The following is a 57,671-nucleotide window of genomic DNA, read 5'->3' as shown; positions in this document are numbered from 1 at the left end:
CATTCCAGGCAAATTCCTTACAGGTTTTATTTGAAAATTTTCGCCATCTTCCAGCAATTACAAAACTTGCTGCGAGTCTTTTTAAATCCCATTCCCATGGTCCGGGGAAAGTTTCATCAAAATCATTAATGTCAAAAACCAACTGACGTTCCGGTGTTGCGAATCCTCCAAAGTTCATTAAATGACAATCTCCGCAAAGCTGAAGATCAATTCCTGTATTTGGAGTTTGTGCCAGATCTGCGGCCATAATTGCGGCAGCTCCCCTAAAAAATGCAAAAGGAGATTCCATCATTCGACTGTATCGAATAGGCAATAAACTCTCTATTCTTCCAATACTGGTTTTGATTAAAATTTCAACAGGATCTTCACGATCTTCTGACGGATTCCATTGCTGGTGATGAGAACGGGGCGTAACTTTTCTAATAGCGACACCTTTATCAAAGCGTTCTGCTTTTGATGCTGCCGGATCAAAAATGTTTTCGCTTCCTTCTTTGAATTCATCAGTCATAATTCCTGCATTTTATTTTCTTTTAAAAGGTAAATCTGTTGTCAGGGTAATTCTAATGGTATGATTCATTCTGCTTAGTCCGCTTTCTGTATCAGGGGCTTTCCAGAAAATCTGATTCATGTACCCCAGTTCCATTCGAATTTCTCTGCGTTTATCCAGGCTATAAGCCGTTCCTACATACAATCTGTTTTGGTCCAGATAATTTTCATTACCGCTTGACGCATTAGTTCTTATATGAATTTCATCATAAACAACCGCTGCCCATCGCTGTTTAAACCATAATTGATATCGAACCTGATATCGAAGTGTGTTTTCGAATTTATAATAATCAAAATGATCACTGGTATTGTTTGGATCATCTTTTCGACCTAACCAGCGCTGCTCCATTCTAAAGCGTTGTGACCAGACTTCGTTTCCTTCTTTTTTGACGATACGCCAAATAAATTGCTCATAAATCCTGTAATCCGGATTGTTGTATGGCAATGAAAGCTCATCATATGGTAAATCCCATTGGTAGGCAACGCCAGCTCCCAATCGGTTACCGTTTTTAAGATAATAATTGGCACCTGCTCTGTAAAAAGATCCCTGAAGTTCTGACACAAAATCATTTCCTTTTGAATATCCTTCTAATAATAACCCCCATCTTCCATCTTCTTTAAAAGGCAAATACATTTCGTAACCAATCCAGGCTGCAACATTCTGTACCATTTTTTGAGCGTTTGTTTTAATGCTGAATGAGATTACAAATACGATGACAAACAGGGTTTTACAAATATTGTTTCTCTTCATTTTACAGTAGGATTAGTTTTCAATTATTAATCTCTTTTCTGATATTTAAAAAGGAGTTTTTTAATTCACTTCTTCAACATCTCCCATTTTCCATGTTTTATCAAAAAATCCTTTTTCAGGGCCATAAAAACGAGCCAGTAATTCGAATTTTCTTTTAGGATCTGTTGGAACCCAATTTGATTCTTTTCCTGCAGGAGCTTTGGCACCAAAATAAATATCTACAGAACCATCTGAATTTTTTTGAAGTCCCGGCGATGTAGAGGCACGACTTGAATACTTCATGCCCAAAATAAGGGCGTGTGTTTCGCGGTCATAAGCGGTTACTGACCAGTATAATTTTACAGGAACTTTAGCCGGTAAATGCAGTTTGTATAATTTTGAACCATCAAATGACTCCTTTTTATTATCTTTTATAGACATGAGATAAAATTGTCCTGTTCCTAAATGTTTTGCACTAAAATAAGCCATCGAATAACTTATGGCTCTTTCATCAACAGGATAAAGGTTTGGAATCGTATAATTTGTTGGAAGAGATTTTACAACATCTGCTGATGCTGGTAAAGCCCAATTTGTTCCCTCGTAAAATGGTGGCGTAAATATTTTTTCATATTTTTTGTCAATCCAGCTATGTGCGTCTTTGATTGCTGCATTTAGGATTTCCTGTCTTCTGGCATCGGCCTGAAAAGTTTTTCCTTTTTCAATTCCAATAGATTTTAACTGGTCTATCATTGCCATGTCACGAGTCAACCAAGGCTCTCTTTGTACAAATTGATTTAATATCTCGAAGAAATGAATGTTATACGGAATCGTGTTACTAAAAGAAACATCGATTAAATCAACAAAGGTTGTTGCCGGTGGATTATCAGCTTCAGAAAGAGGATAAATTTTTACTTTCTTTCCGTAATCAATGGCTCTTTTAATGTCGTTTGCACTTGCATCTGTAAGATTAGAACGAAGTATCGCATAACCTGTGTAAGTAGAAGAAGGCATCGAAATGTAACCTAACGGAATTGCGTCTTTATAATTTGGAGGCAAAATAAGGTATTTTCCGCCTTTACCTTTGTCAACTCCCGCAGGACCAATATCTTCAATGGCAGTTTGCCAGCCATCATCTAAACTTCCGGTTAAGGATGAAACTCCTTCTGCTGCCGGAATTTCTAAAACAACCGGACCTTGTCTGGTATCATAAAAAGGGTTGATATAAATTACGTCCGGATTTGGAGTTAAAGTCTGATTTTTTGAACTGATTAATCCTGACCAATACACGATCTGATTGTAATCGCCTTTTGCTTTTAAAAGACTTTCATGAAATAATTCTGAATTAACCGCTGGCATTCCCCAGATTACAGCTTCGATTGCGCGATTATAGATTAATTGTTCCTCAAAATCAACAGGTTTAAATACGGTGGTTTTGATAGTATCCGTAACTGCTGTGGTCTCATTTTTTGTCGTTGAATTAGTGCATGACAATAAACAAATTAGTACTATAATGGATAAAATTTTTGATTTCATGATTTGTTTTTTATGATGAAAGAAACTCAGAAGAAATTTTAGGATCCCGGAAATACAAAAGCCAGAACGGCTCTTAATCCCCAATCTGGTTTGCTTTCATGTGGTCCTACAATAGGAATTAGTGGCATTATAGCAAATTGAACAACCTGATCTCCTAATTTTGTAACAGCTCCTATATTTGGACTAATAGTAACCAATGTTGTTTTGCCTTCCCAATTTTGGGTAATCTCTGAGCTAATACCTAAACTTGCACCGCTTTTATAACTATGTGTCAGGAATATTTGGGTGTAAAATTGATTAAAATCGGCTCGATCTTCATTTCCGGCAACAGACCATATCTGGTTAGCAATGAATCCTATAGAAAGTCCTTTGCCCTGATGCATAACCAATACACTGGGACCAACACCAAATTTCTCTGTTCCTAAAAGTTTATCTGTAGCGGTTGGGACTAAAAAAGCAGGTCCAAATCCTAAAATAAGTCCTTTTGTTTTAGGAGCAAAAAAAGCAGTTACAGTTGCATCACTCAAACCAAATTGATGTGTGTTTTCGCCTGTAATATCTCTTTGGTCAACAACAGGTAGAATGTAACGTGTAATTAAATTTAGATTATCTGTTAATTTAAACGGAATAACAGGCTGAACGTTAATGGTATATTTTGATCCGTTAAAAGGGCCAACTCCATAAACTAAGTTGTTTTGCAATGGCACACTAATTAAGCTTGCCACCGGATTCGCTAATTTATCTGCAAGTTCCTGAGCACTTGATCCCGCTTTTGAAGCTTCTTCTTGTGCAAATGCTGAAAAACCTGTAAGAAAACAAGCTGCACTAAACAATAATTGAATACTAGCATAAAATTTACGTTTCATAATCATTTCATTTAAAAGATTTTTAATCATTTAAAATCAAAACGAAACAACCTTCAACCAGTAAAAGTTGTTTCATTTTAATCTAACTAAATTGAAATTATTTGTCTGGAAAAATCTTTTTCCAATCGTCTTTTATACTCACTACATGGTATTTATATTTTGCAGCAGTGTTTAGTGATAGATTATCTTTTTCCTGATAATTGTATTCTCTGATCGGGTCATTATGATTTACAATTAATTGAAAAGATGGATATTTACTGCCCTGAGAATATCTAAGCATAGCAAGATCTCCGGCTCCGCCTTCATTCCCACACGCAAAAACGGGACGCTGGCCTATATGCAGTTGTATTCCAACAGGTTTACCTTCTTTATCATTAAATAAATCTAAAGCAGGTTCTCTGAGTACGGCATTTTTAGTATCATCAAATTTATATTTGAAAGAAGTTCCCACGACTTGTTCTTTTGGAATTCCGTAGAAGTCAGCAGATATTGCTCTAACCAGTTCAATTGTTCCACCGGTTACAATAAAAGTTTTGAATCCGTTTGCACGTAAATAATTCAATAACTCTAATTGTGGCTGATATCTGATTTGTTTTACAGGAACATTTTTGCCCGGATATTGAGCAGTGGCAAAGAAGTCTTTTGCTGATGCTTCAAACTCATCTTCAGTCATACCGGTATGAGTAGCAGCAACTAATTCGATGAGGGCTTTATCTCCTCCTTTTTCAAAAAAAGTCTTGTCTTTTTCGACTACAGCTTTAAAAGGTTGTTTTTTTGCTAATTCAGGATTAGCTTCTACCATTTTCTTAACCCGGTAAAAAGCAAATAATTCCTGAACATATGGTTTTTCAGCCCAAAGTGTTCCGTCGTTATCAAAAGTGGCTATTCTGTTTTCAACGGGAATAAAATCTGGACTTCCTTCTTTTGTGACTTTGGTAACATAAGCAATGATATCTTTTTTTAGTGCTGTGTCATTCCAGCTTGGCAACGGATCACTGCTTGTTGCAACTGTTGCTGTACTGTCTTTAGGATCAGTAGTTATAGTAACATTATCCGATTTTTTGCAGGAAATCAACAAAAATAAAAATAGGGGTATTATATATATTTTTCTATACATGATGTTGATTTTTTAAATTAATAGAGCTTGAGGTATGGGAAGTTCAAGCTCTATTTATTATTAGATATTTTTATTTTTTCTTTGAAGCTCCCGACGCATTCATAGCTTTTTCTAGCTTAATTTGATCAAGCGTTTCTTCCATAATAGTTAATGGAGAAAAACTTGGCGGAATTGAACGAGGCGGATACTCTTTGAATGTTGCAGCAAATTTCATTACCTCTACATTCATTCCATACACTGATCCTACGTGATTGATAATCCAATCCCAATAAGTGTTAGAAGTAAAATCAGCTCTTTCATAAGGATCCTGGTATAAATTGAACATTTTTTGCAAACGAAGTTTTGTAAAAGGTTCTGCCCATAATCCCATTGTTCCAGCCATACGCTGTTCTGCAAAAACATATTTATAATCTCCCTGACGCATACCTACAAGTAATCCGTCATCATCTGAATAGAAAAATTCATTTCTGGCACTTTTTGGCGTTTTACCTTCTAAAAAAGCAGATTGATCATAACCGTCTAAATGTACTTTATAGGTATTTCCGTTTGCTTTATAGCCGGTCAACATTTTTTTAACAACATCAGGTTCTCCCGCGATTGAAACCAAAGTAGGAAACCAGTCGTTATGGCTCATCATTTCAGTAGTTACCTGACCTGGTTTAATTACACCTGGCCAGCGTACCATACAAGGAACTCTAAATGCTCCTTCCCAGTTTGTGTTTTTCTCTGAACGGAAAGAAGTCATTCCTCCATCAGGCCATGTATTCATGTGAGGACCGTTATCTGTGGAATAGACAACTAAAGTGTTATCTGCAATTCCTAAATCATCAAGGACTTTCAAAAGTTCACCAACAGTTAAGTCATGTTCAATCATACCGTCAATATATTCACTGTCTCCATGAGTATATTTACCACGATGTTCTGCTCTTACGTGAGTACGCAAGTGCATACGAGTACCGTTCCACCATACGAAAAAAGGTTTTCCTGCTGCATTTTGTCTCTTAATAAAATCGATAGCCGCAGCTACAGTTTCATCATCAATTGTTTCCATTCTCTTTTTTGTAAGAGCTCCGGTATCTTCAATTTTTTGTTTTCCAATTTTTCCAAAACGAGCATCGGTTACCGTTGGATCATCTACATTTGTAGCGGTACATTTTAATACTCCTCTTGGTCCGTATTGTTTTAGATAAGCGGGATCTTTAGGATAATCCGGCAGTTCCGGTTCTTCTTCTGCATTTAAGTGATAGAGATTTCCAAAAAATTCGTCAAATCCATTTACAGTTGGCAAACTTTCATTTCGATCTCCTAAATGGTTTTTACCAAATTGTGCGGTAGCATATCCTAGTTGTTTTAGTACTCCTGCAATTGTTGGGTCTAACTGGCTCATTCCCATTGGCGCACCCGGAAAACCAACTTTAGTTAATCCTGTACGAATTCCGTGTTGTCCGGTTATTAAAGCTGCACGCCCCGCTGTACAACTCTGTTCAGCATAATAATGTAAAAAACGTATTCCTTCATTGCCCACTCGATCAATATTTGGAGTCATGTATCCCATTAATCCATCACTGTAAGCACTAACATTTGTGGTTCCTATATCATCACCCCAAATTATCAAAATATTAGGTTGCTTTTTATTCTGAGCTTTCACTTGAATAGAGGTGAAGCATACTAATGCAAATAGCATTATAGCGGTTCCAAATTCACTTTTTATTTTACTTTGTTTCATGGTACTAAAATTTGTTAATAATTATTTTATTAATCAATCTAAGATATAAGGTAAATACTACTTTGTGTAATTTGCAGGAAGGTGGAGAATTTAGTTTGTTTCAGTTTTTTAATTTTAAAATAGGGGATAATTTGAAACAAGAATTTTCTTAAGTTTTATTTAACTTTCTCAAAATTAGCTAATAAAAAAACGAACAATAGCATTTATACGGTCTGACATTGTTTCATTTTATAAAATGAAACAATAAAAATGTTTTATTTTGCTCCGGAATGTTGCATTTTATAAAATGCACCACGCAAAAATCATTTAATTAGGAAGTTAGATTTTGTTTTTTATTTTTAAGAAATAAGAAGCGTAAGAAAAACACTTTAAGATATATTCATTTTTTTACTAAAACTTAAAAAAATGAATATCAATTTTTTACAAATTGTAAGGTTTTCAATTTGATAAAAGGTAATTTCAAGGTAAAATTTAAAGAATTACCTTAAAACAAAAAAAGCCATTCGATGCGTCGAATGGCTTTTTATATATAATTCTAAAAAAAATTATTCTATTTCAGAAACTCTCATGGTATTTACCATTCCTTTATCTTTAATAGGCATAGCTGCAAGGTTGATTAAATAATCTCCTTTTGCGGCATACCCTTTTTGAACTGCAATTTCGTTAACATCAGTTACAGTATCATCTGTACTTTCGTCTTTATCGTAGAAGTATGATTTTACTCCCCATAATAAATTCAATTGTGTTAAGATTCTTCTGTTTGAAGTAAATACCAAAATATGTGCTGATGGTCTCCAGGCTGAGATTTGAAAAGCTGTATACCCACTATTTGTTAAAGTACAAATTGCTTTAGCTTTGATTTCATTAGCTAATAAAGCTGCCTGATGACAAACAGTTTTAGTAACGAAACGTTTTGTTTTAATTTGTGGTGTATTTTGTGGAACCTGAATTAGCGGTGAATCCTCAACAGCCTCACAAATTTGAGTCATTTTTTGAATAACTTGTACAGGATAATTTCCTGTTGCAGTTTCTCCAGACAACATTACAGCATCAGCTCCATCCATTACAGAGTTTGCAACGTCGTTTACTTCAGCTCTTGTTGGTGTTAAACTTGTGATCATTGTCTCCATCATTTGTGTAGCAACGATAACAGGAATTCTTGCGATTTTAGCTCTGCGAATCAAATCTTTTTGAACCAATGGTACTTCGTGAGCAGGAAGTTCAACTCCTAAATCTCCACGTGCAACCATTAAAGCATCACAATATGCTACAATTTTATCCATATTCTCAAGAGCTTCCGGCATTTCAATTTTAGCAACAATTGGAATTTTATATTCAGAATGTTTTGCGATTAATTCTTGTAAATCTTGTAAATCGCGAGGTGTTTTTACAAACGAAAGTGCAATCCAGTCCACTTTTTGCTCAATAGCAAAAATAGCATCTGCAATATCTTTTTCAGTCAAAGCCGGTAAAGAAATTTTAGTGTTTGGAAGATTAACTCCTTTTTTAGATTTTAATTCTCCACCCTGAATTACTTTAGCAACAACTTCTGTTTTTTTATCTGTAGAAATAATTTCAAAAATCAATTTACCGTCATCAAGCAAAATGCGCTCTCCCGGATTAACATCATTTGGAAAATTTTGGTATTTCATGAACACTTTTTGAGCAGTTCCTAAAATATCTTCTGCAGTTGTAAAAGTGATTAAATCACCATCATGAACAACAGTTCCTTCTTCCATTACTCCAACTCTAAGTTTTGGACCTTGCAAATCTCCAAGGATTGCAGTAGTGTAACCAAACTCTTCGTTTAGACCTCTAATAATATTAATCTTCTCTTTTACTCCTTCGTAATCAGCGTGCGAAAAATTAACTCTAAAAACATTTACCCCTGCATCGATCATATCCTTAATGATCTCTCTTGTACCACATGCAGGACCAAGTGTAGCTACAATTTTGGTTTTTTTGTTTGTTAACATTTTTTTTAAAAAATTAGATTGTTTTTTGATTTTATTTTATCTGTATCTACAGCATAAATAGCCGCAATACTCTCTATGGTATTTAATTGTTGTTGAATTTCTGAAAAGTCAAGCGTCTCTTCGCTATTTTCTATTTTCAGGAAAAAATCTACTTTTTTGAATTCAGGAAGTAAATGAATTGTTGTTGAAACCTCACTTGTCTCATTGGAAAACAAATCTTGAGAATCATTTTTACTCACTGAAATGATCTCATTTTTATTCTGAATTAAATTCCATGAAACTGTTTTTTCAGCATCATAATAATAGAATCTCGAAAAATTTGCCTCGCCTTCTTTAGTTTGAGCATGGATCTCGTTTTTGCTCTTACTTAAGTTAATCGGAAGGGTTTTATTGATAAAATAAGCCAATCTGTAATCTTCTAATGAAGTATGGATTGCCATTAAATAATAATCAATTTCGTCAAATTCGTCTAAATCCAATCTATGAATAGCCATTTCATGAAAAATCAAGGTGTAAATATACTATTTCTAGCGGAGCTTAAATAGCGAAGATGTGGTTGTTTTTATTAATTTATAAACGAAAACGTTATAGCTTTAAGATAGTTACAGGAAACTTGTAGCTATTTCTTGTCTATTTTTTCCTGAAATGCAAAATAAGCTCTTTGTGAAGCTTTCTCTTCTGCCTTCTTCTTTGAAGTTGCTCGCGCTCTTGCGATTACTTTATCGTCTATACTTAATTTTACGCCAAATAAGCGCTGACCGTCAATACCATTATCTTCAAAAATGTCGTAATGAAAGACTCTCTTTTCTTTCTGACACCATTCGATAACTAAACTTTTATAGCTAATTACTTTACCTTCAAGTCGTGCAATATCGACATAAGGGGCTACAACTCTTTTTTGAATAAATTTTTCACAAAATGCATATCCTTTATCCAGATAAATTGCACCTATAAGTGATTCGAAAATATTACCATGAATATTTTCTCCAAAATGCTGAATGGGCACTTTGCTTTCTACAAAACGAACCAGGTTTAAATCTTTTCCTAATTCATTTAAATGTTCGCGACTCACAATTTTTGAGCGCATTTTTGTCAAATAACCTTCGTCGCCGTTTGGCGCTTTGTTAAATAAATGGGCTGCAATTACAGCACTTAACATAGCATCTCCTAAAAATTCAAGTCTTTCATAATTTATTGGATGTCCTGATTCGTCTAATTTATTCGAAGATCTATGCGTAAAAGCTTTCTTATAAAAATCGATTGTGGCAGGTTGAAAGCCAAGTATTTTCTGAATAGTGTCAAAAAAAATCCCGTCTTCTAGAGAACGGGATTTAGAAAATATTTTTTTGATAATATTCATATACAGAAATTAGTCAACTAATTTTTTAAACAATACGCATGCATTGTGTCCACCAAAACCAAAAGTGTTACTCATGGCAACATTTACTTCTCTTTTTTGAGGTTTGTTTAAGGTAAGATTCAATGACGGATCAATGTTTTCATCCACTACTGTATGATTAATAGTTGGAGGAACAATACTATGTTGCATTGCTAAAATGGAAGCAATTGCTTCAATAGCTCCGGCAGCACCAAGTAAGTGTCCGGTCATTGATTTAGTAGAGTTTATATTGATTGTTTTTGCATGATCGCCAAAAACAGCACTAATTGCTTTTAATTCGGCAACATCTCCTAATGGAGTAGAAGTTCCGTGAGTGTTGATATGATCCACATCTTCAGGAGTCATTCCTGCATCTCTTAATGTGTTTTTCATTACAGCAATAACGCCAATTCCTTCCGGATGTGGTGCCGTTAAGTGGTAAGCATCAGATGACATTCCGCCACCACCAACTTCGCAATAAATTTTTGCGCCTCTGGCTTTAGCATGTTCATATTCTTCAAGAACTAAAGCTCCTGCTCCTTCACCTAATACAAAACCATCTCTGGTTGCATCAAAAGGTCTTGAAGCTGTTTCAGGACTTTCATTTCTTGTTGATAAGGCGTGCATAGAATTAAAACCTCCCATACCTGCAATTGTAATCGCAGCCTCAGATCCACCTGATACAATAACATCACACATTCCTAAACGGATGTAGTTAAAAGCATCAATTAATGCATTTGCAGAAGATGCACATGCAGAAACAGTAGTATAATTTGGTCCCATATAACCATTACGCATAGAAATGTGCGCAGGAGCAATATCGGCAATCATTTTAGGAATAAAAAACGGATTGAATTTTGGCGTTCCGTCTCCTTTGGCATAATAAATAACTTCTTCCTGAAAAGTTTCTAATCCTCCAATTCCTGCTCCCCAGATAACACCAACTCTTGTTTTGTCGATATTGTCATTTGTAAGTCCGGCATCTTTAATAGCCTCATCACTTGCAGCAACAGCATATTGAGCGAATTTATCTAATCTTCGAGATTCCTTGCGATCCATGTAATCTTCAATATTGAAGTTTTTTACTTCACAGGCAAATTTCGTTTTATGCTTCTCTGTATCATAATACGTGATAGGAGCGGCTCCGCTAACCCCATTCACAAGTGCCTCCCAGTAATCCTGGATATTATTCCCGATCGGAGTAAGAGCACCTAATCCTGTTACAACAACTCGCTTTAACGTCATAAATATGTGTTTTGTACTTTAAACAAATAAAACCCACGCTTTCTTAATTGTATTGTTTACTTAAGAGCCATGGGCATTACAATATAAATATATCTTTTTGATTGAAAACCAATCGAAATTTAAATTTTAAAAAAATAATAACACCCGACTTATAGAATATAAAAATCGGGTGCAGTATTATTATTTTTTAGCTTCCTCGATATAAGAAATAGCTTGACCAACAGTAGCAATGTTTTCTGCTTGATCGTCTGGAATTTGAATATCAAATTCTTTTTCGAATTCCATAATAAGCTCAACAGTGTCTAATGAGTCAGCTCCTAAATCATTAGTGAAGCTTGCTTCTGTTACAACTTCGTTTTCGTCAACACCTAATTTGTCTACGATAATCGCTTTTACTCTTGATGCAATGTCTGACATAATCTTTAATTTTAGAATTTAATTTGTTGGCAAAAATAAAAAACTTTATTTTAAAACCACGATTTAGTTTATAAATGTAACACTAATTTATAAAATTAATTTCAAGAAAGACTTTTTAATACTATTTATTTTCGATTATTATTCCGTTTTTTGCATTCTCAAATTACATTCTATTATGAAAAAAATTATTGTTTTTGCCTCAGGTTCAGGGACTAATGCTGAAAACATCATTAAATATTTTGCTAAAACTAAAATTGCAAAAGTCGTTTCTGTTTTTACGAATAATGCTTCGGCGAAAGTTATCGAAAGAGCAAAAAATCATCAAATTCCGACCGAAATCTTCTCAAAAAGCGAATTATTAGAAAGTAACCTCTTACAAAAGATACAAGAAATCGACCCGGATATGATAGTTCTTGCAGGTTTTTTATTGAAATTTCCGGACCATATAATCGAAAAATATCCCAACAAAATAATCAACATACATCCCGCTCTTTTGCCTAACTATGGAGGAAAGGGAATGTACGGAATGCACATACACAGAGCTATAATTAATAATAAGGAGAAAGAAACCGGAATTTCTATTCATTATGTAAATGAACATTATGATGAAGGAGGTATTATTTTTCAAAAAAATGTAGCCTTGACAGATGAAGATACTCCGGAAACAGTAGCAGAAAAGATTCATGAACTGGAACAAAAGTATTTTCCGGAAATTATTTCGAGACTATTAGAGGATTAGACTTTAAATTTCTTAGACATAAGACTTCTTAAATTTTTATTATTTGAAATTAAAATCTAAGAAGTCTGGAATATAAAATCTAGGAGATCCAAAAACAAAAATCTAAGAAGTCTAACAATCTAAAATCTAAGAAGTCTAAAATGAATCACGAAGTACATATATATACTGATGGCGCTGCGAAAGGAAATCCGGGAAACGGGGGTTATGGAGTAGTAATGGAATTGGTTGGGACACCACATAAAAAGGAATTCTATGAGGGTTTCAGGCTCACGACTAATAACAGGATGGAACTTTTGGCTGTAATTGTAGGTCTGGAAAAACTAAAAAATCCAAACATGAAGGTTTTAGTGGTTTCTGATTCTAAATACGTAATTGATTCTGTTGTCAAAAAATGGGTTTTTGGCTGGGAGAAAAAAAATTATACCGGCAAAAAAAATCCAGATCTCTGGAAGCGTTTCTTAATTATTTACCGCAAACACCAAGTCGATTTTAAATGGATAAAAGGGCATAACAACCATCCTCAAAATGAACGTTGCGATGAATTAGCTGTTATGGCATCAATGCAAAAAAATCTTTCGGTAGATGTTTACTATGAAACCATAGGATCTAAATCATAAAAAAATGCGTCAGGAACAATCGCTCCTGACGCATTTTTAATATTCTTAAAATAATTTACTCTTTATCTAAGTCTTTAGCTTTGTTAAACCCTGCAAGTAAACCAACTCCAGCCATAATAAAAATAATAGACGGATAAACCGCAGAATCAGCAAGCGAAGTGTAAGTCGTGATTAGCAACGCGACAAAAATCCCTATTCCGCTCCCTATTAATAAAAAAGCCAGATTGACAACAAACACTTTCCATAATGGAACACCTTTTCCGTGTCCTTTTAAAAAGATACTGGCATCAACACCTTTTTCTATAAGTGCTAAACGTTCTCTGTTTCTTGTTGAGTAAATAAGATAAACAATCCCGAAGATCATTAAAAAAAGACTAATTGGTATTAAAATTTCTGGTCCCATAATTTTTATGTTTTTATAATTGATTGATACCCATATGACGACATGTTTTAAATTGAGGTTACAACTATTTGAAAATAAATTCTAAATTTTTAAATCATTTCGAAGTCCCGGGACTAAAACTTGCTGATTATGAGTTAATTTTGAGTCTGTAATTATTTTTTAAAAATGCTAAATCTTTCTCAAAGTTCTATGCATATATTATAGACTAAAAGTTGAAATTTAAAAAAAAATAAAATTTCACTTTTTTTGTAACCTAATTAAAAGAACTATCGTCCTATATAATATGAGCACAACAAGCGATCAACATTATATCGATAAAATTATACAGGGCGAGACTAATTCTTTTGCCGTGTTGGTAGATCGTTATAAGGATATGATTTTTACATTGGCTCTTAAAATGATCAAAAACAGAGAAGAAGCTGAGGAAGTTGCGCAAGACACCTTTATTAAAGTATATAGTTCTCTGGCAAAGTTTAAAGGAGATTCTAAATTCTCGACCTGGATTTATAAAATTGCTTATAATACGTGTTTAGATCGTTTGAAAAAAAATAAAAAAGAAGACAACAATATCTCCATCGATGAATTTTCGGCTCATTTAATAAAAACGATGGATAATGCCTTGAGCGCTTTAGAGGATAAGGAACGAAAGCAAACGATTCAAAATTGTTTGAATTTATTACCAAGTGAAGAAAATTTCTTGCTAACTTTATTTTATTTTGAAGATCAGAGTTTAGAAGAAATAGCGAAAATCATGAGCATTAATGCTAATAATGTGAAGGTAAAATTATTTAGAAGCCGACAGAAATTAGCCGTAATTTTGAAAAAGCAATTAGAACCAGAAATAATAGAATGTTATGAAAGAAAATGATAAAGAAATAGAAAATCTGATTGAAAAAATGATGCGCGAAAACACTTTGGAATCGCCATCTTTTGACTTTACTTCAAAGATAATGTCTCAGGTTTTAGTGGCTGAACAAAGCAAAATCAAAGCTTACAAACCGTTGATTTCTAACTCGACCTGGATATTTATTGGCATCAGTTTAATTGCTTTGACCTTTTATGCTGTTTATTCAAATAATAATACTTCTAATTTTGAAATAGCCAAAACATATTCTGATAAAGTATCTGCCTTATTTTCAGGAATTCATTTTTCTAAAAACATACTGTATTCTCTTTTAATAGTTCCTTTTATGATATTAGTTCAGATTGGGGTTTTGAAGAATTATTTTGATAAGAAGTATGAATTGTAGAATTTATTTTGAATAATTATGATTGAAAAGAAAAACAATCCGAATAACAGCAAATTATCTAAAAAAGATTTCCTGAAATGGATAAAAACGGCTGAAAAATCTCCAACGATGTCTTTAGAAAAGTTTAATGAAAAATGGGAGGAAAAAAAGCGGGAAATTTTAAAAACCTAATAGTTGTAGGTTGTTATCTGAATGAATCTTCTCTCTTTCTTAAGTAATCTATTCCCTGATAACAATCTCTGCTTATGTCATATTTGTTTTTATACATAAGATAAGTAACCGTAAGATATTCTCCTTCTTCAGATTTCATAGTTGATTTGTTAAGTTGTAAAACTCCTTTTTTACCTGACGGCTTAGAATACTTTTTAAAAAATTGATCAAATCCTAAATCTGAATATTCTTTTTCTATTTTTTGATTTAATGTAAACCTTTTTGGATATCTTGGGTTTTTAAATAGTTTTTTATCCAAAACAAAACCATCATTTAAAACGGCACTTAAAAACTCTTTGAAGGACTTGAATTTTCCAGAATAATCTTCTTTATAAAACAAAAATAGCGCATCACCATTTGTCAAAACAATTTCATCACGATTTACACCAAAATATAAATCCGTAAATGATGCTGGTGGAGGTGGCAATCTAACAATTTCATTTTTAACTTCTCCTCGATCTGCCAACTTCTCAATCATTTCTTCAGAAAAATTGGGTTCTTTTCTTTCACAGGAAATCTAGAAACAAAGGAATATTAATAAGATTAGAATTTTCTTCATAAATAAGATTTGATCTTTAAACAAATCTAACTAAAATCTTCAACGCTTTTTTCAAAAATAACTCTTGCGATTTAAAACCAAAAAACATATTTTAAGCACTCGTAACAATCAAATACAATTCATTCATTTACAATAGTTTTAGCCCCGCAAACGATATTGTTTTTTTATGAAAATTTTGAGAACCTAAACCGTTGCAATATTGTAACTTATGAAGTATCTTTGCACCCTAATTCGAAATTCATAAAATGAATAAATTATTGATTGTTGGAACGGTTGCTTTCGATGCTATCGAAACTCCTTTCGGAAAAACAGATAAAATATTAGGTGGTGCTGCAACGTACATCGGTTTATCAGCATCATTTTTTAACTTACAATCGGCCATTGTTTCTGTAGTTGGCGACGATTTCCCTCAAGAACATTTAGATCTTTTAACTTCAAGAAATATTGATATCTCTGGTATCGAAATTGTAAAAGGCGGAAAAACCTTTTTCTGGAGCGGTTTATATCACAACGATTTAAACTCAAGAGACACTCTTGTAACTGAATTAAACGTTTTGGCTGATTTTCAACCAAAAGTTCCTCAGAACTATAAAGATGCTGATGTTGTGATGTTAGGAAACTTACATCCTTTAGTACAAAGCAGCGTTTTAGACCAAATGGAGAAAAAACCAAAATTAGTAGTTTTAGATACTATGAACTTTTGGATGGATTGCGCTCTTCCTGAATTATTAGATGTAATCAAACGTGTAGACGTTATAACAATCAATGATGAAGAAGCAAGACAGCTTTCAGGAGAATATTCATTAGTAAAAGCGGCAAACAAAATCCAGGAATTGGGACCAAAATATGTGGTGATCAAAAAAGGAGAACACGGAGCACTTTTATTCCATAACAGAGAAGTATTCTTTGCGCCGGCTTTACCATTAGAAGATGTTTTTGATCCAACAGGAGCAGGAGACACTTTTGCAGGTGGTTTTTCAGGATTCATTGCACAGAGTGAAAACATTTCTTTTGGCAATATGAAAAATGCAATTATATACGGATCTAATTTAGCTTCATTTTGTGTAGAGAAATTTGGAACCGAAAGGATGGAAACATTAAGCAAAGCAGAAGTAGCGATTCGATTACAACAGTTTAAGTCGTTAACTCAGTTTGACATAGAAATATAATGCCTTGAAGCCTCGATAAAACGGGGCTTTTTTATTACGTTATTACGCACAACTTACAACAACACAAAATACAAAAAACAATGAGCGACGCTTTAAAACACGAATGTGGTATAGCCTTAGTTAGACTTCTTAAACCGCTTGAATATTACAAAGAAAAATACGGAACTGCTTTTTACGGGATACAAAAAATGTATCTAATGATGGAGAAGCAGCATAACCGTGGCCAGGATGGTGCAGGTTTTGCAAGCATCAAATTAGATGTTGAACCTGGACAGCGCTACATTAGCAGAGTTCGTTCGAATCATGCCCAGCCTATACAAGATGTTTTTAAGCAAATCAACGATCGTATCAATGAAGAATTGACTGCGAAACCTGAAATCGCTGACGACATAAACAAAATCAAAGCTGAAATTCCGTACGTTGGTGAATTATTTTTAGGCCACGTACGTTATGGAACTTTCGGAAAAAACAGCATAGAAAGCGTACATCCATTTTTGCGTCAGAGTAACTGGATGCATCGTAATCTAATTTTGGCTGGTAACTTTAATATGACGAATGTTAAAGAACTTTTTGAAAATTTAGTAGAACTTGGGCAGCATCCAAAAGAAATGGCGGATACTGTTACAGTTATGGAAAAAATAGGGCATTTTCTTGACAAAGAAGTAATGCAGCTTTATCAAGACTGTAAAGCCGAAGGTTACTCTAAAAGAGAAGCTTCTCCGGTAATTGCAGATCGATTAGATATTGCTAAAATACTAGGACGTTCTGCTAAAAATTTAGACGGAGGTTACGCAATGGCCGGATTACTGGGTCACGGTGATGCTTTTGTTTTTAGAGATCCTGCAGGAATTCGTCCGGCTTACTTTTATCAGGATGATGAAGTAGTTGTTGTAGCTTCTGAAAGACCGGTTATTCAAACCGTATTTAATGTGCCTTTTGAAAGTGTTCAGGAAATTGAGCCGGGAAATGCTTTGATTATTAAGAAAAGCGGAAAAGTTTCTATGGAACAAATTTTAGAACCAACAGTTAAAAAAGCATGTTCTTTTGAAAGAATTTATTTTTCAAGAGGAAGTGACGCTGAAATCTACCAGGAACGTAAAAATTTAGGAAAATTAATTTTACCGGCTGTTTTAGAATCAATTGACAGCGATACAGACAATACTGTTTTTTCTTATATCCCGAATACTGCAGAAACTTCATTTTATGGTTTAGTCGAAGCAGCTCAGGATTTTTTAAATCAAAGAAAAAACAATTATATTTTAGCCAACAGAAATACACTTACTGCTGAAACTTTACAGGAATTATTAGCTGTAAAAATACGTACAGAAAAAGTTGCTATTAAAGATGCTAAACTTAGAACCTTTATTACAGAAGATAGCAGTCGTGATGATTTAGTAGCGCACGTTTATGATGTGACTTACGGAGTGATTAAACCAACTGACAATCTTGTTATTATCGACGACAGTATCGTTCGTGGTACAACGCTTAAAATGAGTATCATTAAAATGATGGATCGTTTAAATCCTAAGCGTATTGTAATTGTTTCATCAGCTCCACAAATTCGTTACCCTGATTGTTACGGAATTGACATGGCTAAACTTGAAGGTCTTGTTGCTTTTAGAGCAGCATTAGCTTTATTAAAAGAAAGAAACTTATATCATATCGTAGATGAAGTTTATGCAAAATGTAAAGCACAGGAAAACTATGTTGATAGTGATGTTGTGAATTATGTAACTGCAATTTACGATCAGTTTACTCCGGAAGAAGTTTCAGATAAAATTGCTGAAATGTTGAGTTCTCCGGAAATCAATGCTGAAGTAAAAATTATTTTCCAAAAGGTAGAAGATTTGCATATTGCATGTCCGAAAAATCTTGGAGACTGGTACTTTACAGGTGACTATCCTACACCGGGAGGAAATCGTGTTGTAAACAGGGCTTTTATGAATTTTTATGAAGGAAAAGACGCGAGAGCGTATTAATAAAATACTAACAAAAGGTTAATTTGTGCATTTCATCGGTTTTTTTTACCGTTCGTCCTATATGTTTGGTAAAAATGAAAAGCTACAATACTTTTGAGATACCATAACATTAGTAGGTTAAGTTTATGGTAGATTTGGGGCAAAAAGGGTGGAAGCAATTCCACCTTTTTTATTGGAATAAAGTCAGATATTTTATAAAGTAATAGACTACAGTTACTTAATCGGATTTATTTGCCATTCGTCTATAAAATTTTTTTCATAAAAATAGCTATCATACATTTACAAAACCATAACATTAGTAGGTTAAGTTTATGGTAGATTTGGGGCAAAAAAGGTGGAAGAGATTCCGCCTTTTTTATTTTTATCTTTTTAAGAAAAATAGATTATAGAACACAGAATATAGACGATACTCTCTTTATTCATTAATCTTTATTCATTAATCTTTATTCTATCCTCTTTACTCTATTTCTCTATCTTTCTTTTACTTAATCGGATATATTTACCATTCGTCTAAAAAGTTTTTTTCATATAAATAGCTGTCATACATTTACTAAACCATAACATTAGTAGGTTAAGTCTATGGTAGATTTGGGGCAAAAAGGGTGGAAGAGATTCCACCTTTTTTATTTTCTTTTTTAGAGAAAAGAAGATAGGGAAAAGAGAAAAGAATATAGAGAATAGAGGGAAGATTGCTGGAGAAGGAGGATAGAACAGAGAATATAGAATAAAGACTTTGGATATAGACATAAAAAAAGACGAATAACCGTTAGGCTATTCGTCTTTTCTCTTTATTCTTTACTCTATTTTCGACTATTTGTCTAAAGCAAATCTTCTTGCAACTTCTGTCCAGTTAATTACACTAAAGAAAGCTTCAATGTAATCTGGTCTTCTGTTTTGATAGTTTAAGTAGTAAGCATGCTCCCAAACATCCATTCCTAAGATTGGAGTTCCACCGTTACCAGCAACTTCTGGCATTAATGGGTTGTCTTGATTTGGAGTACCAACAACTTCTAACTTTCCTCCTTTTTTTACTGTTAGCCAAGCCCATCCTGAACCAAATTGTGTTGCTCCGGCTTTAGCAAATTTTGCTTTAAACTCTTCAAAAGTTCCAAAAGAATCCTCAATTGCAGCTAATAAATCACCTGTTGGTAATCCGCCACCGTTTGGAGACATTACAGTCCAGAATAAATTGTGGTTGTAGAAACCTCCACCATTGTTACGAACTGCAGCGTTTGATTTATCTAGGTTGATTAGAATATTTTCGATTGTTTTTCCCTCTAAATCCGTTCCTGCAATTGCAGCATTTAGATTTGTTGTATACGCATTATGATGTTTTGAATGGTGAATTTCCATTGTACGAGCATCAATATGTGGTTCTAGTGCATCATATGCATAAGGTAATTGTGGTAATTCAAAAGCCATGATATTTATGATTTTATGATTTATAATAATTTATCCCAAATTTAGACATTTAACTTTGGAATAGAAAATACTATTTCGTTATAATTCAATTTAATTAACTGATAATTCGATTTTTTAAGAGTTAAATACTTGTAAATCTTTATTTTCCGTTAAAAGTTGTCATCGTATTTTCTAATCCGGCAGTTCCAAAAGATTTAATAATTTCTGAAGCAACTTCTAAACGTTCCGGTAATTTTGCCTTTTCTTCTTCGTCCCAATCTCCTAAAACATAATCAATTTGCTGTCCTTTTTTGAACTGATCGCTTATACCAAATCTAAAACGTGTGTATTGTTGTGTATTCAAAACCAGATTGATATTCTTCAACCCGTTATGACCTCCGTCACTTCCTTTTGGTTTGATACGGATGGTTCCGAATGACAGATTTAGATCATCTGTAATGATTAAAATATTCTCTAACGGAATATTTTCTTTATCCATCCAGTATTTTACAGCCTTACCGCTTAAATTCATGTAAGTGTTTGGCTTAAGCAGAAAAAAGGTTCTGCCTTTGAATTTATATTCGGCCAAAGCGCCCAGTTTTGCAGTTTCGAAAGAAAGGCTTTCTTTTCTGGCTAAAAAATCCAGGACTTTGAATCCTATATTATGTCGTGTATTTACGTATTCGGCGCCAATATTACCAAGTCCTACGATTAAATATTTTTTCATATCGTCTATGTTCTCTTCTTTTTGTGTTGATGAAAACAGTTTTGTTATCCATTTTATCATGATACAAAAATAAGGTTAATTAGATAATGTGGCAATTAGATAATTAGATAATTTTGGTTTGCGCTCGGGTTTAACTGCAAATAATGGGACGCGGATGACGCGGATTTGAATGGATTTACGCGAATTATTTGTTTTTTGCAATCTTTATCTTAATCACATTTTTTGTCATCCTGAGCGAAGTCGAAGGACCGCACAGTAATTGACTTTCTACTGTCTAGTTTCTTGCGGAACTTCGACTTCGCTCAGTCTGACAAACAGGTATTATTCTTAGTAACTCAGTAACTTAGCAACTTAGAGACTTCTAAAGCAAAACCTCTGGCTAGCCCTGACAGAAGCGGTATCCTTTTTCCTGCTCCTTTAGGAGGAAAAAGATATAGCGGATGGCAGGAACGTCACCTCTTGAAAAAAAACCGAAGATTTCTGCTTCCAAAAAAACTAATTGAAAAGTTCGCAATGGACTTCGACTTCGCTCTGTCTAACATACGAAACTTAGTAACTTAGAATCTCAGCGACTCAGAACCTTTAAAACAAAAAAAAAGCACCAATCTTTCGATTGATGCTTTTGTATTGAATTTGAAAAAAATTATTTTTTCTTTCCTTTTGCAGGAGCTTTTGCAGCTTTTGCAGCTTCTTGAGCAGCTTTCATAGCAGCACGAGAAATTCTTACCTGAGCAACAACAGTGTTCTCTGGGTGCATAACTTTGTATTCTGGTTTTCCAACTTTAGTAACGTATAATTTGTTACCCATTTCAAGTGGAGTAATGTCAGCTTCAACAAAATCAGGAAGATCTTTAGGTAAAGCTTTAACTTTTAATTTACGAGTGTTCAAACGTAAAACACCACCTGCAAGAACACCTTTAGATGTACCTACAACTTTTACAGGAACTTCCATAGTGATTTCTTTATCATCAAATAATTGAAAGAAGTCAATGTGTAAGATTTTGTCAGATACCGGGTGAACCTGGATATCTTGTAAAATTGCATTAAATGATTTTCCTTTTCCAAGCTCAATCACAACTGTGTGTGCGTTTGGAGTGTAAACCAAGTTTTTGAACGCTGCAGCGTCTGCTGAGAAGTGTACTGCTTGATTTCCTCCGTATAACACGCAAGGAACCGCTCCAGCATTACGTAAGGCTTTAGTTGACACTTTGCCCACGCTTTCTCTTTCTGATCCTTTAATTGTAATCGATTTCATTGTAAAAAAATATAGTTATTAATAAATATTCTAATTTGCTATAAGCTTTAGGCCATAGGCTTTAAGCTTTTTTTTTGTAATCGTAATAGCTTACGGCTTAAAGCCTAAAGCGTATTACTTTTACATTATAAATTTTCCACTGATGGAATTGTTGTGGTGCACCATGTGCATAACTTCAGCAAAAAGAGGTGCACAACTCACTACTCTGATTTTCTTTGATTCTTTCTTTAATGGGATAGAATCGGTAACTATTAACTCGCTTAATTTTGAGTTTTCAATTTTTTCGTAAGCGTCACCTGATAAAATGGCGTGTGTACAAATTGCTCTAACGCTTAATGCTCCTTTTTCGATCATTAAATCTGCTGCTTTCGCTAATGTACCACCAGTATCGATCATGTCGTCTACTAATATTACGTTACGTCCTTTTACTTCACCAATTAGTTCCATAGTGTCGATAACGTTGGCTGCTTTTCTTTGTTTGTAACAGATTACTACATCTGATTCTAAAAACTTAGAGTAAGCATATGCTCTTTTTGAACCTCCCATATCCGGAGATGCAATGGTTAGATTGTCTAACTTTAAACTTTCTACGTATGGTAAAAAGATTGTAGATGCAAATAAATGATCTACTGGTTTTTCGAAAAACCCCTGAATTTGATCTGCGTGCAAATCCATTGTCATAACTCTTGTCGCTCCGGCAGCATCTAATAAATTAGCTACTAATTTTGCTCCAATCGGAACTCTTGGTTTATCTTTTCTATCTTGTCTTGCCCAACCAAAATAAGGCATAACAGCTGTAATGTGTCTTGCAGATGCGCGTTTTGCTGCATCAATCATCAGTAACAATTCCATCAAATTATCAGCAGTTGGAAAAGTTGAACACACGATAAAAACGCGTAATCCTCTGATTGACTCTTCGTAAGATGGTTGAAATTCTCCATCACTATACGTTGACATCGTTACTTTACCTAGCGGAATTCCGTATTGCTCAGCAATTTTTTCCGCAAGATAAACACTTTTTGAACAAGCAAATATTTTAGCTTCTGGTTCTAGGTGCGACATTATAATTTGTTGTTTTGTAGTTAGTTGTGTGTGCTTCGTTTTAACGAGGTGCAAATTTAGAAAATTTATTGGACACTGAAAGGAAAAATTTAAGTATTTTTAGTAGAACATTTAATTTTATTTTTTACATTTGCACCGTGTTAAAGGAATAAGCACAGTTATGACATCATAATTAACTTGTTCTATTGCGTTAAAATAACTGATTCATTAGTTGTTTTTTCGTCTGCTAAGCCCGGATGGCGGAATTGGTAGACGCGCTGGTCTCAAACACCTGTGGGAAACCGTGCCGGTTCGACTCCGGCTCCGGGTACAAAAACCTCTTCGTAACTGAAGAGGTTTTTTTGGTTTTATACATTTCTTGTTCTTTTCGTTTTATATCTGGATTTGCACCGGATTTATTTTTGTTTATTTTCGAATCCTTCTCTATGATTGCTATTCTTGCATATACTCTCGTATTCTCTTTTTTTTTATGAAATTTAATTCTGGTGTTGAAGTCTTCTGTAAATCCAATATAGAATCGCTTAGGTTTGTTGAAATTAAGAATGTAGGGAAGATTGGTGGTAATTGAATTTTTAGCAAAAAAAAATACCACTTACGGATGTAAGTGGTATTTAATAAGCTCCCTCTCTTGGGCTCGAACCAAGGACCCTCTGATTAACAGTCAGATGCTCTAACCAACTGAGCTAAGAAGGAATCACCTTAAAGGTAAATATGTTTGCTAAAAAAAGTTGCTCCCCCTCTTGGGCTCGAACCAAGGACCCTCTGATTAACAGTCAGATGCTCTAACCAACTGAGCTAAGGAGGAAGTTGTTGTTCTTTTTAGCGAGTGCAAATATAGATGATTTTTTAGTTTCTCAAAAATATTTTAGCACTTTTTATAAAATATTTTTACTTGCCAACAATTGCCTTATAAATATCGTTTCCGTTAGCGAATAAAAGGAGTCCTATAAGTAAAACGAAACCAACCATTTGGGCGTTTTCAAGGAATTTATCGCTCGGTTTTCTGCCGCTAATTATTTCGTATAATAAAAACATCACATGACCACCATCAAGAGCCGGAATTGGCAATAAATTCATAACTCCAAGCATAATCGACAATAAAGCAGTGATCGACCAGAATACTTCCCAGCTCCAAGAACTTGGAAAAATGTTAAAAATCGCTGCAAAACCACCTACTTGTTTGTATGCTTTTGTTTCAGGGTTAAAAATCATTTTAAGCTGTTTTCCGTAACCTACTAATTGATCTTTACCTTTTGTTAGTCCCACAGGAATTGATTCAAGGAAACTATAGTTTTTAGTACTTACTTTATAATACCCCAATTTTTCTAAAGATTCAATATTTAAGCCACCAGTAACAATACCTAATTTTCCAGCATTAGAAACTTTAACCGTAACGGGTACTTTTTTTAAATCGCGTAAGACAACTACAGGAATTGTTTTTCCTTTATTACTTTCTAAAATAGCTTTCGCCTGATCAAAATATCTTGTCTCTTGTCCATTAATACTAACAATTAAATCTTTTGGTTTTAAAGCCGTAGTATTTCCTGATTCTGGAGTAACACTTGCCACAGCAAAAGGAATCCTCATGTCTACAAGCGGTGCTTTTTTCTGTTTTGACAACTGATCAACAAAATCAGTAGGCATTTTTATAGTTTGTTGTTGTCCGTTTCTTTCAATCAAAACTTCTTTAGCCATGATAATTTTCATGTTGATATCATTATCGAAGTTTTCTATTTTTTGTCCGTCAACAGCCAGGAATTTATCACCGGTTTTAAAACCAGCTTTTATCATTACAGGACTTTCAACCAAAACCCCGTCTTTTAAATCAGCATTTGCTACATATGTATCACCATAAGCAAACGCCATACCTATATATATAATGAATGCCAGAATAAAATTTACCGTAACTCCACCTAACATAATAATCAAACGTTGCCATGCTGGTTTAGAACGAAATTCCCAAGGTTGCGGAGGCAAAGCCATTTGTTCTTTGTCCATGCTTTCGTCGATCATTCCGGAGATTTTTACATAACCTCCAAGTGGTAACCAGCCGATTCCGTATTCGGTTTCGCCAATTTTCTTTTTTAACAGAGAATATTTAACATCAAAAAATAAGTAAAATTTTTCGACTCTTGTTTTAAATAATTTTGCAGGAATAAAATGTCCTAATTCGTGAAGAATAATAAGTAAAGATAAACTCAATAGAAATTGAGAGAGTTTGATAACTATATCCATTTTGTATTTTTAGTTCGTAATTTAACGCACAAAAGTAACGTTTTCTGATTAATTTGAGACCGCAAGATAATACTTAAGGTTTTAAATGTTTGTTAATTAATAAACATTTAGATTTCTAGTTTTAACAAGAAGCTTTAACTTTACTTTCTTTAAACACTATCTCACTCAATAGGTAGTATAAAACCATTAAAAGTTACAATTATGGCTTCATTATTATTTTCTCCTCTTACTATAAAAAAAGTTACTTTAAAAAATAGAATTGTTATATCACCTATGTGCCAATATTCAGCAATTGATGGATTTGCAAACAATTGGCATTTGGTTCATTTAGGCAGTCGTGCCAGCGGAGGAGCAGGTTTAATTATTCAGGAAGCTACAGCCGTTTCTCCCGAAGCGAGAATTTCTCCTTCTGATTTAGGGATATGGAAGGATGAACATATTGAAAAATTAAAAAGCATCAACGAATTTATTGTTTCCCAACATTCAATTCCCGGAATTCAATTGGCACATGCAGGACGTAAAGCAAGTGTTTCGGTTCCTTGGGAGGGTAATAAAAAACTAGATCTAACAAAAGGCGGATGGCAGACTGTTTCTGCAAGTTCGATTCCGTACCATGAAGATGAGCCATTTCTTCCGGAAACATTGGACGAAAACGGAATTCAAAAAGTTATTTCAGATTTTAAGGCAGCAACAAAAAGAGCTGTTGAAGCAGGTTATCAGGTAATGGAAATTCACGGTGCACACGGTTATTTGTTACACCAGTTTTTATCTCCTTTAACAAATATCAGAACGGATAAATATGGTGGAAGTTTCGAAAACAGAATTCGTTTTACCTTAGAAATTGTAGAAGCTGTACAATCAGAATGGCCATCAGATCTGCCTTTATTGGTTAGAATTTCAGCTACAGACTGGGCAGAAGGTGGTTGGAATCCAGAAGAATCTGTAAAACTTTCAGTAATCTTAAAAGAAAAAGGAGTCGATTTAATTGACGTTTCTTCCGGTGGTTTGGTTTCGCACCAAAAGATTCCAGTTGGTCCTGGTTATCAGGTTTCTTTTGCAGAACAAATCAGGAAAGAAGCAAATATTTCAACAGGCGCGGTAGGATTAATTACCGAAGCCAAACAAGCCGAAGCTATTTTAGAAAATGCTCAGGCTGATGTGGTTTTATTCGCCAGAGAATCGCTAAGAAATCCAAATTTACCTTTAGATTTTGCTAAAGAATTAAATGATGATATTCAATGGCCAAAACAATACGAACGCGCTAAGATTTAAACAATAAAAAAAGGTTGCCACGAATTTCACAAATTTTTACTCAGTTTTGTAAATTATAATTCGCGAAAATTAGTGTAATTGCTTCGCCTCTTCGCTATCGCTCGGGTCGTGGCGAAAAATAATCTTTTTTAATCTGTGGCAAAACAAAATAATACAAAATGAAAAAAATAAAAACAGCACTATTATCATACGGAATGTCGGGAAAAGTTTTTCATGCTCCGTTTTTAGATATTCACCCTGGATTTGAACTTTTAGGTTCTTGGGAAAGAAGTAAAAAATTAATTCAGGCAGATTATCCATCTGTAAAAAGTTATCCTTCTATTGAGGATTTATTGGCAGATGATGTCGATTTGGTAATTGTAAATACACCTGTTGGAACCCATTTCGAATATGCAAAAAAAGTTTTATTGGCAGGAAAACATGCTGTTGTTGAAAAAGCATTTACAACAACCGTTGCTGAAGCCGAAGAGTTAAGCGCAATTGCTAAAGAAAAAGGATTAAAATTAGCTGTTTTCCAAAACAGGAGATGGGATAGTGATTTTAAAACCGTTCAGAAAATAATTAACGAAGGAACTTTGGGAGATTTGGTAGAAGCCGAATTTCATTTTGACAGATACAATCCATTATTAAGTCCAAAAGCACATAAGGAAACAGTAAATGATGGTGCTGGAATTCTAAAAGATTTAGGGCCGCATTTAATCGATCAGGCTGTTTGTTTATTTGGTTCTCCAAAATCGGTTTTTGGAGATATTCGTTATACAAGAGAGAATTCCTTAGTAGATGACTGGATTGATTTATTGTTAATCTATGAAAATTTCAGAGTTAGGCTAAAAGCAAGTTTTTTTGTTAGAGAAGCAAATCCTGCGTACACCATTCATGGTAAAAAAGGATCTTTTCTAAAACCTCGCGGGGATGTTCAGGAAGATGATTTAAAGCTTGGTAAAAAACCAAACTTAGAATCCTGGGGAACAGAATCTGAAACCTTAAAAGGGCTTTTACATACTGAAATTGACGGAAAAGAAATCAGAGAAAAAATCCCAACACTTCAGGGCAATTATTTTTCATTTTTTGACGGCGTTTATGACTCAATTGCAAATAACAAAATAGAACCAGTTACAGCACAAGACGGAGTAAAAGTAATGCAAATTATAGAAGCTGCCATTGCAAGCCATACACAGCAAAAAGTTATTAATTTTTAGAAAGTTAGCACATGGTTTTACGGATGAAATTGGTTTTCGCGGGTTTTATCTTAAAGATATGAAGATTTCTTTAGAGACGCACAGCAGTGCGTCTTTTTTTATGCGAACAAATAAAAACCTTAGCAACTTAGTATCTCAGAACTTTAGAACCTTTAAAAAAACTTTGCCCCTTCAAAAAAGAATTTATAAACATACAACGTTATAAATTTAGTAACTAGTAGGGTTCTATAGTCTATAAAGTTGCTTTTTAGTACTTTTATACTATCAAATCTAAAAAGCATCACTTTGATAAGTTTCAATCCACTATCGTTATTTCAAACCAAAGGTAAAATCAAGAAAGTTTACAGAGAAGCAAAAGCTTCTTATTTAAACCGAATTCGCATTGCCGTGGGAATGTTTTATTTTGGAATGGGATTAAGTTTTGCAACCTGGGCGAGTAGAATTCCGGACATTAAAAGTGCACTAAATTTATCCGAAGGTGATTTGGGGTCAATTCTTTTTGCCCTTCCAATGGGACAATTAATTATTATGCCTTTTTCAGGAAAGATGGTTACCAAGTTTGGTAGTCACAGAATTCTGGTTTTCTCATTGATAATGTATGTTCTATGTTTGGCAAATTTAGGATTAGCCACATCAGCCTTGAAATTATCATTGGGATTGTTCCTTTTTGGAATTTTTGGAAATTTAGCGAACATTGCTGTTAATACACAAGGTGTTTATACTGAGGTACTTTTTAAGAGAACAATTATGTCTTCTTTTCACGGTATGTGGAGTTTTGCCGGATTTACCGGGGCTTTGGTTGGTTTAGGAATGTTAACATTAAAACTGACACCTTTTCATCATTTCTTAATTGTTGGCGGAATTGTATTATTAATGGTTGCTTTCAATTTTCAATTTTTAGTCAAAGCCAAAGAAAAAATAAAACATAAAACTTCTGAAAAGAAAAAGCTTTTTGTAAAACCGGACAGCGCATTAATATGGCTTGGCGTAATAGGTTTTTGCAGTATGGCGAGCGAGGGTGTAATGTTTGACTGGAGCGGCGTTTACTTCAAGGACATCGTAAAAGCGCCCGGAGCTTTAGTAATCTTAGGATATACTTCATTCATGATTATGATGGCCAGCGGAAGATTTTTAGGCGACGGAATGATTAATAAATTTGGCCGCGAACGCGTTATGCAAATTAGTGGTGTCATGATTTCTGCCGGACTTTTTACCGCAGTTTTTCTACCTTATATTATACCATGTACAATTGCTTTTATGCTTGTAGGTTTAGGAGTCGCTACAATTGTTCCTACAGTTTATAGTATGGCAGGGAAAAATCCAACCGTTCCTCCGGGAGAAGCGCTGACAATTGTTTCAAGCGTAAGTTTCTTGGGCTTTTTAATGGGACCACCGGTTATTGGGCATATTGCTGAAAGTTTTGGACTTCAGTTCTCTTTTGCCTTTATCGGAATTTTTGGTGTACTGATTGCCTTTATGGTTTCTAAAATTAGAACGACGGAATAAAAAGTAAATTCTTTTTTTGTCTGTAGATTGAGCAAATTTTATGATAAAGACAAATTAAAGTCAGTTTTAATTAACTGAAACTGTTATAAAGCTTTTTTATTAAATAAAATTTAACAAGAAATTACTTTATTATTGTTTTTTGTCTATATTTGATTTTTGAAATCAATTCTATAATAGATTTTGAATATACCATAAGTCTTTTCCAAAGACCAATTTTATCTTTTGATATAACAATTTAAAATGTTTTGAAAGCCAAAGCAATTTAATCTGAAAATTATTGATCAAAGTAAATTGGTTTTTCATGGAAAAAAAATACACACTTGTTTTTATTTTATTGTCTTTCGGAATTGCTTTTGCACAACAAGAAACTACTTTTTCAGGAATAGTAATCGATGCAAAGACACAAAATCCTTTGGAAAATATTGTGATAAGCATTCAGAATTCTTCTATTACACAACTTACCAATACAAACGGAAAATTTGAATTACATTCTTCCATACAAGGAGAACAGTTATTACTATTACATAGTCAGGGATATAAAGATTTATTATTAAAAATAAATTCAAATTCTGAACAAAAAGTTAATCTCGGGATATTACAATTAGAAGATAATTTTTCTCTGGAGATTCCTGCAGCTTTAATCACATTGTTAGACAGCGATTTGTCTGATGATAATAGTTCATCAGAGATGACTTCAGGACTTTTGCAATCTTCAAAAGATGCTTTTATGCAATCTTCAGCTTTCAATTGGGGACAGGCAAGGTTTAGGGTTCGGGGTTTAGACAGTGAAAACGGAACTATGATGCTCAATGGCATGAGCATGAATAAAATTTATGACGGAAGGCCACAATGGAGTAATTGGGGAGGTTTGAATGATGTGCTTAGAAATCAGGAATTCTCTGTTGGGGCAGCAGCTTCAAATTACACTTTTGGAGGGATATTGGGCACACAGCAAATTTCGACCCGTGCTTCGGCGTATAGAAAAGGAGCAAGGCTTACTTTTTCAGCAAGCAATACCTCTTATAACTGGCGTGCCAATGGTACATATGTTTCAGGAATGAATTCTAAAGGTTGGGCGTATGTAATTTCAGCAGGGAAACGATTAGGAAATGAAGGTTATTTTGAAGGAACCAATTTTAATGCAGAATCATTTTTTGTTAGCTTGGAAAAGAAATTAAGCAACAAACATTCTTTAAATTTTACAGGATTTTATACCCCTAGTTCCAGAGGGAAAAATTCAGCAAATACAAATGAAGTAACACAATTAACCAACGAAAAATACAATTCATATTGGGGTTATCAAAATGGAGAAAAACGAAATGCAAGAGTAAAAAACGTCGAAGAGCCTTTAGCAATGCTAAATCATTATTTTAAGATAAATGAAAAAGCAAATCTTAATTCGACTCTAATGTATCAGTTTGGGAAAATAGGAAATAGCACGATTGATTACCAAAATGCAAATAGCCCTGATCCTGTTTATTATCGAAAATTACCCGGATATTATACTTCGCTTTATGGAAAAGATATTGGAGAGCTTTCTGGAGATTTCACTCCGGATTATGTAAGTGCAGAACAAAACAAAAGACTATTTCTGGAAAATCCTCAAATTAGATGGGATGAAATCTATCAGGCGAATCAGAAGCCAATATTAAATTCTAATGGAAAAATTATAGGGTATCAACCTTCACAAAGTCATTATGTTTTGTATGAAGATAGAACAGATGACAAAACTTTTTCTGCCAATACAAACTTAAATATTCAAATAACAGACAATAGCAGTTTTGATGGCGGAATGACATTTAGAAATCTGAAATCACATCAATTTCAATATCTTTTAGATTTATTGGGAGGTCAATATTTTACAGATATTGATGCTTTTTATAGTGGAGATCAGGCACAATCGGATTTACAAAATCCAAATCGGCAGGTTAAAAAAGGAGATATTTACGGATACAATTATAATTTGCTGGCTACGACAATTGATGCTTTTACACAGTTTAAATTTAGTTATAATAAGGTCGATTTTTATGTGGGACAATCGTATTCGATTTCAAATTATCAAAGACAAGGTTTGTATCAAAACGGAATTTATTCAACAAGTTCTCTGGGTAAAAGCCAGAAAGTAAATTTCGAGAATTTTGGTTTTAAAGGCGGATTCACCTATAAAATTTCAGGAAAACAATGGCTTTTTTTCAACGGAATGCATCTTACCAGAGCGCCATCCCTTCGAAATACTTTTGCAAATTCCCGTTTAAATAATTCAGTTGTTGACGGAATTGAAAATGAAAATATCACAAGTGCCGAAGGTAACTATGTCTTTCGCTCCCCTAAACTTAAAATTCGCACAACGATTTATTATACGTTGATAAAAAACAGCACTAAAACTTCTTTCTTTTATGCAGAAGGAATTTTTGACAGAGGGGCAAGCTATAATAATACAGATGCATTTGTAAGTCAGACTTTAACAAATTTAGATAAGAAGAATATTGGAGCAGAATTAAGTTTTGAATATCAAATTTCATCTACCATAAAAACAACCTTATCTGTTGCTTATGGTAATTATACCTATAATAGTAATCCAAATGTTTCGATTACAAACGATGCAAACGCTGCGAAAGGAGATATACAAACCACTTTTGATTTTGGAGAATCTTATCTTAAAAGCTATAAACAACCAGGTATGCCACAACAGGCTTATTCGCTTGGATTAGAATACAGAGATCCAAAATATTGGTGGCTGGGAGCAAATATTAATTATATGACCGAAAGTTATATTGATGTTTCGCCTATTGCCAGAACAGCTCGTTTCTATAAAAATCCAATTAGTGGTCTCGTGTTTCCTGAAGCTACAGAGAACCGGGCCGCAGCTTTATTAAAACAAGAAAAATTTGATCCAATTTCATTACTAAATCTTACAGGAGGTAAATCTTGGCGTGTTTCAGGAAAATACATCGGACTTTTTGCAAGTATAAATAATGTTCTGGGACTTACTTATAAAACGGGAGGTTTTGAACAAGCCCGAAATGCTAATTTCAGGGCACTTAATCAGGATGTGTCGAGTGAAACACCATCATTTGGTCCCAAATATTTTTATGGTTACGGAAGAACATATTTCATGAATCTTACTATCAGTTTATAAATTTTTAAAACATAAATTATAATGAAAAATAAATTACTAATCACCTTTCATGCTTTCCTGTCATTCCTTTTTTATAGTTGTAATAATGAAGTTGAAATTCCAAAATTAGAATGTACACAACCTAATTTAGCAGTAAATCAAACAGTTCAAAAAGTGAAGGATCTTTCCGGCTCAGTACCTAAACAATATAGTTTCAATGATGTAATTGAAGCTTATGTTGTATCCAGTGATGAAGGTGGTAATTTTTTTAAGGCGATTTCTTTTCAAACATTAGCGACTGATCAAATACCAGCAATTGGATTTAGTGTTCCTGTTGATGTTTCGAATACATATATTGACTTTCGTATTGGAAACAAAGTCTATATAAAACTTAAAAATCAATTTACAGACCTATATTTTGGAAGTTTAAGACTGGGAAGCCTATATGTGAGTAATTCCGGTGATCCAACAATTGGAAGAGTATCGCAAAATGATTATAAAAATGTTCTGAATGCTTCATGTGTTGTTATTGATGAAAGCCAGTTGGTTAAGTCCGTTTCTATTGAAGAAGCATTAAAAGATGATCGTTTAAATACTTTGATAGAGTTAACCGATGTTCAGTTTTCTGAAGAAGCAATTGGTCGTCATTATTTTGAAGAATCAAATAATGTGGGAGGAGCAACCAATTGGAATTTGCGCGATAAAACAGGGAATCAAATTATTTTCAGAACAAGCAGTTACGCTGGTTTTGCAGATAATATTGTTCCTCAGGGAAGCGGAAAAGTGAGAGGAATAGTGACAAAATTTGGATCAGATTATCAAATGATGATCAGATCAGAAAAAGATTTGGTAATGAACGGAAAAAGAACTGTTCCGTTTTTTGCTGAAGATTTTCAATCGGTGAAGAATAATGTAAACTTCACGCTGCCGGGTTGGAGTAACATTGTAGAGAAAGCTTCAAAAATATGGAAAAGTATGCTGTATGCCGGAAATGGATATGCAGAGTTCAATACTACGAGTACAACAGCCGCCGAAAATATTGCCTGGTTGGTGACTCCTAAAATCAATATGAATGGTTATAAAAATGCAGTGCTGTCTTTTAGAAGTGCTCAGCATGATTTGAAAGTTGATTCTCCTTTAAATTCTCTTGAAGTGTATATATCAGAAAATTTTAACGGATCAAATATCGCGAAAGCGAAATGGACAAAATTAGAAGCAAATTTACCTTCATTATCAACACCAACACGTCAATTTATAAGTTCAGGAGGAATTGACTTATCATCTTATTCCGGAAATATTCATATTGCATTTAAATACATTGGATCAGGTAAAGACAAAACACTCAATGGTGCTTTTATGGTTGATGATGTTAAAATTTTTGGAGAAAAATAAGCCATTGAATTTTTAAAAATTAAATTAAAGTGCTGATTTTTAGGTGATAATTTAATAGTGAATTGTTTTTAGGATTTAAACTGTTAAAATTTAATTGAATTTTGTATTTTGGTCATCCCAAATTGATACAAAAACTATGAAAACCTACTTTATTGCCATCATGATGATGGTTTTTCCATGCTTGTTGCACAGTCAGGATCAAAATGCTCCTGTTAGATTAAAACAAATCAACATTGTAAAAACAAATTACCAAAATTCTAAAGACGGCGAAATTGTAAATAAAACCGTTGTATTTAAAGAAGGAAAAATACAAACTATCACGACCTCAGATGTCGTTCAGCATTTTTTTTACAATACAAAAGGATTGTTGGATATGACCGTAAAAGACAAAGTTGGAAGCGACTGGAAAGAAGTCGTAAACTACTCCTATGATGCGGACAATAACATTACAAAATTTGTAAAAAAGTATCAGGAAGGAAACGATTACATCACAAAAACGGTAACTTTTGGATATGAAGGAGCAAGAGTAAAAGTAATCACTAAAAAAAGTACAAATCACCAGAATATTGTTGATGATGTTGAATACATTGTCGAAAACGGTATCATTGTAAGACGTACTACCAGAGATCGAAACAAAGCAATAATTGGTAAAATTGAATACGTTTATATCAATGATAATGTTGCCAAACACAAAGGTTTAGTTGGTGATAAAATATCTAAAACATATACTTTTGATGATAAAAAATCTGTTGATGCTTTAATTGTTCAGAGCTTATTTGGGGATAATTATAAAGTAATTGTACCAATGATTTCTTATCATGAAGATGAATTTAGTTTTGAAGCAATATCGTATAATAACGAAATGAATTTTAGTCCATCATCTGCTGTTTTAGTAGCTGTGAGCAGAAAATTTAAATACAATAAATTAAACTATCCAATTTCTTGTTCACAAGTTGAAGAAAACGGTATTGTAAAAACTGAAAAGACTTTTATTTACGAATAAATCGCTTTTTAAAATATTTCAGACCATTTAAAATTAAGATATATATGAGATTAAATTCTTATTATTCTTAGATTTTAGATGGTTTTCTGTTTTATAGAAAAGACTAATTTCTTAAATAGAACTTAAAAACAAAATTCTATAAGCGTTAGTACCTTACAAATCATTAAATTTGCACCTTATTCAAAGCTATGTTAGAAAAAGAAATTATAAATTTTGAAAGAACTGCCATTGTTGGTATTGTGACTCAAAATCAAAGTGAAGAAAAACTTAATGAATATCTTGATGAATTAGAGTTTTTGACTTTTACCGCAGGAGGAGAAGTTATTAAGCGCTTTTCGCAAAAAATGGAACGCCCAAATCCGAAGACTTTTGTTGGAACAGGGAAAATAGAAGAAATCAATCTTTTTGTAAAAGAAAACGACATATCGACTTTAATCTTTGATGATGAATTATCACCATCACAACAAAAAAATATCTCTAAAATTATAGATTGTAAAATCTTAGACAGAACGCACCTTATTCTGGATATTTTTGCACAAAGAGCCGAAACTTCCTATGCAAGAACGCAAGTTGAGCTGGCTCAATGTCAGTATTTATTGCCTAGACTTTCTGGTATGTGGACGCACCTTGAGCGCCAAAAAGGTGGTATTGGTATGCGTGGACCTGGAGAAACTGAAATTGAAACAGACAGACGTATTGTTCGTGATCGTATCGCACTCTTAAAAGACAAGATAAAAACGATCGACAAACAAATGGGTGTTCAACGCAGTAATCGTGGGGCTATGGTTCGTGTGGCTTTAGTGGGTTATACAAATGTTGGTAAATCGACATTGATGAACGCTGTAGGTAAAAGTGATGTTTTTGTTGAAAATAAATTATTCGCAACATTAGATACAACAGTTCGAAAAGTGGTAATTAAAAATCTACCTTTTTTGCTATCAGATACTGTAGGTTTTATTAGAAAACTGCCAACTCAATTGGTAGATTCATTTAAAAGTACATTAGATGAGGTTCGTGAAGCTGATTTATTGTTGCATGTTGTAGATATTTCGCATCCTGATTTTGAAGATCATATCGAATCTGTAAATCAAACTTTATTAGAAATCAAGAGTAATGATAAGCCAACAATTATGGTTTTTAATAAAATTGATGCCTACAAACATTTGACAATTGACGAAGATGATTTAATTACAGAGAAAACAAGAAGACATTACACGCTTGAGGAATGGAAACAAACCTGGATGAGTAATGTAGGTCAGAATAAAGCCTTGTTTATTTCGGCTACACAAAAAGAAAACTTTGAGGAATTTAGAGAAATAGTCTACGAAGCAGTTCGCCAGATTCATATTACAAGATTTCCTTATAATAAGTTTTTGTATCCGGATTATAAAGATGCAATCGAAAAAGAAGAAGATTCTGAAGATCAGGAATAAATTAACTTTACCGCAAAGAACGCTAAGATTATATTAATGTATCTTCATAAAACACAAAGTTCGCAAAGCTATATAGATTTAGCTTTGCGAACTTTGTTTTTATATAACTCACTTATAAAAGACTTAGCGTTCTTTGCGGTAAAATATAAGCAGTTTCCAGTTTCAGATTAAAATCCAAAATTAATTCCTAAACCAAATACTTCTCTGGTTTGAAAACCACTAAAAGCATTATCATCATAAATTGCCTGAAAGGATAAATTGGCAGATAAAAATTTGTTTACTTTCATGATAATATTCAAAGAGTAATTAATATCTACATTTTGAGGATCTTCTAAATAATTAGAATATAAGTTCAATGTGTTTTCAGCAGTTACGTTCGTCATAATGGCTAATTTGTAATAAACCGATGCATAGAAACCCAATTCGTAACGCATTGTTTTATTGGCATCTACACCAAAATAATCTCCATCTACATACGGTAAACCAGTTGCCTGATCGATTCCTGAAGTATAAGCGCCATCTACAAAAGTAAATTTAGAAGTTAAAGGCGCAAAATTTATTTTTAGATTATCATCTTTTGTCCAGTAAATACCAGGACCTGTGGTAAGATATCCAGGAGACATGAATTGAGTATTTTCAGTTCTGATTTCTTTACCGTTCGCATCCTTTCCATACAAATAACCCGTTGAAAATTGAGTTCTGAAATTCAGGAAATAAGAATAATACCATTGTCCAAAAGCTTTTTTTCCAAAAATTGAGTTGAATTCCAGACGGTCATCAGTCTTTTTTTCATAATCGGCATTTTTAGTTTGTAAAAGTCCGTATGAAGCTAAAACCTTATTGTCCCAGGTAATATCATCTTTTTTGTAATTGAAATCATAGTTGATTCCTAAAGTTCCTGAGAAACTATCTTCACCTCCGGCAATCCAATTATTAAAGCTTGACTGATTTAATAAAAGAGAAACCGTTCCTTTTGCTTTCCAGCCTTCATCCTCGATAGTATCGTTTATTTTCTTTACTGCTTTTTCAGTATTCTGAATTAATTCCTTTTCCGAATTTTGGGCTTGAACAAAAGTTAAGTTCGCTAAAATAAAAAGTAATAACGTTAGCTTTCTCATGGTATATAGTTTAAATATGTAAGAACAAATATACTAAAAACCGTCAAAAGGTTCGGGATTATTGGGTCTAAAAGAAAGTTATTTCTTAGATTCTTTGTATAATGGTACTGCTGAACAAGCTTCCCCATACATTATACTTCTTGCAAAAGGTTGCAGGTAAGTTGCTGCTAAAATATAAGCACGAGTTGGAACCGGTTTTTTAGAACAGCCTTTTACAATTACAGGTTTGTTTTTGTATTCAGAATAATCGAGTTTACTTAAAATCTCTTCATATAAACTTGAATCTAAATCTTCGATTGTTCCGTTGACTACTTTTTTTGCAAAAGGTGCCAATTGAATTGCTACTAAAATTGAAGACCAAGCAGGAACAATAGCATCTGTGCTACAATTTATAGCAACATACTGATCTTGATATTGTGACCAGTCATGATTTTTTAAGTGTTCTCTAAAGTCTTTTTCTTTTAATAAAAAACCTTCTAAAAGCCATTGCGAAATGTCAATTTGAGTACGTATTCCTTTTGGATAATAATCCTCCAGATCAAATACTTCTAAAGCACTATTTGCAACTTTATTGATTATTTCTTCCATTTTCTCTAGTTTGCAGTTACAGTCTCAGTCACAGTTAAATACTGAAAACTGAGACTGTAAACTGTATACTTTTATTAAAGCATTCCTAATTCTAATTTTGCTTCTTCGCTCATTAAATCTTTACTCCAGGGCGGATCAAAAGTAATTTCAACATCAACATCTTTTATGTTTTCAATTGTTTTTACTTTTTCTTCAACTTCTCTTGGTAAACTTTCCGCAACCGGACAGTTAGGAGATGTTAATGTCATCAGGATTTTTACTTCGTAATCTGTATTTACCATTACGTCATAAATCAATCCTAATTCATAAATATCAACAGGAATCTCCGGATCGTAAATGCTCTTTAAAACTTTTACAATTGATTCTCCTAATTCGTTTGTGTCTATTTCTTGTTCCATTTTTTTTGTTTTTATGTTTTTTTTCGCCACGAATTTCACAAATTTCCCGAATTAGGTATTGTGATTAAAGTATTCGTGTTAATTCGTGAAATTCACGGCAAAAGAAAATTAATTTTTATTTTTTGTGTCAAAAGCCAAAGCGTACATTTTGATATTTTTTATCATCGAAACCAATCCGTTTGCGCGTGTTGCTGACAAATGCTCTTTTAAACCTATTTCATCAATAAATTCAGTATCGGCTTTTATAATATCTTCTGCTTTTTGATTAGAGAAAGCACGAATTAAAATGGCGATAATTCCTTTGGTTAAAATTGCATCACTATCTGCCGTAAATACAATTTTATCGTCATTTTGTTCCCCTTGTAACCAAACTTTCGATTGACATCCTTTGATTAAATTCTCTTCTGTTTTGTATTCTTCTTTAATCAACGGAAGACTTTTTCCTAATTCGATGATGTATTCATAACGTTGCATCCAGTCATCAAACATCGAAAATTCATCTATTATTTCGTTTTGTATTTCTTTTATTGTCATAATTATTCTTTCGTAAAACTAACCAGCAAATTTACCAATTTTTCTATTTCCTTTGGGGGAGTACCATTGTCGAAACCCAAGGTTTCATACGTTTGCTGATTCTTAGTTATCTTTAAATTTGCAATTGCAGCACCGTCATAAAAACGTTTTTCTGTTGGGGCTTTTAAAGTTTTAATACTTTCTAGGTCGATTTTTTCAAATTCAGCTACAATCTGTTTCCATTTTGCATCGTCTATTTTGCTTTCTATTGGTTCAGTGTTTTTACCATTTATAACTGAAACTGTTTTGTTTTGAACAATTATCTTTTTATAAAAGCCACGTGAAACTGCAGAATATTCCATTTGTGTTGCTGTCATATCAGTCGTTTTTTGGCTTGAGCAACTTGTTGCGATAAAGATCGTTAAGAGTAATAAAGATAGTGTTCTCATAGTTTTTTTAGCTTAACATAGTTTTTGCCTTTTTAACTGCTTCAACCATTATGTCAATTTCTTCTATTGTATTGTAAAAAGAAAATGAAGCACGAATGGTTCCGGGAATGCAGAAAAAGTTCATAATGGGTTGTGCGCAATGATGCCCTGTTCTAACCGCAATTCCTAATTTATCGATAATAGAACCAATATCGTAAGGATGAATTCCGTCAATATTAAACGAAACTACAGAAGCTTTATTTTTTCCGGTTCCGTAAATTTTTAGACCTTCAATTTCCAGTAAACGTTTTGTAGCGTGTTCTAATAATTTTTCTTCTTGTTTTTGAATGTTATGAAAACCTATGTTATTTAGATAATCAACGGCAGTTCCTAAAACAATTCCGCCAGCTATATTTGGTGTTCCGGCTTCAAATTTATGAGGAAGATCAGCATAAGTTGTTTTCTCGAAAGTCACTTCCTTAATCATTTCTCCACCGCCTTGATAAGGAGGTAATTTGTTTAGCCAATCTTCTTTTCCGTATAAAATTCCGGTTCCTGTTGGTCCGCACATTTTATGTCCTGAAAAAGCATAAAAATCACAATCTAAATCCTGAACATCAGGTTTTAAATGCGGAACAGCTTGCGCACCATCAATTAAAACGGCAGCACCAACAACATGTGCTTTTTCGATTATGTATTTTATAGGATTGATGATTCCTAGTGCATTCGAAATATGATTTACCGTAACCACTTTTGTTTTTTCTGATAGCAAAGCATCAAAAGCATCCATTATCAGTTCACCATCTTCGTTCATCGGAATAACTTTAAGAGTCGCTCCGGTTTTTTCGCATAACATTTGCCACGGCACAATATTACTATGATGTTCTAAAGAGGAAACAATTACTTCGTCGCCAGGTTTTAAAATTGAAGCAAAACCATTGGTTACCAAATTGATTCCGTGTGTTGTTCCCGAAGTAAAAAGTACTTCATGAGAGAACTTCGCATTAATATGATGTTGTATTTTTACTCTTGAAATCTCGTAAGCATCAGTTGCCAGTTGACTTAGTGTGTGAACACCGCGATGAATATTAGCATTTATTTCCTGATAATAGGTTGCAATCGCATCGATCACAATTTGTGGTTTTTGAGAAGTTGCTCCGTTGTCGAAATAAACCAAAGGTTTTCCGTTTACTTTTTCCGAAAGTATCGGAAAATCATCTCTTATTTTTTGGATATCTAGCATGTCTTATTTAGAAAAATTCTATCTACAAAAGTACTAAAACTAAATTGGTTTATCCATCAAAACTATAATTTCCTTTTATGGTGCTATCAATAGAAGATTTGAAGATTAATTCTGAAAAAATTTGAGCACATTTATAATTTATGTGAATTCAAAATATAAATTTGATCCTAAAATGGTGAAGATAAATTATTTATATTGCAGTAAAAATATCTTTTGAGAATATGAAAAAAATCATAAAGTTACTTCTGCTTGTTTTGTTTATTGTTATTTTTTATTTTGGATTCACCACTTATCCAAAACTTGAATTAATCTCAGGATTTTCAGCCAAAAGTATTGCTTCAGGACATTTTTTAGATCAGCGATCGAAAAGTTTAATCGAAAAAACAGATAATGATATTCCATTAATGGATTTGGCATCCAATACAATTAATGAAGCCGGAAAATTTACAACATCTTCAGTTTATGGTTTAAAAGAAAGAAAAGCGATTTACCGTGAAGGTTTAGGCGCGACATTAATTGATGAGGATTATGATATTTCGAAACCTTATTTACTTCCCAAACGAATTAAAATAGTGAATAACCTTGCTTTTCCTTATGGAAATAAGGAGCCGAAAGACACTTTGTTTTCAAATGTAGATTACTCAAAATTAAATAAAGCAATCGATGATTCTTTTGATAAAAATGGAGGAAAATTAAAGCGAACACGTGCTGTTGTGGTGTTATATAAAGATAAATTGATTGGTGAAAAATATGATACTGGTTTTAATAAAGACAGTAAAATTTTAGGTTGGTCGATGACTAAAAGCATCACAAGTTCGGCTTTTGGGGTTTTGGTCAAACAAGGAAAAATAGATATTTATAAACCTGCTCCAATTGCTGAATGGAAAAATGACGATCGTAAAATTATCACCATAAATGATTTGCTGCATATGAATTCAGGATTAGAATGGGAAGAGAATTACAGTAAAATTTGTGATGCTACTATTATGCTTTTTCAGTCTGGAGATATGGCAAAAGTACAACGCGAAAAACCGGCTCAGTTTAAACCCAACACACATTGGAATTATTCATCAGGAACAACCAATTTATTGTCGGGAATTTTAAGAAGTCAGTTTAAAACCCAACAAGAATATCTTGATTTTTGGTACAGCGCTGTAATTGATAAAATCGGAATGAATTCGATGATTGTAGAGCAAGATATGGCGGGAACTTTTGTTGGTTCTTCTTATGCTTGGGCAACAGCTCGCGATTGGTCAAAATTTGGGTTATTATATTTGAATAAAGGAAAATGGAACGGAGAACAAATCGTAGATGAAAGCTGGGTAAAATATTCTGCAACACCTACGAATACTTCTAAAGGTGCTTATGGAGCGCAATTTTGGTTAAACGCTGGAGGGAAATTTCCGGATGTTCCTCGTGATATGTTTTATTGCAGCGGATACCAAGGACAAATGGTAGCGATTATTCCATCTCTGGATATGGTAATTGTGAGAATGGGTTTGAAAGAAGAAGATCAGGGATTTGATTTTAATGGATTTTTGAAGGTGATAATTGAGAGTGTAAAGAAATAATTTTGTAATATATTTCATTCTTTTTTGTACCTTGCTTAAAAAATAATTATGGAATCGTTTGATAACATATTTTTTATTGGTGGTATTCATGGCGTTGGAAAAGGAACTATTTGTAAAGAAATAGTCTCTAAAAGTGAATTAATACATATAACCGCAAGTCAAGTTTTGAAATGGAATGAAATTAGTTTTTCAAATAACAAAGAAGTGCTAGATATTACTTCAACTCAGGAAAGATTAATTTTTGGCTTAAATAAATTAATTAATAAGGATAAAAAATACCTGCTTGATGGACATTTTTGCTTATTAAATTCATCTGGAGCTCCATGTAGAATTGATGAAGATACTTTTGATCAAATCAATCCAAAAACAATATCAATTGTAATTGATGATGTTGAGAAAATTGCCGAAAGATTAAAATTGAGAGATGGGAAAATTTATAGTATTCAAATTCTGAATGACTTGCAAGAAATGGAAATAGAATATGCAAAATATCTTTCAAATAAGCATTCAATTCCTTACATCGAAATAAGAGACGGAAATTATAAGCAATTAATGGAAAATATTTGATGAAAATTTTACTAGACACTAATATCATTATTCACAGAGAAGCAAACAAAATATATAAACCAGAAATTGGTCAGCTTTTTAAATGGATTGATAATCTTAAATATTCCAAATATATTCATCCTTTAACAGTTGAAGAATTAGAAAAATATAAAGATCCACATGCTTTTGATACTATGAGTATTAAGATTGAAAGTTATAATTTACTAAAGCATCAAGCTCCGTTAAGTAAGGAAATATTAAAGGTTAGCAAAAATATTGATAGTAAGGACAATGATATAAATGACACTCAAATCTTAAACGAAGTTTATGAAAGTCGGGTTGATATTTTAATTTCAGAAGATAAAAAAATTCACACGAAGGCTAATTTATTAGGTATCGGAGATAAAGTTTTTAAAATTCAAAATTTCTTAGAAAAAGTAACTTCGGAGAACCATGAGTTAGTTGATTATAAAGTATTAGCCGTTAGGAAAGCTGATTTTGGAGATGTTAATATTAAAGACTCTTTTTTCGATAGTTTTAGAGAGGATTATATCGAATTTAATAAATGGTTTAATAGCAAAGCTGAAGAAAAATGCTACGTTTGTTATAGCGACAACAACTTAACTGCATTCTTGTTTGTAAAAATAGAAAATAAGAACAGTGAAAGTTATTCAGAAATCACCCCAACGTTTATTCCTAAAAAGCGTTTAAAAATTGGGACTTTAAAAGTTTCCAGTAACGGATATAAAATTGGTGAACGTTTTTTAAAGACGATTTTCGACAATGCGATGCAATATGGAATAGAAGAAATATATGTTACACTTTTTGCTAAAAGACCTGAACAAGAGCAATTAATAGAAATGCTTGAAGAATGGGGATTCATATATCATGGATTAAAAACTACCCCAAATGGAGATGAAAAAGTCTACATAAGATCATTTGGAAAAGATTTACCCACAAATATTGAAAATCCTAAACTTACTTTCCCTTTTTTATCTAGACAAACTGATAAATATATAATTAAAATTGAACCACAATACCATACTGAACTTTTTCCTGATAGTATTAATACGAAAGAGGACAAAAGAAAATATACCGAGAATGAACCTCATAGAAATCGAATTAGTAAAGTTTATATTTCTCATTCACAAGATAGACAATTAAAATCAGGAGATATAATAATCATATATCGTATGGGAGAAACTACACCCAAAAAATATTCTAGTACGGTGACAAGTATCTGTATTGTTGAAAGTGTTCAAAATAATTTCGGATCTTTTGAAGATTTTTTTTATGCATGTAATAGACGAACTATGATATCAAAAGAAGATTTAAAAGCTAGTTGGTGGGATAAATATCCGAATAACAGACCTTTTGTTGTGAACTTTTTGTATGCGCATTCTTTGCCTACACCTAAGCCAACTTTAGATGATTTAAATAGATTGGGAGTTATTCCAGATATATTGAATATGCCTAGAGGATTTATTAAAATAACTAATGACCAATTTAATGATTTGATTAAATTTGCGTATAAATTATAAATTATGAAAGTAGTACTATCAATTAAACCTCAATTTGCAAATAAAATATTTGACGGGACAAAAAGATTTGAGTTTAGAAAAGCTATTTTCAAAAATAAAAATGTTACTTCGGTTTTAGTTTATGCTTCTTCTCCTGTTCAAAAGGTAATTGGAGAATTTGAAATAGAGAAAATATTTAATCTTGATCTTAAAGAGCTCTGGGATAAAACTAAAGATTATTCAGGTATAACAGAGGCTTATTTTTATGAATATTTTGAAAATAGACAGCAAGGATTTGCTATTCAAATAAAAAATAAAAAGAAATTTGAAAAACCTAAATGTTTAAAGGCTGATTATAATTTAACACCACCTCAGTCATTTGCATACTACTGGTCAAATGAAAAATGATAAAAATAAAAAACCGATAANNTTATCGGTTTTTTATTTTTATAATAGAATTTTCTACAAATCAAATCCTAAATTCACGCCTAATTTCATGGCAATGATTTTAGTAATTCTTTGTTTTAATTCCGGTATTTTAATGCTTTCGATAACGGCATTCGAGAATGCATACATCAATAAAGCTTTAGCTTCTTTTTTCGGGATTCCACGAGATTGCATGTAGAACATTGCTGTTTCGTCAAGTTGTCCAACAGTACAACCGTGAGAACATTTTACATCATCAGCAAAAATTTCCAATTGTGGTTTTGCGTTGATAGTTGCTTTGTCGCTCAATAAAATATTGTTGCTTTTTTGGAAAGCATTTGTTTTTTGAGCTTCTTTATTTACTAGAATTTTTCCGTTGAAAACTCCAGTAGAACGATCAGAGAAAATTCCTTTATAATCCTGGAAACTTTCGCAATTTGGCTGTGCGTGGTTTACCAAAGTATAGTGATCAACGTGTTGTTTGTCGTTCAGGATTGAAATTCCGTTAAGCGTACTAGTTAATCTTTCACCAAAGTGATAAAAGTTTAAGTTGTTACGAGTCAAATTTCCACCAAAAGAGAAAGTGTGTACATAAGCATGACTTTCCTGTTGTTGCGAAACGTAAGTGTTGTCAATTAAATTAGCTTCACTATTATCGTTTTGAATTTTGTAGTAATCAACAATCGCACGTTTTTGAGTAAAAATCTCTGTAACCGAATTGGTTAAAACAGGATTTTCATTCAAACTTTGGTGACGCTCGATAATTTGAACATGTGAATTTTCACCAACAATAACTAAATTTCTTGGCTGAACCATTAGCGCAGCTTCGTTTCCGGTTGAGAAATACATGATCTCAATTGGTTTATCAGCAACTTTCTTTTTCGGAATATTGATAAAAGCACCTTCGCTTGCAAATGCTGTATTCAATGAAGTCAAACTGTCATCTTTACTTGCGATTTGATTGAAGTAGGTATCAATAATCATTTTATATTTTGGTTTGGTCAATGCCGATGACATTAAGCAAACATCGATTCCGTCATGTGTAGTAGAAGACAAATGCGAACTAAAAACACCATCGATAAACACTAATTTATAAGTGTCGATTTCATGTAAAAAGTATTTTTTTACCTGATTAAATTCGATTGCATTTTCTTCCTTTGGAAAAACCGTAAAGTCATTTTTTAAGATGGCGTTTAACGATGTATATTTCCAAGCTTCTTCTTTTTTGGTTGGGAAACCTTTATTTTCAAAGTTTTTTAAAGCATTTGTGCGTATGTCATGTAAATCTGAATGTACATCGACACGCTCTTCAAAAGCCATAAAAGACGATACTAATTTTTCTTTTAAATCCATTTTCTTGTTTAGTCTTAAAGTCGAAAGTCGAAAGTCAAAAGACTCAGGATTGTCGACTGTTTTGCCAAAAGGTTAAAAATTTTAAGCATAAAGTTTGCGACTTTATGACTTTCGACTTTATGACTTTGGGCTCAAATATTTTATGAAACCACTTAATAATTTCGATATTTCTGTTACCGATTCTAAGAGTATTTCAAATTCTTCTTTAATAATATATTCCAGATCAAATGCTAAATATAATTGAGATCGAACTTCTCCTGCTGATGCTTTTGCTACATATAAAAAGTAAATAAACTCTTTGTCTGTATTTCTCTCAAAACCTTCAGCTATATTTGATGATATAGAGATTGATGCTCGTCTAATTTGTCTAACAAAATCAAAGTCTTTTTTAAAATTTGAGTTTTCAGTGATCAGATAAATTCTTTTATTGAAGATTCTTGATTTTTTCCAAGAATTGATTTCTTCGAAAGAATTGAATTTACTCATATTTTTCTTTTGACTTTAAGACTTGCGACTTTAGACTGTTTAGTTTTCCGCTTTAATCCAGTCGTATCCTTTTTCTTCCAGTTCGTATGCTAATTCTTTACCACCAGATTTTACAATTCTTCCGTTGTAAAGAACATGAACAAAATCCGGAACGATATAATCTAACAAACGTTGATAGTGTGTGATAACGATAATTGCATTTTTCTCGCTTTTCAATTTGTTAACTCCGTTAGCTACAATTCTTAAAGCATCAATATCAAGACCAGAATCGGTTTCGTCAAGGATAGCTAATTTTGGTTCTAACATTGCCATCTGGAAAATTTCGTTTCTTTTTTTCTCTCCTCCGGAAAAACCTTCGTTTAAAGAACGAGATAAAAATTTACGATCGATTTCTAATAACTCAGATTTCTCACGAATTACTTTTAGCATTTCGTTTGCAGGCATTTCTTCCTGTCCGTTTGCTTTACGAGTTTCGTTGATAGCAGTTTTCATGAAGTTTGTAACACTTACTCCAGGAATTTCTACAGGATATTGAAACGAAAGGAAAACTCCTTTGTGTGCTCTTTCTTCTGGAGCAAGATCAGCAAGATCTTCTCCGTCAAGGAAAACTGCTCCATCAGTAACTTCGTAGTTTTCGTTTCCGGCAATTACAGCCGAAAGTGTACTTTTTCCAGAACCGTTTGGTCCCATGATAGCGTGTACTTCACCAGCTTTAACTTCTATATTAATTCCTTTTAGGATTTCTTTATCACCAATTGAGGCGTGAAGGTTTTTTATTGATAACATTGTTTTTTTTATTTTATATAAATGTCAATTCTATTTTTGTTGTTTGGTTTAGGATGTTGGCATTAAAATGCGCGTGTCCTAAATATTCCATGCCTAAATAATCGGCTGATTTTTTGAAAGGAATGTAAAAACTTTCTTCAATTTCATTGTCGTGTGAATTTGATATCACACCAATTTTCTTTCCTCTTAGTTTTCTTCCGGTTTCTTTCTCAATTCGGATTAAATCCGAAAAGCGATCAAAGAAAACCTTCATAATTCCGCTCATATTATACCAATATATTGGCGTTGCAAAAATTAAAGTGTCGTACTGTTCGAGTATTCTTCTTATTAAAGGAAGAAAATCATCCTCTTTGTTTTTGCTTTCGTAATCATAATAAGAAATACTATAATCACTTAAATCAATTACATCGATTCCGGTATCTTTAGAAATTTCATCCACAATTCGGGTTGTGTTTCCGTTTTTTCTGGATGAACCTAAAATGATTACTTTTTTACCTTCCATTTTGCAATTAACCTACAGATCCTTCTAAAGAAATCTCTAATAATTTTTGAGCTTCAACAGCAAATTCCATTGGTAATTTGTTCAATACATCTTTACTGAAACCGTTTACAATTAAGGCAATCGCTTTTTCAGTTGGAATACCTCTTTGGTTGCAATAAAAAACCTGATCTTCTCCAATTTTACTTGTAGTTGCTTCGTGCTCTATTTTAGCCGATGGATTTTTACTTTCGATATAAGGGAAAGTATGCGCTCCACAATTGTTCCCCATTAAAAGAGAATCACATTGCGAAAAGTTACGTGCATTCTCAGCTCTTGGGCTGATTTGCACTAATCCGCGGTAACTGTTTTGTGATTTACCAGCTGAGATACCTTTAGAAATAATAGTCGATTTAGTATTTTTACCTAAATGTATCATTTTAGTTCCTGTATCTGCTTGTTGGTAATTATTGGTAACGGCGATTGAATAAAATTCTCCTACCGAATTGTCTCCTTTTAATACACATGAAGGATATTTCCATGTAACGGCAGAACCAGTTTCTACTTGTGTCCATGAAATTTTAGCGTTTGTTTCGCATAAACCTCTTTTGGTTACGAAGTTATAAACTCCACCTTTTCCTTCTTTGTTTCCAGGAAACCAGTTTTGAACAGTAGAATATTTAATTTCAGCATCATCCAAAGCGATTAATTCAACTACAGCTGCGTGCAATTGATTTTCATCACGGCTTGGAGCTGTACAACCTTCAAGATATGAAACGTAACTTCCTTCGTCAGCAATAACAAGAGTTCTCTCGAATTGTCCTGTTCCTGCCTGATTGATTCTAAAATAAGTTGAAAGTTCCATTGGGCAACGAACGCCTTTTGGAATATAACAGAAACTTCCGTCAGAGAAAACTGCTGAGTTTAATGCTGCATAGAAGTTGTCTTTTTGAGGTACAACAGTTCCTAAATATTTACGAACTAATTCCGGATGTTCTTTTATAGCTTCAGAAATCGGGCAGAAAATAATTCCTTTTTCTCCTAATGTTTTCTTGAAAGTAGTAGCAACAGAAACAGAATCGACAACAATATCCATAGCAACATTGTTCATCATTTTTTGTTCATCGACAGAGATACCTAACTTTTTGTACATTTCAAGAAGTTCAGGATCTACATCATCTAAAGTTTTTGTAGGATCTACTTGTTTTGGAGCAGAATAGTATGAAATGGCCTGAAAATCGGGTTTTTGATAATGAACATTTGCCCATTCCGGTTCGATCATTTCTTTCCATGCACGAAAAGCCTCAATACGCCAATCGGTCATCCATTGAGGTTCTTCTTTTTTTAGAGAAATAGCTCTTACGATATCTTCATTTAAGCCAATAGGAAATGTTTCCGATTCAATATCGGTGTAAAATCCGTATTCGTATTCTTTGGTTTCGAGTTCGATTTTTAAATCGTCTTCAGTATATTTTGACATTTTTTAGTTTTTTAAAACACTTAAAAAAATTAATTTTTCCAGCGTTTAAATTTTGCTTTTTAGACTTTAATTTATAGCGAAAAAGATTCTCCGCAACCACAAGTTCTGCTTGCATTTGGATTATTAAAAACAAAACCTTTTCCGTTTAATCCGCCTGAAAACTCAAGTATTGTTCCGGCTAAATATAGAAATGATTTTTTTTCAACTGCAATCGTTATGTCGTTGTCTACAAATATTTTATCGTCGTCGCCTTTGGTTTTGTCAAATTTTAAATCATATGACAAACCAGAGCATCCGCCACTTTTTACGCCTACTCTTACGTAGTCGCTAGCAGCATCAAAACCATCATCTTTCATCAAGTCGATGATTTTCTTTTTGGCTGTATCAGAAACTTTTATCATTGTTTATGGTATTTGTTTTTGCTTTCAATTGAATTAATATTCAAAATAGTAATTAAATTATTACATTTTAAAGTACTGTCTTTCAATGTTGAAATTAAATTATCTGCAAAGATACGACTTAAAAACCTTTTTCCATAACGGTTCACATTATTATAACAAATGTTAAAATAGATATTAGTTATATTACTAAATGAACAGGTTGTTGATGGCGGTTTTTTAATGATTTTAGATTTTTTTCAATTTTAAGGATAAACAAGAAATAATAAAAGTATCAGGTTTATACTTGACTTAAAACGTTTCAACATTAAAATGGAATTTTTTAGCATAACGAAATTGTATTTCCTAGCTTTGTTTGATATTAGAAATTTATTCTCATGAAACTTTATCCAATAGAATCCGGAAATTTTAAATTAGATGGCGGCGCTATGTTTGGTGTTGTACCTAAAACAATCTGGAACAAAACGAATCCCGCAGATACTTATAATTTAATTGATATTGCTGCACGTTGCCTGCTTATTGAAGATGGAAAACGATTGATTTTGATTGATACGGGAATGGGAAATAAGCAATCTGAGAAGTTTTTTGGTTATTACTCTCTTTGGGGATCACATTCGATAGATAAATCGCTGGCGAAGTATGGTTTTCATCGAGATGATATTACAGATGTTTTTATGACACATTTGCATTTTGATCATTGTGGAGGAAGCGTCCAATGGAATTCAGACAAAACTTTTTATGAACCGGCGTTTAAAAATGCTAAATTCTGGACGAATGAAAATCATTGGGAATGGGCTACAAAACCTAACGCTCGTGAAAAAGCTTCTTTTCTTTCAGAGAATATTCTGCCCATGCAGGAAAGCGGACAATTGAATTTTATAAAGCGTCCTGAAAATGACTTTGGATTTTCTGAAGAAATGAATTTCGGAATTTATTATGTCGACGGCCATACCGAAAAGCAAATGATTCCACATATTCAATATAACGATAAAACAATCGTTTTTTGTGCTGATTTATTAGCAACAGCCGGACATATTCCGTTACCTTATGTAATGGGTTACGATACGCGACCTTTGCTAACAATGCCGGAAAAATCAAAATTCCTTACTGCAGCAGCAGACAATAATCATTATTTGTTTTTAGAACATGATGCGCACAACCAGATTATAACGGTGGAACATACAGAAAAAGGAGTCCGCCTAAAAGAAGTTTTTACTTGCGAAGATGTTCTTTAGAAAAAACTTAAGCATAAAAAAAATCCCATTCGCCGCAGTGAATGGGATTTTTTAGTTTTAACAATATATAATTACTCAACAATAATTTTCTTTGCTGAAGCAGCGTCTCCATTAATTAGATATACATAATAAACTCCTTTTGGCAAACCTGATAAATTGATTGTATTATTTGTATCACCAGAATTAAGGATGAATGTTTTTACCAATTGCCCTAATGAATTATAAACTGTTGCTTTTTCTAAAGCAATATTATTAATGTTTACTTCTCCCTTAGTTGGGTTTGGGTATAAAACGGCTTTATTAAAAGCAGCATCTTCAAGGCCTAGTGTAGAACAAGTTGTAGAATAAATGGTGTTTTCCATTTTGCTGTCGGCCCAGTTAGCATTGGAGTAATCGACATCGTCTACTTGCACACATTTTAAACTTGGATTTGGGAATTGAATATTATCTACAATCATGTTTTTGTTATTACCATTTTTTAAGTTAATAGTTAATAATTCATTACTTCTATTACAAATTAAGGTAGTTAATAAAATATTTTTAGATAGATCTAGGTTTGTTATTTTATTTCCACTACATAGTAATGTTTTTAATAAAACATTCTTTGAAACATCTAAATCAAGCAAACCTTCAGGATATATTGCAGAACAATTTAGAGTAGTTAAAATTGTATTTTTAGATAAATCTACAGAAGTAATGTTGTTATAGGAAAAATCTAGACTAGTTAAAGAAGTAAAATCTTGAATTCCTGTTAAATTAGCAATGAATGAGGATGAAATATCTAAATTAGTTTGTGTAGCAATACTTGTAGTCAAAACTTTTCCGTCAGGAACACCGGCATCAAGATTTAAAGCAATTAATTTTTTCTCAAAATTGATATCAGGAATCAAAGTATATTGGGAACTAGGTTCGTTAATAAGCACAACGGAAACATTATCTAACAAAATTTCAGCTTGGGCTTTTCCTGTGACCCATATATCTACTTCAATATTTTCATCAACTTTTGAAGTGTATTCAAACTCTAATTTTCGCCATTGAATATCAGAAAACGTTTGGTCAGTAATTTGTTGAAATTTTTCTTTAAATGTTCCAGGTTGATGATATAGGCTTAATTCAATTGAAGAAAAATCTCCCGGCGCACCACCTCTATGGTATAGGCTTACACGATAAGTTTTGTTTGACTTCACAGCAAAAGTCTTACTATTTATGAAGTTGGTGGCTCCAGTAATTTTCAATCTTGTGCTTGATAATCCATTCTGTGGTGTTGAACTTTTAGAAACATAACCGTTAAAACTACGGTACCAATCGTCTGGCTGCGATGACGAGCTCCAAGTTTCAAAATCACCATTTGGAACTAAATTTTGAGCAGAAATAGTTAAAGAAAAAAGCAATAAAAGTAAAAGTAATTTTGTTTTCATAATTTATGTTTAAAAAAGTGCAAGTATACAATTTCTAATTGGTTTTCTTTTACAGGAATATGTAATATTTATCTTTCATTATTTTAATTTTAACAATATATAATTATTCAACAATCACTTTTTTCGCTGAAGCTGCATCCTTATTAATTAAGTACACATAATAAACTCCTTTTGGCAAACCTGATAAATTGATTGTATTATTTGTATCACCAGAATTAAGCGTGAATGTTTTTACCAATTGCCCTAACGAATTGTAAACCGTTGCTTTTTCTAAAGCAATATTATTGATGTTTATTTCACCTTTTGTTGGGTTTGGGTATAAAACTGCTTTATCAAAAACAGAATCTTCGATACCTAACGTAGAACAAGTAGCAGAATAAATAGCAGTTGGTTCTTTAATTTTAGACCAATTTGCATTAGAATAATTAACATCGTCTACCTTAATACAACTTAAGGTTGTAAGTCCTAAAAAGCTAGTGTATAAAGCGGCAGTTTTTTTATCTGTTGCAGATGGTAAAACAAAATTTCTATTATTACCATTTTGAAGGTTTAATGATATTAATGGATTATTTGTTACATATACAATTTTAAGTTTACTGTTTTTGGATAAATCCAATGTAGTGATTTGGTTTGAAGCAGCGTTTAATGTTTCTAAAGCCAGATTCTTGCTAACATCTAATGTGGTCAATTGATTATCACTGCAATCTAAAAATGTCAATGCAGTAAAATTTTCAATTCCGGACAGATCTTTAATATTGCTGTTAGAAAGATCTAAAGAAGTAATTGTACTAATGTTTGCGGTAGTTATTCTTCCGTTTAAACCATCAGTATCAATTCCTAAATCGATTAATTTTTGTTCAAAATTTGGTTCTGGAATTAAAGTATAATAATCGCAATCTTCGTTATAAGTAGCCGTAACGTCTTTAAAATTTAGCCAATTAGTATCTGAATATGTTTTATTATCGACTTGTATACAGCTTAGATTTGGATTATTCTCCAGATGAATATTGAAAGAATGTAAATTAGTATTGTTTCCATTTTTTAAATTCAAGCTTATCAATTGATTTGAAGAACAATTCAAATCCTTTAAAAGAATATTTTTGCTAAGATCTAATTTGGTTAATTGGTTAGAAGCACAAAATAATTGAGACAATGCTTTATGTTGCGAAAGGTCTATAGAACTTAATTGATTTCCACTGAAATCTAAAAGATCTAAAGCGGTATTATTAATAATGTCTAAGGTTGACAATAAGTTGTTCTCACAGGTTAATGCTACCAAATTATTACTTTTAGAAGTGTATAATTCTGTTAAACGATTGTTACTGCTGTCTAAAATTTGTAATGCATAATTGTTGCTAAGATCCAAAGACGTTAATTGGTTTCCACTACAAATTAAATTAGTTAAAGCTGAAAAACCATCAATTCCTTCTAAGCTGGAAATTTTAGCTCCAGATACATTTAAGAAAGTCAATTTATTAATACTTGAAGTTAAAACTTTCCCATCTGAAACTCCTGTGTCAATGCCAAGTGAAATTAATTTGTTTTCAAAATTCGAATCTGGTATAAGTGTATAAGTATTACAGTTTGTCGAATAATTAGCAGTAATGTCTTTTGCGCTAGACCAATTTTTATTTGAATAAGTAACATCATCTACTTGAATACAAATTAGATCTGGGTTTTGTATAAAATTCACAGTGGTAAGCAGTGTATTTGTCCCATTCTTAATGTTTAAATCGCTTAGTTGATTATTAAAACATTGTAAAATGGTAAGTGCTTTATTCTTAGAAACATTTAAAGTGGTAAGCTTTCCATTTCCGCAATACAATTCTTTAAGTGCTGTATTATTAGAAATATCGAGAGTTGTAAAAGTCATCTTTTCACATAATAAAGACTTTAGTTTAGTATTCTTAGAAACATCCAGTTTGCTTAATTTACTGTCTGAACATGCTAAATCAGTCAATTCTGTAAGCATAGAAATATCTAAAGCAGTTAGTTTATTGTAATAACAATTTAAATAAAACAAAGCTGTATTATTAGAAACATCCAGAGCTGTCAGTTGATTGAATCCGCAGTCTAAATATTGCAGAAGTTTGTTTTTGGAAACATCCAAAGTTATCAGTTTATTGCCATTACAACCAAACCAATACAAAGCCAAATTATTAGTTACATCTAAAGAGGTCAGTTGATTAGCAGTACATAATAATGATCCAAGATTCAGCATTTTGGTTACATCAAGCGATGTTATTTGATTATAAATACAATCTAATGCAGTTAATTTTAAATTTGCTGACAAATCCAAAACGCTTAGATTATTGTATCTGCAGTTTAGATCTGTCAAAAGTTTGTTATTTGAAACATTAAGAGTCAAAAGTTTATTGGTTCCGCAATCCAATTTGGTCAGCGAAACAAAATCTTCAATACCTGATAAATTTGAAATATTACTATTAGAGACGTCCAAAGAAGTTATAGTTGATATATTACTGGTAAGTACTTTACCATCAGCAGCACCTGAGTCAATACCCAATGCAATTAATTTATTTTCAAAATTAACATCAGGAATAGCAGTATATTGTGCATAAATAGAAAAATTGGCTAATAACAGCAATAAGAGTAGTTTTGTTTTCATAGATTAATTTTATAATTAGTTCATGCAAGTATACAATTTGTAACCGATTTTCTTTTACGGGAAAACGTAATATTTATCATTCATTTTCTTTTAATTTTACAAAAAAAAAATCCCATTGACCGAGGCTAATGGGATTTTTAGTTTTAACAATATATAATTATTCAACAATCACTTTTTTAGCAGAAGCTGCATCTTTATTAATCAAGTATACATAATAAATGCCTTTTGGTAAACCGGATAAGTTTATTGTATTATTTGTATCACCCGAATTAAGGATGAATGTTTTTACCAATTGTCCTAATGAATTGTAAACTGTTGCTTTTTCTAAAGCAATATTATTAATGTTTACTTCACCTTTTGTTGGGTTTGGATATAAAACTGCTTTGTCAAAAACAGAATCTTCGATGCCTAAAGTAGAACAAGTTGCAGAATAAGTAGTCGTTGGTTCTTTAATTTTAGACCAGTTTGCATTAGAATAAGAAGGATCATCTACCTTGATACAGCTTAAAGTTGTAAGTCCTAAAAAGCTAGTGTATAAAGAGGCCGTTTTTTTATCTGTTGGAGCTGGTAAAACAAAATTTCTATTGTTACCATTTTGTAGATTTAACGATATTAATGGATTATTTGTTACGTATACAATTTTAAGTTTACTGTTTTTAGAAAAATCCAATGTAGTGATTTGGTTTGTAGAAGCATTTAATGTTTCTAAAGCAAGATTTTTGCTGACATCTAATGTTGTTAATTGATTATCGCTGCAATCTAAAAATGTCAGTGCAGTAAAATTTTCAATTCCTGAAAGATCTTTAATGTTGCTGTTAGAAAGATCCAGAGAAGTAATCGTAGCTATATTTGCAGTGGTTATTCTTCCGTTTAAACCATCAGTATCGATTCCTAAATCTATCAGTTTTTGTTCAAAATTAGTATCAGGCAATACTACAAAGTCTATTATACAATCTGTATTAAATGTAGCTGTGGCATCTTTTTTATTAGCCCAATTTGTATTAGCATATTGTACATCATCAACCTGAATACAGGTTAAATTTGGGTTGTTTCTAAAGTCTAGTTGTTGATTAGGACCACTGCCTAACAACTGATAATTGCCATTTTTTAAGTTAAGGGAATTTAATTGATTTGATTCGCAAAGCAACGTCTTTAGAGAAGTGTTTTTTGAAATGTCAAGTGATTGTAATTGATTATTGCTGCAATCTAAATAAGTCAGAGCAAGATTTTTTGAAATATCAAGTGATTGCAATTGATTTTGACCGCAATCTAAATAAGTCAGGGCAAGATTTTTAGAAACATCAAGTGTTTTTAACGAATCGCCTCTTATATATAAAGCTTCTAAAGCTGTAAAATCTTCAATTCCTGTCAAATCGGTTATTTTTAATCCATTAAGGCTTAAATAAGGAACAGAAATTACATTTGATTTTAATACTTTTCCATTGATTCCGTCTTGATCCAATCCCAGATCAATTAGTTTTTGCTCAAATTTTTGATCAGGAATTAAAGTGTAAGCTGTATCAGGAGATATACATAATGTATTATAAGTTGCAATACTGTCTTTTGCCGTACTCCAATTTTCATTCGAATAATCAGCATTGTCAACTTGAATGCAGGTTAAATCAGGATTTTTTATGAAATTAATTTTTGCAAAATTAACATTATTTCCATTCTTTAAATTTAAGCTTGTCAATTGATTATAACTAGACTTTAAGTTTTTTAATGCCGTATTTTTAGAAACATCTAAAGTTGTTAATTGGTTAGAATCACAATACAAAAGCGTCAAAGCAGTATTTTTAGAAACTTCTAAACTTGTAAGTTTATTAGAAGAACATTGTAAATTTATTAGTTCAGTATTTTTAGAGACATTTAAATAGGTTAATTGATTTAGATTGCCATATAAATTCTTTAATAAAGTATTTGTAGAAATATCTAAATATGCTATTTCATTGCCTTCCAAAACAAGATCTTTTAGAATAGTGTTTTTAGAAACATTTAATGTTTTTAACAAATTGTAGTCGCAATATAAACTTGTTAAAGCAGTATTTCTGGAAATATCTAAATCAGTTAGAGCGTTTTTAGAAAAATATAATGTCCCTAAAGCAGGATTATTAGAAACATCTATGCTTGTTACTTGATTGTTATTAAAATACAGGCTTGTTAAAGCACTATTTTTAGAAACATTTAAGCTTGTTATATTGTTATATCCAACGGATAAAAAGATTAAGGCAGTATTTTGAGTAACATCTAATTGTGTTAATTTGTTGCTGTTACAGCTTAAATTGGTTAAAGATTTAAAATCCTGAATTCCGGTTAAATCACTAATAGATTTTGCATTAACATTTAGCTCTTTAACCGAAGATATATTTGATGTAAGCACTTTTCCGTCCGGAATACCAGAGTCTAAACCAAGAGAGATTAGTGCATTTTCAAAATTAACATCAGGAATTACGGTATATCCCTGACTGCAATTCGTATTAAAACTAGCACCAGCATCTTTATAAGCGGACCAATTTGCAGTAGAATAAGCCGCATCGTCTACTTGAATACAAGTTAATTGCGGATTGTCTACCATATAATTATTGATGAAAAAATTCTTGTTGTTTCCGTTCTTTAAGTTTAAGCTAGTTAATTTATTAGCAGAAAAATTGAATGATTTTAAAGCAGTATTTTTAGAAAGATCTAAACTTGTTATCAGGTTACTGTTACAGTCCAAATTTGTTAAAGCGACATTTGTTGAAACATCTAAATTTGTTAGCCTATTATAGTAACAAACTAAATTTGTCAAAGCGATATTCTTAGAAGTATTTAAATTCGTAATCAAATTGATATTACAATCTAAAATTTTTAAAGCGGTATTCTGGGTGATATCTAAATTTGTGATTTTGTTACTTTGGCAAAGTAAGTTTGTTAAAGCAATATTCTTTGATATGTTTAAGGTTGCTAATTTGTTATTATTGCATTCTAAAATTTTTAAGGCAGTATTTTTAGAAAGAT

Annotated in this window: 51 protein-coding genes and 3 tRNA genes (2 of these 54 only partly in view); 19 read left to right on the top strand and 35 right to left on the bottom strand. The window is 32.6% G+C overall.

The annotated features are described in order from the left end of the window. From BXU01_RS05010 to BXU01_RS04960, 11 genes are all read right to left on the bottom strand, one after another. Window positions 1-508, bottom strand: the 5' portion of a protein-coding gene (locus BXU01_RS05010) for a DUF2252 domain-containing protein (protein ID WP_083691996.1). It extends 893 nt beyond the left edge of the window; only the first 508 of its 1,401 coding nucleotides appear in the window; it begins with the start codon at window positions 506-508; its stop codon lies off the left edge, out of view. Between the two features lie 12 nt (window positions 509-520). Continuing rightward, window positions 521-1,297, bottom strand: a complete 777-nt coding sequence (locus BXU01_RS05005) for a DUF2490 domain-containing protein (RefSeq protein ID WP_083691995.1) — start codon at window positions 1,295-1,297, stop codon at window positions 521-523. A gap of 60 nt (window positions 1,298-1,357) precedes the next feature. After that, window positions 1,358-2,809 (bottom strand): DUF1254 domain-containing protein, encoded by a 1,452-nt coding sequence (locus tag BXU01_RS05000; protein WP_083691994.1) that lies wholly within the window; start codon window positions 2,807-2,809, stop codon window positions 1,358-1,360. A gap of 38 nt (window positions 2,810-2,847) precedes the next feature. Next, window positions 2,848-3,675, bottom strand: coding sequence for a hypothetical protein (locus tag BXU01_RS04995; protein WP_083692695.1), 828 nt, complete (start codon window positions 3,673-3,675; stop codon window positions 2,848-2,850). Window positions 3,676-3,772: 97 nt separating this feature from the next. Continuing rightward, window positions 3,773-4,792: an HAD family phosphatase gene (locus BXU01_RS04990; protein ID WP_083691993.1), complete on the bottom strand. Its 1,020-nt coding sequence runs from the start codon at window positions 4,790-4,792 to the stop codon at window positions 3,773-3,775. A 70-nt stretch (window positions 4,793-4,862) separates the two neighbouring features. Continuing rightward, window positions 4,863-6,518 (bottom strand): arylsulfatase, encoded by a 1,656-nt coding sequence (locus BXU01_RS04985; RefSeq protein ID WP_083691992.1) that lies wholly within the window; start codon window positions 6,516-6,518, stop codon window positions 4,863-4,865. Window positions 6,519-7,063: 545 nt separating this feature from the next. Then, window positions 7,064-8,494, bottom strand: a complete 1,431-nt coding sequence (pyk, locus tag BXU01_RS04980; RefSeq protein WP_055097614.1) for a pyruvate kinase — start codon at window positions 8,492-8,494, stop codon at window positions 7,064-7,066. A 5-nt stretch (window positions 8,495-8,499) separates the two neighbouring features. After that, window positions 8,500-8,988: an IPExxxVDY family protein gene (locus BXU01_RS04975; RefSeq protein WP_056243964.1), complete on the bottom strand. Its 489-nt coding sequence runs from the start codon at window positions 8,986-8,988 to the stop codon at window positions 8,500-8,502. A 125-nt stretch (window positions 8,989-9,113) separates the two neighbouring features. After that, window positions 9,114-9,854 carry a ribonuclease III gene (rnc, locus tag BXU01_RS04970; protein WP_083691991.1) on the bottom strand — a complete coding sequence of 247 codons (741 nt, stop codon included), beginning with the start codon at window positions 9,852-9,854 and terminating at the stop codon, window positions 9,114-9,116. A 9-nt stretch (window positions 9,855-9,863) separates the two neighbouring features. Continuing rightward, window positions 9,864-11,117, bottom strand: coding sequence for a beta-ketoacyl-ACP synthase II (fabF, locus tag BXU01_RS04965; protein WP_083691990.1), 1,254 nt, complete (start codon window positions 11,115-11,117; stop codon window positions 9,864-9,866). Between the two features lie 180 nt (window positions 11,118-11,297). Continuing rightward, entirely contained in the window at window positions 11,298-11,534 is a 237-nt protein-coding gene (locus BXU01_RS04960; protein ID WP_007137004.1) for an acyl carrier protein, read from the bottom strand. A gap of 175 nt (window positions 11,535-11,709) precedes the next feature. On the opposite strand from BXU01_RS04960, the gene purN reads away from it, so the two are divergent. Together purN and rnhA are read left to right on the top strand one after the other, a co-directional pair. Further along, window positions 11,710-12,273, top strand: coding sequence for a phosphoribosylglycinamide formyltransferase (gene purN / locus BXU01_RS04955; RefSeq protein WP_083691989.1), 564 nt, complete (start codon window positions 11,710-11,712; stop codon window positions 12,271-12,273). A gap of 140 nt (window positions 12,274-12,413) precedes the next feature. Beyond that, window positions 12,414-12,890, top strand: a complete 477-nt coding sequence (rnhA, locus tag BXU01_RS04950; protein WP_056243976.1) for a ribonuclease HI — start codon at window positions 12,414-12,416, stop codon at window positions 12,888-12,890. A gap of 55 nt (window positions 12,891-12,945) precedes the next feature. Here rnhA and BXU01_RS04945 read toward each other — a convergent pair whose 3' ends face one another. Next, the gene (locus BXU01_RS04945) at window positions 12,946-13,293 is read right to left on the bottom strand and encodes a DUF6249 domain-containing protein (RefSeq protein ID WP_083691988.1); all 348 of its coding nucleotides are present in this window, start codon (window positions 13,291-13,293) and stop codon (window positions 12,946-12,948) included. 283 nt (window positions 13,294-13,576) lie between these two features. On the opposite strand from BXU01_RS04945, the gene BXU01_RS04940 reads away from it, so the two are divergent. Together BXU01_RS04940 and BXU01_RS04935 are read left to right on the top strand one after the other, a co-directional pair. Continuing rightward, window positions 13,577-14,161 carry an RNA polymerase sigma factor gene (locus BXU01_RS04940; protein WP_083691987.1) on the top strand — a complete coding sequence of 195 codons (585 nt, stop codon included), beginning with the start codon at window positions 13,577-13,579 and terminating at the stop codon, window positions 14,159-14,161. Beyond that, complete coding sequence (locus BXU01_RS04935) at window positions 14,148-14,543, top strand: hypothetical protein (RefSeq protein WP_083691986.1); 396 nt, start codon at window positions 14,148-14,150, stop codon at window positions 14,541-14,543. The genes BXU01_RS04940 and BXU01_RS04935 overlap by 14 nt, the downstream gene beginning before the upstream one ends. A 184-nt stretch (window positions 14,544-14,727) precedes the next feature. Here BXU01_RS04935 and BXU01_RS04930 read toward each other — a convergent pair whose 3' ends face one another. Beyond that, window positions 14,728-15,231, bottom strand: a complete 504-nt coding sequence (locus BXU01_RS04930) for a hypothetical protein (RefSeq protein ID WP_083691985.1) — start codon at window positions 15,229-15,231, stop codon at window positions 14,728-14,730. 326 nt (window positions 15,232-15,557) lie between these two features. On the opposite strand from BXU01_RS04930, the gene BXU01_RS04925 reads away from it, so the two are divergent. Both BXU01_RS04925 and BXU01_RS04920 read left to right on the top strand, forming a co-directional pair. Further along, a complete protein-coding gene (locus BXU01_RS04925) occupies window positions 15,558-16,481 on the top strand; it encodes a PfkB family carbohydrate kinase (RefSeq protein WP_055097600.1) in 924 nt (307 codons plus the stop codon). 80 nt (window positions 16,482-16,561) lie between these two features. Next, window positions 16,562-18,460: an amidophosphoribosyltransferase gene (locus BXU01_RS04920; RefSeq protein WP_083691984.1), complete on the top strand. Its 1,899-nt coding sequence runs from the start codon at window positions 16,562-16,564 to the stop codon at window positions 18,458-18,460. A gap of 810 nt (window positions 18,461-19,270) precedes the next feature. On the opposite strand, the gene BXU01_RS04915 is transcribed toward BXU01_RS04920, so the two are convergent. The 4 genes from BXU01_RS04915 to BXU01_RS04900 form a co-directional block, all read right to left on the bottom strand. Then, window positions 19,271-19,882: a superoxide dismutase gene (locus tag BXU01_RS04915; RefSeq protein WP_083691983.1), complete on the bottom strand. Its 612-nt coding sequence runs from the start codon at window positions 19,880-19,882 to the stop codon at window positions 19,271-19,273. A gap of 139 nt (window positions 19,883-20,021) precedes the next feature. Further along, complete coding sequence (gene pth / locus BXU01_RS04910; RefSeq protein ID WP_083691982.1) at window positions 20,022-20,648, bottom strand: aminoacyl-tRNA hydrolase; 627 nt, start codon at window positions 20,646-20,648, stop codon at window positions 20,022-20,024. 583 nt (window positions 20,649-21,231) lie between these two features. Further along, on the bottom strand, window positions 21,232-21,843 hold the full coding sequence (locus BXU01_RS04905; protein ID WP_055097594.1) for a 50S ribosomal protein L25/general stress protein Ctc: 612 nt from the start codon (window positions 21,841-21,843) through the stop codon (window positions 21,232-21,234). A gap of 120 nt (window positions 21,844-21,963) precedes the next feature. Further along, entirely contained in the window at window positions 21,964-22,905 is a 942-nt protein-coding gene (locus BXU01_RS04900; protein WP_055097593.1) for a ribose-phosphate pyrophosphokinase, read from the bottom strand. 230 nt (window positions 22,906-23,135) lie between these two features. On the opposite strand from BXU01_RS04900, the gene BXU01_RS04895 reads away from it, so the two are divergent. Continuing rightward, window positions 23,136-23,215, top strand: a tRNA-Leu gene (locus tag BXU01_RS04895). A gap of 309 nt (window positions 23,216-23,524) precedes the next feature. Here BXU01_RS04895 and BXU01_RS04890 read toward each other — a convergent pair. The 3 genes from BXU01_RS04890 to rseP form a co-directional block, all read right to left on the bottom strand. Further along, window positions 23,525-23,598: transfer RNA gene (locus tag BXU01_RS04890), tRNA-Asn, on the bottom strand. A 38-nt stretch (window positions 23,599-23,636) separates the two neighbouring features. Beyond that, window positions 23,637-23,710, bottom strand: a tRNA-Asn gene (locus BXU01_RS04885). A gap of 83 nt (window positions 23,711-23,793) precedes the next feature. Next, window positions 23,794-25,140, bottom strand: a complete 1,347-nt coding sequence (gene rseP, locus BXU01_RS04880; RefSeq protein ID WP_083691981.1) for an RIP metalloprotease RseP — start codon at window positions 25,138-25,140, stop codon at window positions 23,794-23,796. Between the two features lie 201 nt (window positions 25,141-25,341). On the opposite strand from rseP, the gene BXU01_RS04875 reads away from it, so the two are divergent. The 7 genes from BXU01_RS04875 to hflX all read left to right on the top strand — a co-directional run bounded on the left by BXU01_RS04875 (window position 25,342) and on the right by hflX (window position 36,063). Then, window positions 25,342-26,412, top strand: a complete 1,071-nt coding sequence (locus BXU01_RS04875; RefSeq protein ID WP_083691980.1) for an NADH:flavin oxidoreductase/NADH oxidase — start codon at window positions 25,342-25,344, stop codon at window positions 26,410-26,412. 158 nt (window positions 26,413-26,570) lie between these two features. After that, the gene (locus BXU01_RS04870; RefSeq protein WP_083691979.1) at window positions 26,571-27,611 is read left to right on the top strand and encodes a Gfo/Idh/MocA family oxidoreductase; all 1,041 of its coding nucleotides are present in this window, start codon (window positions 26,571-26,573) and stop codon (window positions 27,609-27,611) included. Window positions 27,612-27,896: 285 nt separating this feature from the next. Then, entirely contained in the window at window positions 27,897-29,117 is a 1,221-nt protein-coding gene (locus tag BXU01_RS04865) for an MFS transporter (RefSeq protein ID WP_083691978.1), read from the top strand. A gap of 301 nt (window positions 29,118-29,418) precedes the next feature. Continuing rightward, entirely contained in the window at window positions 29,419-32,256 is a 2,838-nt protein-coding gene (locus tag BXU01_RS04860) for a carboxypeptidase-like regulatory domain-containing protein (protein ID WP_083691977.1), read from the top strand. A gap of 21 nt (window positions 32,257-32,277) precedes the next feature. Next, entirely contained in the window at window positions 32,278-33,627 is a 1,350-nt protein-coding gene (locus tag BXU01_RS04855) for a DUF5689 domain-containing protein (RefSeq protein WP_083691976.1), read from the top strand. Between the two features lie 136 nt (window positions 33,628-33,763). Beyond that, window positions 33,764-34,630: a hypothetical protein gene (locus tag BXU01_RS04850; RefSeq protein ID WP_083691975.1), complete on the top strand. Its 867-nt coding sequence runs from the start codon at window positions 33,764-33,766 to the stop codon at window positions 34,628-34,630. Window positions 34,631-34,818: 188 nt separating this feature from the next. Next, window positions 34,819-36,063: a GTPase HflX gene (hflX, locus tag BXU01_RS04845; RefSeq protein WP_083691974.1), complete on the top strand. Its 1,245-nt coding sequence runs from the start codon at window positions 34,819-34,821 to the stop codon at window positions 36,061-36,063. Window positions 36,064-36,230: 167 nt separating this feature from the next. Here hflX and BXU01_RS04840 read toward each other — a convergent pair whose 3' ends face one another. The 6 genes from BXU01_RS04840 to BXU01_RS04815 form a co-directional block, all read right to left on the bottom strand. Beyond that, complete coding sequence (locus BXU01_RS04840) at window positions 36,231-37,181, bottom strand: DUF3078 domain-containing protein (protein WP_083691973.1); 951 nt, start codon at window positions 37,179-37,181, stop codon at window positions 36,231-36,233. A 78-nt stretch (window positions 37,182-37,259) separates the two neighbouring features. After that, window positions 37,260-37,769: a DUF2480 family protein gene (locus tag BXU01_RS04835; protein WP_083691972.1), complete on the bottom strand. Its 510-nt coding sequence runs from the start codon at window positions 37,767-37,769 to the stop codon at window positions 37,260-37,262. Window positions 37,770-37,843: 74 nt separating this feature from the next. Continuing rightward, window positions 37,844-38,167 carry an SUF system Fe-S cluster assembly protein gene (locus BXU01_RS04830; RefSeq protein WP_055097577.1) on the bottom strand — a complete coding sequence of 108 codons (324 nt, stop codon included), beginning with the start codon at window positions 38,165-38,167 and terminating at the stop codon, window positions 37,844-37,846. Window positions 38,168-38,275: 108 nt separating this feature from the next. Beyond that, window positions 38,276-38,701, bottom strand: coding sequence for a SufE family protein (locus BXU01_RS04825; protein ID WP_083691971.1), 426 nt, complete (start codon window positions 38,699-38,701; stop codon window positions 38,276-38,278). A gap of 2 nt (window positions 38,702-38,703) precedes the next feature. Continuing rightward, the gene (locus tag BXU01_RS04820) at window positions 38,704-39,057 is read right to left on the bottom strand and encodes a hypothetical protein (RefSeq protein WP_255373707.1); all 354 of its coding nucleotides are present in this window, start codon (window positions 39,055-39,057) and stop codon (window positions 38,704-38,706) included. 79 nt (window positions 39,058-39,136) lie between these two features. Next, window positions 39,137-40,351 carry an aminotransferase class V-fold PLP-dependent enzyme gene (locus BXU01_RS04815; protein WP_083691969.1) on the bottom strand — a complete coding sequence of 405 codons (1,215 nt, stop codon included), beginning with the start codon at window positions 40,349-40,351 and terminating at the stop codon, window positions 39,137-39,139. A 221-nt stretch (window positions 40,352-40,572) separates the two neighbouring features. On the opposite strand from BXU01_RS04815, the gene BXU01_RS04810 reads away from it, so the two are divergent. Genes BXU01_RS04810 through BXU01_RS04795 form a run of 4 tightly spaced genes read left to right on the top strand, consistent with a single transcriptional unit; the run spans window position 40,573 to window position 44,396 of the window. Next, window positions 40,573-41,922, top strand: coding sequence for a serine hydrolase (locus tag BXU01_RS04810; RefSeq protein WP_083691968.1), 1,350 nt, complete (start codon window positions 40,573-40,575; stop codon window positions 41,920-41,922). Between the two features lie 48 nt (window positions 41,923-41,970). Next, window positions 41,971-42,489 carry an ATP-binding protein gene (locus BXU01_RS04805; RefSeq protein WP_083691967.1) on the top strand — a complete coding sequence of 173 codons (519 nt, stop codon included), beginning with the start codon at window positions 41,971-41,973 and terminating at the stop codon, window positions 42,487-42,489. Then, the gene (locus BXU01_RS04800; protein ID WP_083691966.1) at window positions 42,489-44,009 is read left to right on the top strand and encodes a PIN domain-containing protein; all 1,521 of its coding nucleotides are present in this window, start codon (window positions 42,489-42,491) and stop codon (window positions 44,007-44,009) included. Before BXU01_RS04805 ends, BXU01_RS04800 begins: the two co-directional genes overlap by 1 nt. Window positions 44,010-44,012: 3 nt before the next feature. Continuing rightward, complete coding sequence (locus BXU01_RS04795) at window positions 44,013-44,396, top strand: ASCH domain-containing protein (protein WP_083691965.1); 384 nt, start codon at window positions 44,013-44,015, stop codon at window positions 44,394-44,396. 54 nt (window positions 44,397-44,450) lie between these two features. On the opposite strand, the gene sufD is transcribed toward BXU01_RS04795, so the two are convergent. The 6 genes from sufD to BXU01_RS04765 all read right to left on the bottom strand — a co-directional run bounded on the left by sufD (window position 44,451) and on the right by BXU01_RS04765 (window position 49,398). After that, window positions 44,451-45,767: a Fe-S cluster assembly protein SufD gene (gene sufD, locus BXU01_RS04790; RefSeq protein ID WP_083691964.1), complete on the bottom strand. Its 1,317-nt coding sequence runs from the start codon at window positions 45,765-45,767 to the stop codon at window positions 44,451-44,453. A gap of 117 nt (window positions 45,768-45,884) precedes the next feature. Continuing rightward, window positions 45,885-46,253, bottom strand: a complete 369-nt coding sequence (locus BXU01_RS04785) for a four helix bundle protein (protein ID WP_055097566.1) — start codon at window positions 46,251-46,253, stop codon at window positions 45,885-45,887. A gap of 39 nt (window positions 46,254-46,292) precedes the next feature. Next, window positions 46,293-47,039, bottom strand: coding sequence for a Fe-S cluster assembly ATPase SufC (sufC, locus tag BXU01_RS04780; RefSeq protein ID WP_083691963.1), 747 nt, complete (start codon window positions 47,037-47,039; stop codon window positions 46,293-46,295). Between the two features lie 13 nt (window positions 47,040-47,052). Continuing rightward, the gene (locus BXU01_RS04775) at window positions 47,053-47,541 is read right to left on the bottom strand and encodes a flavodoxin family protein (RefSeq protein WP_083691962.1); all 489 of its coding nucleotides are present in this window, start codon (window positions 47,539-47,541) and stop codon (window positions 47,053-47,055) included. 7 nt (window positions 47,542-47,548) lie between these two features. Further along, on the bottom strand, window positions 47,549-48,997 hold the full coding sequence (sufB, locus tag BXU01_RS04770) for a Fe-S cluster assembly protein SufB (RefSeq protein WP_055097561.1): 1,449 nt from the start codon (window positions 48,995-48,997) through the stop codon (window positions 47,549-47,551). 71 nt (window positions 48,998-49,068) lie between these two features. Next, window positions 49,069-49,398: an iron-sulfur cluster assembly accessory protein gene (locus tag BXU01_RS04765; RefSeq protein WP_055097560.1), complete on the bottom strand. Its 330-nt coding sequence runs from the start codon at window positions 49,396-49,398 to the stop codon at window positions 49,069-49,071. Window positions 49,399-49,772: 374 nt separating this feature from the next. On the opposite strand from BXU01_RS04765, the gene BXU01_RS04760 reads away from it, so the two are divergent. Then, complete coding sequence (locus BXU01_RS04760) at window positions 49,773-50,630, top strand: MBL fold metallo-hydrolase (RefSeq protein WP_083691961.1); 858 nt, start codon at window positions 49,773-49,775, stop codon at window positions 50,628-50,630. Between the two features lie 71 nt (window positions 50,631-50,701). On the opposite strand, the gene BXU01_RS04755 is transcribed toward BXU01_RS04760, so the two are convergent. From BXU01_RS04755 to BXU01_RS04745, 3 genes are all read right to left on the bottom strand, one after another. Then, window positions 50,702-52,048 (bottom strand): T9SS type A sorting domain-containing protein, encoded by a 1,347-nt coding sequence (locus BXU01_RS04755; RefSeq protein WP_083691960.1) that lies wholly within the window; start codon window positions 52,046-52,048, stop codon window positions 50,702-50,704. Window positions 52,049-52,151: 103 nt separating this feature from the next. After that, entirely contained in the window at window positions 52,152-54,674 is a 2,523-nt protein-coding gene (locus BXU01_RS04750) for a leucine-rich repeat domain-containing protein (RefSeq protein ID WP_083691959.1), read from the bottom strand. Between the two features lie 157 nt (window positions 54,675-54,831). Next, window positions 54,832-57,671 carry the 3' portion of a leucine-rich repeat domain-containing protein gene (locus BXU01_RS04745; RefSeq protein ID WP_083691958.1) on the bottom strand. 1,360 nt of this gene lie beyond the right edge of the window, so only the last 2,840 of its 4,200 coding nucleotides appear in the window; its start codon lies off the right edge, out of view; the stop codon is at window positions 54,832-54,834.

This window comes from [Flexibacter] sp. ATCC 35103 (assembly GCF_001975985.1).
GTDB lineage: Bacteria > Bacteroidota > Bacteroidia > Flavobacteriales > Flavobacteriaceae > Flavobacterium.
Note: the sequence above shows the minus strand (reverse complement) of the source record. Positions and strands in the feature narration are given on the sequence as shown.

Bases quoted from the DNA above. Each gene is read 5' to 3' on its own strand.
- BXU01_RS04975 (WP_056243964.1), bottom strand. From the start codon at position 8,988: ATGGCTATTCATAGATTGGATTTAGACGAATTTGACGAAATTGATTAT.
- BXU01_RS04825 (WP_083691971.1), bottom strand. From the start codon at position 38,701: ATGACAATAAAAGAAATACAAAACGAAATAATAGATGAATTTTCGATG.
- BXU01_RS04785 (WP_055097566.1), bottom strand. From the start codon at position 46,253: ATGAGTAAATTCAATTCTTTCGAAGAAATCAATTCTTGGAAAAAATCA.
- BXU01_RS04765 (WP_055097560.1), bottom strand. From the start codon at position 49,398: ATGATAAAAGTTTCTGATACAGCCAAAAAGAAAATCATCGACTTGATG.
- BXU01_RS04930 (WP_083691985.1), bottom strand. From the start codon at position 15,231: ATGATTGAGAAGTTGGCAGATCGAGGAGAAGTTAAAAATGAAATTGTT.
- BXU01_RS04920 (WP_083691984.1), top strand. From the start codon at position 16,562: ATGAGCGACGCTTTAAAACACGAATGTGGTATAGCCTTAGTTAGACTT.
- purN (WP_083691989.1), top strand. From the start codon at position 11,710: ATGAAAAAAATTATTGTTTTTGCCTCAGGTTCAGGGACTAATGCTGAA.
- BXU01_RS04905 (WP_055097594.1), bottom strand. From the start codon at position 21,843: ATGAAATCGATTACAATTAAAGGATCAGAAAGAGAAAGCGTGGGCAAA.
- BXU01_RS04850 (WP_083691975.1), top strand. From the start codon at position 33,764: ATGAAAACCTACTTTATTGCCATCATGATGATGGTTTTTCCATGCTTG.
- BXU01_RS04875 (WP_083691980.1), top strand. From the start codon at position 25,342: ATGGCTTCATTATTATTTTCTCCTCTTACTATAAAAAAAGTTACTTTA.
- BXU01_RS05005 (WP_083691995.1), bottom strand. From the start codon at position 1,297: ATGAAGAGAAACAATATTTGTAAAACCCTGTTTGTCATCGTATTTGTA.
- pth (WP_083691982.1), bottom strand. From the start codon at position 20,648: ATGATAAAATGGATAACAAAACTGTTTTCATCAACACAAAAAGAAGAG.
- sufC (WP_083691963.1), bottom strand. From the start codon at position 47,039: ATGTTATCAATAAAAAACCTTCACGCCTCAATTGGTGATAAAGAAATC.
- BXU01_RS04835 (WP_083691972.1), bottom strand. From the start codon at position 37,769: ATGGAAGAAATAATCAATAAAGTTGCAAATAGTGCTTTAGAAGTATTT.
- BXU01_RS04925 (WP_055097600.1), top strand. From the start codon at position 15,558: ATGAATAAATTATTGATTGTTGGAACGGTTGCTTTCGATGCTATCGAA.
- rseP (WP_083691981.1), bottom strand. From the start codon at position 25,140: ATGGATATAGTTATCAAACTCTCTCAATTTCTATTGAGTTTATCTTTA.
- BXU01_RS04750 (WP_083691959.1), bottom strand. From the start codon at position 54,674: ATGAAAACAAAACTACTCTTATTGCTGTTATTAGCCAATTTTTCTATT.
- BXU01_RS04995 (WP_083692695.1), bottom strand. From the start codon at position 3,675: ATGAAACGTAAATTTTATGCTAGTATTCAATTATTGTTTAGTGCAGCT.
- BXU01_RS04810 (WP_083691968.1), top strand. From the start codon at position 40,573: ATGAAAAAAATCATAAAGTTACTTCTGCTTGTTTTGTTTATTGTTATT.
- BXU01_RS04840 (WP_083691973.1), bottom strand. From the start codon at position 37,181: ATGAGAAAGCTAACGTTATTACTTTTTATTTTAGCGAACTTAACTTTT.
- BXU01_RS04820 (WP_255373707.1), bottom strand. From the start codon at position 39,057: ATGACAGCAACACAAATGGAATATTCTGCAGTTTCACGTGGCTTTTAT.
- BXU01_RS04945 (WP_083691988.1), bottom strand. From the start codon at position 13,293: ATGGGACCAGAAATTTTAATACCAATTAGTCTTTTTTTAATGATCTTC.
- BXU01_RS04935 (WP_083691986.1), top strand. From the start codon at position 14,148: ATGAAAGAAAATGATAAAGAAATAGAAAATCTGATTGAAAAAATGATG.
- BXU01_RS04760 (WP_083691961.1), top strand. From the start codon at position 49,773: ATGAAACTTTATCCAATAGAATCCGGAAATTTTAAATTAGATGGCGGC.
- BXU01_RS04990 (WP_083691993.1), bottom strand. From the start codon at position 4,792: ATGTATAGAAAAATATATATAATACCCCTATTTTTATTTTTGTTGATT.
- BXU01_RS04755 (WP_083691960.1), bottom strand. From the start codon at position 52,048: ATGAAAACAAAATTACTTTTACTTTTATTGCTTTTTTCTTTAACTATT.
- BXU01_RS04985 (WP_083691992.1), bottom strand. From the start codon at position 6,518: ATGAAACAAAGTAAAATAAAAAGTGAATTTGGAACCGCTATAATGCTA.
- BXU01_RS04900 (WP_055097593.1), bottom strand. From the start codon at position 22,905: ATGTCGCACCTAGAACCAGAAGCTAAAATATTTGCTTGTTCAAAAAGT.
- BXU01_RS04795 (WP_083691965.1), top strand. From the start codon at position 44,013: ATGAAAGTAGTACTATCAATTAAACCTCAATTTGCAAATAAAATATTT.
- BXU01_RS04855 (WP_083691976.1), top strand. From the start codon at position 32,278: ATGAAAAATAAATTACTAATCACCTTTCATGCTTTCCTGTCATTCCTT.
- BXU01_RS04815 (WP_083691969.1), bottom strand. From the start codon at position 40,351: ATGCTAGATATCCAAAAAATAAGAGATGATTTTCCGATACTTTCGGAA.
- BXU01_RS04805 (WP_083691967.1), top strand. From the start codon at position 41,971: ATGGAATCGTTTGATAACATATTTTTTATTGGTGGTATTCATGGCGTT.
- BXU01_RS05000 (WP_083691994.1), bottom strand. From the start codon at position 2,809: ATGAAATCAAAAATTTTATCCATTATAGTACTAATTTGTTTATTGTCA.
- sufB (WP_055097561.1), bottom strand. From the start codon at position 48,997: ATGTCAAAATATACTGAAGACGATTTAAAAATCGAACTCGAAACCAAA.
- fabF (WP_083691990.1), bottom strand. From the start codon at position 11,117: ATGACGTTAAAGCGAGTTGTTGTAACAGGATTAGGTGCTCTTACTCCG.
- sufD (WP_083691964.1), bottom strand. From the start codon at position 45,767: ATGGATTTAAAAGAAAAATTAGTATCGTCTTTTATGGCTTTTGAAGAG.
- pyk (WP_055097614.1), bottom strand. From the start codon at position 8,494: ATGTTAACAAACAAAAAAACCAAAATTGTAGCTACACTTGGTCCTGCA.
- hflX (WP_083691974.1), top strand. From the start codon at position 34,819: ATGTTAGAAAAAGAAATTATAAATTTTGAAAGAACTGCCATTGTTGGT.
- BXU01_RS04860 (WP_083691977.1), top strand. From the start codon at position 29,419: ATGGAAAAAAAATACACACTTGTTTTTATTTTATTGTCTTTCGGAATT.
- BXU01_RS04940 (WP_083691987.1), top strand. From the start codon at position 13,577: ATGAGCACAACAAGCGATCAACATTATATCGATAAAATTATACAGGGC.
- rnc (WP_083691991.1), bottom strand. From the start codon at position 9,854: ATGAATATTATCAAAAAAATATTTTCTAAATCCCGTTCTCTAGAAGAC.
- BXU01_RS04830 (WP_055097577.1), bottom strand. From the start codon at position 38,167: ATGGAACAAGAAATAGACACAAACGAATTAGGAGAATCAATTGTAAAA.
- BXU01_RS04915 (WP_083691983.1), bottom strand. From the start codon at position 19,882: ATGGCTTTTGAATTACCACAATTACCTTATGCATATGATGCACTAGAA.
- BXU01_RS04775 (WP_083691962.1), bottom strand. From the start codon at position 47,541: ATGGAAGGTAAAAAAGTAATCATTTTAGGTTCATCCAGAAAAAACGGA.
- BXU01_RS04960 (WP_007137004.1), bottom strand. From the start codon at position 11,534: ATGTCAGACATTGCATCAAGAGTAAAAGCGATTATCGTAGACAAATTA.
- BXU01_RS04800 (WP_083691966.1), top strand. From the start codon at position 42,489: ATGAAAATTTTACTAGACACTAATATCATTATTCACAGAGAAGCAAAC.
- rnhA (WP_056243976.1), top strand. From the start codon at position 12,414: ATGAATCACGAAGTACATATATATACTGATGGCGCTGCGAAAGGAAAT.
- BXU01_RS04870 (WP_083691979.1), top strand. From the start codon at position 26,571: ATGAAAAAAATAAAAACAGCACTATTATCATACGGAATGTCGGGAAAA.